At 62.6% G+C, this 55,370-nt stretch carries 50 protein-coding genes and 1 pseudogene; 40 read left to right on the plus strand and 11 right to left on the minus strand.

Going from position 1 to position 55,370, the window contains the following annotated elements:
• Positions 1-214: 214 nt before the first annotated feature.
• The 5 genes from QLG10_RS09210 to QLG10_RS09230 all read left to right on the plus strand — a co-directional run bounded on the left by QLG10_RS09210 (position 215) and on the right by QLG10_RS09230 (position 7,201).
• Positions 215-1,402: an acyl-CoA dehydrogenase family protein gene (locus tag QLG10_RS09210; RefSeq protein WP_110755108.1), complete on the plus strand. Its 1,188-nt coding sequence runs from the start codon at positions 215-217 to the stop codon at positions 1,400-1,402.
• 78 nt (positions 1,403-1,480) lie between these two features.
• Positions 1,481-2,503: a ferredoxin--NADP reductase gene (locus QLG10_RS09215; protein WP_282487015.1), complete on the plus strand. Its 1,023-nt coding sequence runs from the start codon at positions 1,481-1,483 to the stop codon at positions 2,501-2,503.
• Positions 2,504-2,534: 31 nt separating this feature from the next.
• On the plus strand, positions 2,535-4,151 hold the full coding sequence (locus QLG10_RS09220) for a FadD3 family acyl-CoA ligase (protein ID WP_248678439.1): 1,617 nt from the start codon (positions 2,535-2,537) through the stop codon (positions 4,149-4,151).
• 95 nt (positions 4,152-4,246) lie between these two features.
• Positions 4,247-5,893, plus strand: coding sequence for a DUF1302 family protein (locus QLG10_RS09225; RefSeq protein ID WP_248678438.1), 1,647 nt, complete (start codon positions 4,247-4,249; stop codon positions 5,891-5,893).
• Between the two features lie 75 nt (positions 5,894-5,968).
• Entirely contained in the window at positions 5,969-7,201 is a 1,233-nt protein-coding gene (locus QLG10_RS09230) for an NADH:flavin oxidoreductase (RefSeq protein WP_110755111.1), read from the plus strand.
• Between the two features lie 79 nt (positions 7,202-7,280).
• Here QLG10_RS09230 and QLG10_RS09235 read toward each other — a convergent pair whose 3' ends face one another.
• Positions 7,281-8,114: an alpha/beta hydrolase gene (locus QLG10_RS09235; RefSeq protein ID WP_110755112.1), complete on the minus strand. Its 834-nt coding sequence runs from the start codon at positions 8,112-8,114 to the stop codon at positions 7,281-7,283.
• Between the two features lie 253 nt (positions 8,115-8,367).
• Between QLG10_RS09235 and QLG10_RS09240 the strand changes: the two genes are divergently transcribed.
• Genes QLG10_RS09240 through QLG10_RS09250 form a run of 3 tightly spaced genes read left to right on the plus strand, consistent with a single transcriptional unit; the run spans position 8,368 to position 10,525 of the window.
• Positions 8,368-9,102 (plus strand): 3-oxoacyl-ACP reductase family protein, encoded by a 735-nt coding sequence (locus QLG10_RS09240; RefSeq protein ID WP_188265522.1) that lies wholly within the window; start codon positions 8,368-8,370, stop codon positions 9,100-9,102.
• Positions 9,103-9,116: 14 nt separating this feature from the next.
• Positions 9,117-9,890, plus strand: a complete 774-nt coding sequence (locus tag QLG10_RS09245; protein WP_110755114.1) for an SDR family NAD(P)-dependent oxidoreductase — start codon at positions 9,117-9,119, stop codon at positions 9,888-9,890.
• The gene (locus QLG10_RS09250) at positions 9,890-10,525 is read left to right on the plus strand and encodes a nuclear transport factor 2 family protein (protein WP_110755115.1); all 636 of its coding nucleotides are present in this window, start codon (positions 9,890-9,892) and stop codon (positions 10,523-10,525) included. The genes QLG10_RS09245 and QLG10_RS09250 overlap by 1 nt, the downstream gene beginning before the upstream one ends.
• A 68-nt stretch (positions 10,526-10,593) precedes the next feature.
• Here QLG10_RS09250 and QLG10_RS29610 read toward each other — a convergent pair.
• Positions 10,594-10,722 (minus strand): annotated as a pseudogene (locus QLG10_RS29610) (outer membrane lipoprotein carrier protein LolA); the annotation flags it as partial.
• Between the two features lie 515 nt (positions 10,723-11,237).
• On the opposite strand from QLG10_RS29610, the gene QLG10_RS09255 reads away from it, so the two are divergent.
• From QLG10_RS09255 to QLG10_RS09335, 17 genes are all read left to right on the plus strand, one after another.
• Complete coding sequence (locus QLG10_RS09255) at positions 11,238-12,128, plus strand: VOC family protein (RefSeq protein ID WP_110755116.1); 891 nt, start codon at positions 11,238-11,240, stop codon at positions 12,126-12,128.
• 12 nt (positions 12,129-12,140) lie between these two features.
• A complete protein-coding gene (locus QLG10_RS09260; protein WP_110755131.1) occupies positions 12,141-13,016 on the plus strand; it encodes a CoA-transferase in 876 nt (291 codons plus the stop codon).
• A gap of 12 nt (positions 13,017-13,028) precedes the next feature.
• Positions 13,029-13,826 carry an acyl CoA--acetate/3-ketoacid CoA transferase subunit beta gene (locus QLG10_RS09265; protein WP_020796877.1) on the plus strand — a complete coding sequence of 266 codons (798 nt, stop codon included), beginning with the start codon at positions 13,029-13,031 and terminating at the stop codon, positions 13,824-13,826.
• Positions 13,827-13,841: 15 nt separating this feature from the next.
• Positions 13,842-14,750, plus strand: coding sequence for an enoyl-CoA hydratase (locus tag QLG10_RS09270; protein WP_110755117.1), 909 nt, complete (start codon positions 13,842-13,844; stop codon positions 14,748-14,750).
• Positions 14,747-15,859 carry a nitronate monooxygenase gene (locus QLG10_RS09275; RefSeq protein WP_282487030.1) on the plus strand — a complete coding sequence of 371 codons (1,113 nt, stop codon included), beginning with the start codon at positions 14,747-14,749 and terminating at the stop codon, positions 15,857-15,859. Before QLG10_RS09270 ends, QLG10_RS09275 begins: the two co-directional genes overlap by 4 nt.
• Positions 15,856-16,608 carry an enoyl-CoA hydratase family protein gene (locus QLG10_RS09280; protein WP_020796880.1) on the plus strand — a complete coding sequence of 251 codons (753 nt, stop codon included), beginning with the start codon at positions 15,856-15,858 and terminating at the stop codon, positions 16,606-16,608. Before QLG10_RS09275 ends, QLG10_RS09280 begins: the two co-directional genes overlap by 4 nt.
• A 9-nt stretch (positions 16,609-16,617) precedes the next feature.
• Positions 16,618-17,781, plus strand: coding sequence for an acyl-CoA dehydrogenase family protein (locus tag QLG10_RS09285; RefSeq protein WP_110755120.1), 1,164 nt, complete (start codon positions 16,618-16,620; stop codon positions 17,779-17,781).
• Between the two features lie 9 nt (positions 17,782-17,790).
• Complete coding sequence (locus QLG10_RS09290) at positions 17,791-18,849, plus strand: acyl-CoA dehydrogenase family protein (protein ID WP_282487035.1); 1,059 nt, start codon at positions 17,791-17,793, stop codon at positions 18,847-18,849.
• 3 nt (positions 18,850-18,852) lie between these two features.
• Positions 18,853-20,004: an acetyl-CoA C-acetyltransferase gene (locus tag QLG10_RS09295; RefSeq protein ID WP_282487037.1), complete on the plus strand. Its 1,152-nt coding sequence runs from the start codon at positions 18,853-18,855 to the stop codon at positions 20,002-20,004.
• Positions 20,005-20,063: 59 nt separating this feature from the next.
• A complete protein-coding gene (locus QLG10_RS09300; RefSeq protein ID WP_110755122.1) occupies positions 20,064-20,942 on the plus strand; it encodes an SDR family oxidoreductase in 879 nt (292 codons plus the stop codon).
• Between the two features lie 316 nt (positions 20,943-21,258).
• Positions 21,259-22,044: an SDR family oxidoreductase gene (locus tag QLG10_RS09305; RefSeq protein ID WP_110755123.1), complete on the plus strand. Its 786-nt coding sequence runs from the start codon at positions 21,259-21,261 to the stop codon at positions 22,042-22,044.
• A 10-nt stretch (positions 22,045-22,054) separates the two neighbouring features.
• Positions 22,055-22,525, plus strand: coding sequence for a MaoC family dehydratase (locus QLG10_RS09310; protein ID WP_282487040.1), 471 nt, complete (start codon positions 22,055-22,057; stop codon positions 22,523-22,525).
• A 6-nt stretch (positions 22,526-22,531) separates the two neighbouring features.
• Complete coding sequence (locus QLG10_RS09315) at positions 22,532-23,737, plus strand: acetyl-CoA C-acyltransferase (protein WP_282487042.1); 1,206 nt, start codon at positions 22,532-22,534, stop codon at positions 23,735-23,737.
• Positions 23,738-23,813: 76 nt separating this feature from the next.
• Positions 23,814-25,031, plus strand: a complete 1,218-nt coding sequence (locus QLG10_RS09320; protein ID WP_188264956.1) for a helix-turn-helix transcriptional regulator — start codon at positions 23,814-23,816, stop codon at positions 25,029-25,031.
• Positions 25,032-25,109: 78 nt separating this feature from the next.
• Complete coding sequence (locus QLG10_RS09325; RefSeq protein ID WP_188264957.1) at positions 25,110-26,486, plus strand: DUF1329 domain-containing protein; 1,377 nt, start codon at positions 25,110-25,112, stop codon at positions 26,484-26,486.
• A 175-nt stretch (positions 26,487-26,661) separates the two neighbouring features.
• Positions 26,662-27,702, plus strand: a complete 1,041-nt coding sequence (locus tag QLG10_RS09330) for a Rieske 2Fe-2S domain-containing protein (protein WP_188264958.1) — start codon at positions 26,662-26,664, stop codon at positions 27,700-27,702.
• Between the two features lie 106 nt (positions 27,703-27,808).
• Positions 27,809-27,982, plus strand: a complete 174-nt coding sequence (locus QLG10_RS09335; protein WP_020801033.1) for a hypothetical protein — start codon at positions 27,809-27,811, stop codon at positions 27,980-27,982.
• On the opposite strand, the gene QLG10_RS09340 is transcribed toward QLG10_RS09335, so the two are convergent.
• Positions 27,969-28,127, minus strand: coding sequence for a DUF2986 domain-containing protein (locus QLG10_RS09340; RefSeq protein WP_020801032.1), 159 nt, complete (start codon positions 28,125-28,127; stop codon positions 27,969-27,971). The two genes, QLG10_RS09335 and QLG10_RS09340, sit on opposite strands and share 14 nt — an antisense overlap.
• Before the next feature lie 237 nt (positions 28,128-28,364).
• Here QLG10_RS09340 and QLG10_RS09345 point away from each other — a divergent pair, with 237 nt between their 5' ends.
• From QLG10_RS09345 to nahK, 6 genes are all read left to right on the plus strand, one after another.
• Entirely contained in the window at positions 28,365-28,886 is a 522-nt protein-coding gene (locus QLG10_RS09345) for a sigma-70 family RNA polymerase sigma factor (protein ID WP_020801031.1), read from the plus strand.
• Positions 28,883-29,845: a FecR domain-containing protein gene (locus QLG10_RS09350; RefSeq protein WP_282487050.1), complete on the plus strand. Its 963-nt coding sequence runs from the start codon at positions 28,883-28,885 to the stop codon at positions 29,843-29,845. The genes QLG10_RS09345 and QLG10_RS09350 overlap by 4 nt, the downstream gene beginning before the upstream one ends.
• A gap of 100 nt (positions 29,846-29,945) precedes the next feature.
• A complete protein-coding gene (locus QLG10_RS09355) occupies positions 29,946-32,426 on the plus strand; it encodes a TonB-dependent siderophore receptor (RefSeq protein ID WP_282487055.1) in 2,481 nt (826 codons plus the stop codon).
• Between the two features lie 250 nt (positions 32,427-32,676).
• Positions 32,677-33,861 (plus strand): porin, encoded by a 1,185-nt coding sequence (locus QLG10_RS09360; RefSeq protein ID WP_248678434.1) that lies wholly within the window; start codon positions 32,677-32,679, stop codon positions 33,859-33,861.
• A 250-nt stretch (positions 33,862-34,111) separates the two neighbouring features.
• Positions 34,112-35,275, plus strand: coding sequence for a nitric oxide-sensing protein NosP (gene nosP, locus QLG10_RS09365; RefSeq protein ID WP_179054451.1), 1,164 nt, complete (start codon positions 34,112-34,114; stop codon positions 35,273-35,275).
• A complete protein-coding gene (gene nahK, locus QLG10_RS09370) occupies positions 35,244-37,838 on the plus strand; it encodes a hybrid sensor histidine kinase/response regulator NahK/ErcS' (RefSeq protein ID WP_282487095.1) in 2,595 nt (864 codons plus the stop codon). The genes nosP and nahK overlap by 32 nt, the downstream gene beginning before the upstream one ends.
• Before the next feature lie 103 nt (positions 37,839-37,941).
• Here nahK and QLG10_RS09375 read toward each other — a convergent pair whose 3' ends face one another.
• The 6 genes from QLG10_RS09375 to QLG10_RS09400 all read right to left on the minus strand — a co-directional run bounded on the left by QLG10_RS09375 (position 37,942) and on the right by QLG10_RS09400 (position 43,154).
• Entirely contained in the window at positions 37,942-38,607 is a 666-nt protein-coding gene (locus QLG10_RS09375) for a response regulator transcription factor (protein ID WP_008056546.1), read from the minus strand.
• A 56-nt stretch (positions 38,608-38,663) separates the two neighbouring features.
• Complete coding sequence (locus QLG10_RS09380) at positions 38,664-39,221, minus strand: PQQ-dependent catabolism-associated CXXCW motif protein (protein WP_110754411.1); 558 nt, start codon at positions 39,219-39,221, stop codon at positions 38,664-38,666.
• A gap of 250 nt (positions 39,222-39,471) precedes the next feature.
• Positions 39,472-40,263, minus strand: coding sequence for an ABC transporter permease (locus tag QLG10_RS09385; RefSeq protein ID WP_110754409.1), 792 nt, complete (start codon positions 40,261-40,263; stop codon positions 39,472-39,474).
• Positions 40,260-40,991, minus strand: coding sequence for an ABC transporter ATP-binding protein (locus QLG10_RS09390; protein ID WP_282487067.1), 732 nt, complete (start codon positions 40,989-40,991; stop codon positions 40,260-40,262). The genes QLG10_RS09385 and QLG10_RS09390 overlap by 4 nt, the downstream gene beginning before the upstream one ends.
• Complete coding sequence (locus QLG10_RS09395; protein ID WP_282487069.1) at positions 40,988-41,947, minus strand: YVTN family beta-propeller repeat protein; 960 nt, start codon at positions 41,945-41,947, stop codon at positions 40,988-40,990. The genes QLG10_RS09390 and QLG10_RS09395 overlap by 4 nt, the downstream gene beginning before the upstream one ends.
• A 22-nt stretch (positions 41,948-41,969) precedes the next feature.
• Entirely contained in the window at positions 41,970-43,154 is a 1,185-nt protein-coding gene (locus QLG10_RS09400) for an ABC transporter substrate-binding protein (protein WP_248678431.1), read from the minus strand.
• A gap of 157 nt (positions 43,155-43,311) precedes the next feature.
• On the opposite strand from QLG10_RS09400, the gene QLG10_RS09405 reads away from it, so the two are divergent.
• Genes QLG10_RS09405 through QLG10_RS09415 form a run of 3 tightly spaced genes read left to right on the plus strand, consistent with a single transcriptional unit; the run spans position 43,312 to position 45,333 of the window.
• Positions 43,312-43,434, plus strand: coding sequence for a hypothetical protein (locus QLG10_RS09405; RefSeq protein ID WP_020800566.1), 123 nt, complete (start codon positions 43,312-43,314; stop codon positions 43,432-43,434).
• A 1-nt stretch (position 43,435) separates the two neighbouring features.
• Positions 43,436-44,698, plus strand: a complete 1,263-nt coding sequence (locus QLG10_RS09410) for a HAMP domain-containing sensor histidine kinase (RefSeq protein WP_282487073.1) — start codon at positions 43,436-43,438, stop codon at positions 44,696-44,698.
• Complete coding sequence (locus QLG10_RS09415) at positions 44,695-45,333, plus strand: response regulator transcription factor (RefSeq protein WP_188264968.1); 639 nt, start codon at positions 44,695-44,697, stop codon at positions 45,331-45,333. Before QLG10_RS09410 ends, QLG10_RS09415 begins: the two co-directional genes overlap by 4 nt.
• Positions 45,334-45,470: 137 nt before the next feature.
• On the opposite strand, the gene QLG10_RS09420 is transcribed toward QLG10_RS09415, so the two are convergent.
• A complete protein-coding gene (locus tag QLG10_RS09420; RefSeq protein ID WP_110754396.1) occupies positions 45,471-46,109 on the minus strand; it encodes a pentapeptide repeat-containing protein in 639 nt (212 codons plus the stop codon).
• A 149-nt stretch (positions 46,110-46,258) separates the two neighbouring features.
• Positions 46,259-48,151 carry a quinoprotein ethanol dehydrogenase gene (exaA, locus tag QLG10_RS09425; RefSeq protein WP_188264970.1) on the minus strand — a complete coding sequence of 631 codons (1,893 nt, stop codon included), beginning with the start codon at positions 48,149-48,151 and terminating at the stop codon, positions 46,259-46,261.
• Between the two features lie 254 nt (positions 48,152-48,405).
• Between exaA and pedF the strand changes: the two genes are divergently transcribed.
• The 6 genes from pedF (at position 48,406) to QLG10_RS09455 (ending at position 55,184) form a co-directional block, all read left to right on the plus strand.
• Positions 48,406-48,867: a cytochrome c-550 PedF gene (gene pedF, locus QLG10_RS09430; RefSeq protein WP_020800571.1), complete on the plus strand. Its 462-nt coding sequence runs from the start codon at positions 48,406-48,408 to the stop codon at positions 48,865-48,867.
• Between the two features lie 3 nt (positions 48,868-48,870).
• The gene (locus QLG10_RS09435) at positions 48,871-49,746 is read left to right on the plus strand and encodes a transporter substrate-binding domain-containing protein (protein ID WP_282487086.1); all 876 of its coding nucleotides are present in this window, start codon (positions 48,871-48,873) and stop codon (positions 49,744-49,746) included.
• Positions 49,747-49,755: 9 nt separating this feature from the next.
• Positions 49,756-50,517: a quinoprotein dehydrogenase-associated SoxYZ-like carrier gene (locus QLG10_RS09440; RefSeq protein ID WP_188264971.1), complete on the plus strand. Its 762-nt coding sequence runs from the start codon at positions 49,756-49,758 to the stop codon at positions 50,515-50,517.
• A gap of 16 nt (positions 50,518-50,533) precedes the next feature.
• Positions 50,534-51,472: a quinoprotein relay system zinc metallohydrolase 1 gene (locus QLG10_RS09445; protein WP_282487089.1), complete on the plus strand. Its 939-nt coding sequence runs from the start codon at positions 50,534-50,536 to the stop codon at positions 51,470-51,472.
• Between the two features lie 168 nt (positions 51,473-51,640).
• Entirely contained in the window at positions 51,641-53,416 is a 1,776-nt protein-coding gene (locus QLG10_RS09450) for a PQQ-dependent methanol/ethanol family dehydrogenase (protein ID WP_110754384.1), read from the plus strand.
• A 247-nt stretch (positions 53,417-53,663) separates the two neighbouring features.
• On the plus strand, positions 53,664-55,184 hold the full coding sequence (locus QLG10_RS09455; RefSeq protein ID WP_110754382.1) for an aldehyde dehydrogenase family protein: 1,521 nt from the start codon (positions 53,664-53,666) through the stop codon (positions 55,182-55,184).
• The last annotated feature ends 186 nt before the right edge of the window (positions 55,185-55,370 follow it).

The following is a 55,370-nucleotide window of genomic DNA, read 5'->3' on the forward strand; positions in this document are numbered from 1 at the left end:
TTTGGTTACTTTCGCGCTTTTCGAAAGTGACTCGCCGTAAGGGCGAAACCATAAGTAGCCGTTACCGCAGCAACGGATATGTACCCCGTAAATATCCCAGTAGGCTGTCAGCCCACGCACCCCTAGTCCGCTTTGACGATGAATGATTCCCCGCTCAATCCGATGATCCATCACAACTGGCGCAGTGGCGCAGTGAGATCGGGAGAATTGAGTGATGCACAGCATGCGAGAAAAGACCCAGGACGAACGAGATCTGCTTGAGCGGGCACGCAGCCTGGTGCCGGCACTCAAGGCACGCACGGCGCAGGCCGACAAGGACTTGAAGGTGCCGGTGGAGAGCGTCGTCGAGTTGCAGTCCGCCGGCTTGCTGCGGGCCTTGCAGCCAAGGGCGTTCGGCGGTTATGAAGTGGACCCGCGCACCTTCTTCGAGATCCAGACCATCCTCGCCGAAGGGTGCATGTCCACAGCCTGGATCTACGGCGTGATGGGCGTTCACCCCTGGCAACTGGCGCGTTACCCGATCGAGGCGCAGCGCGAAGTCTGGGCCGATGACCACAGCGCGCTGATCTGCTCGACCTATATGCCGGCGGCCAAGGTCACGGTGGTCGAGGGCGGTTACCGCATCAGCGGGCGCTGGGGTTTCTCCAGTGGCAGCGAGCACTGCCAATGGGTGTTCCTGGGCGGCATCCTGCCACCAGATGGCGAGATGGCCGCCGAGCACGGAACCTTCCTGCTGCCGCGTCACGACTATCAGATCGAACACAACTGGGACGTGATGGGCCTGCGCGGCACCGGCAGCCATGACATCGTGGTCGAAGATGTATTCGTCCCGGCCCATCGTGTGCAACGCACCAACAATTGGACCCTCGAAGCGACACCCGGGCGCCTGGTCAACACCAACCCGATCTACGCGATCCCGTTCGCCCAGGTGTTCTCCCGCGCCGTCTCGACCTCGGCCATCGGCGCCCTGCAGGGCGCGATCAACGAGTTCCGCGACAATGCCGCCAAGCACATCGGCAAGCACGGCGCCCGTACCGCTGAGGACCCGGTGGCACAGACCGCCGTGGCCGAAGCGATGGTCACCGTCGATAGCCTGCGCCTGGTGCTGGAGCGCAACTACGAGCACCTGATGACCCTGGCACGTGCCGGCGAATACCCGGACACCGAGACCCGTCTGTTGTATCGCTACCAGTCGGCCTATGTGACCAACATCTGCGCCGAACGCGCCAACGATCTGCTGCGCAGCATGGCCGCTTCGGGTCTGTACAACACCAACCCGGTGGCGCGGCTGTTCCGCGACCTGCACCAGGCGCGCGGACACATCGCCAACAACTACATGGCCTACGGGCGCAGCTACGGCGCGGTTATGCTCGGCCTGCCCAACCCGGACCCTTACGTCTGAGGCGACAGAGCCTGTTTCGCCCCCTTGGGTTTCCACCTGTCCGTGATCCACGGCCAGGTGGTCATGAGTACCTGACCTATGAACAATTATCTTGCCCTGCGCGTGGCGCGCGTGATCGAGGAAACCGCCGATGCGCGATCCCTGGTGTTCGACGTGCCCGAGCATCTAAGCGAACGTTTTCGCTATCAACCCGGCCAATTCCTGACCTTGCGCGTCCCTTTCGAGGACGGTTGGCTGCCCCGATGTTACTCATTGTCCAGCACGCCGTTGCTGGATGAGCCATTGCGAGTAACGGTCAAGCGCGTGCACGAGGGACGCGCGTCGAACTGGTTGTGCGGCGAGTTGCAGGCCGGGCAGAACCTCGAGGTGCTGCCACCGGCCGGGGTGTTCGTGCCACGCAGCCTCGACGGCGACTTGCTGCTGTTCGGGGGCGGCAGCGGCGTGACCCCGGTGCTGTCGATCCTGCGTTCGGCGTTGCTCGCCGGAACCGGCCGGGTCCTGCTGATCTATGCCAACCGCGATGAGTCCTCAGTGATTTTCAAGGACGAACTCAGAAGCCTGGCCAGCGCTCATCCGCAACGCCTGCAAATCGTCCATTGGCTCGATTCGGTGCAGGGCATCCCGAGCGTCGGCCAACTGGCCGAGCTGGCGCGGTCGTTTATCGATGCCCAGGCGTTCATTTGTGGTCCGGGTCCGTTCATGGACGCGGCGGTCAGTGCGCTCAAAAGCCTCGGCATGCCGGATCGCCGGGTGCACGTCGAACGCTTCGTCTCGCTGCCCGGCGAAGGTGAATTGCCGCAGGTCACCAGCAGCGAGGCGGCCGTGGCCGCGCAGTTGGCAGTGCGCCTGGATGGCGAGGATCACCAGCTGGCCTGTGACAGCGGCGAAACCGTGTTGGCTGCCATGGAGCGCGCCGGCCTGAACCCGCCCAGCGCCTGTCGTGTCGGTGGCTGCGCCTCGTGCATGTGCACCCTGGAAAGCGGCGAGGTCGAACTGCTGCACAACGATGCATTGGACGCGGGTGATCTGGCCGAAGGCTGGATCCTAGCCTGCCAGGCGGTGCCCACCAGCGCACAACTGCGTATCCGCTTTCCCGATTGATGCCCTCCATGATGCCAAGCACGAGCCCACGATGAATCAGAGCCTGAACCTTGCCGCGCCCCTGAGCGCTGCCCCTGTCACCCTTGCCCAGTTGGTCTTCAGCAGTGCCGAACGTTTTGCCGGGCGCACGGCCATTGAAGAGCACGGCCAATGCATCGACTACGCCGATCTGCCCGATCGCGTCATGGGCTTCGCCCGGGGCTTGATGGCCCTGGGTATCCAGGCCGGTGACCGGGTTGGCGTCTGGGCGCCAAACAGTGGCGACTGGATCCTCGCGGCGCTGGGCATTCAGTGCGCCGGGGCGGTGCTGGTACCGATCAACACGCGCATGAAGGGCCTTGAGGCCGCGGATGTGCTGGAGCGCAGCGGTTGCCGGGTGTTGTTTGTCCAGCAGCGTTTTCTCGACGTCGACTACCCGGCGCTGCTCGCACCTCATCGGCCGGCCAGCCTCGAACACCTGGTGATCATCGATGGCGACACGCCGGAGCAGCCTTCGGACCTGACCCTTGCACAGTTCCTGCAGGGTGCCGCGACTATCGATGCCGGCAGCGCCAAGCGCCGTGCATTGGCGGTCGGCCCCGAGGCCATGTGTGACCTGTTGTTCACCTCCGGCACCACCGGCAAACCCAAGGGCGTCATGAGCGGCCATGGCCAGAACCTGCGGGCCTTCACCGAATACGTCAAGGTCCTCGGCCTGGTGCCAGAGGACCGCTACCTGATCGTCAATCCGTTCTTTCATGCCTTTGGCTACAAGGCCGGTTGGCTGACCTGCCTGATCGGCGGGGCGACCATCCTGCCCCATGCGGTGTTCGATGCCGAACAAGTGTTCCAGCGCATCGCCCGTGAGCGCATCAGCGTCCTGCCCGGTGCGCCGACCCTGTATCTCTCGCTGCTGGCCCACCCACAACTCAAGCAGACCGACCTGTCGAGCCTGCGAATCGCGGTGACCGGTTCGGCGAGCATCCCGCCGAGCCTGATCGAGCGCATGCGCACTGAGCTGGGGTTCGCCGTGGTGACCACCGCCTACGGCCTGACCGAGTGTGGCGGACTGGCGACCATCTGCGATCCGCAAGATTCGGCGCAGGTGATTGCCGGCACCAGCGGCCGGCCGATCGCCGGCACCGAAGTGAGCATCCGCGACCCGCACAACCAGGCGCTGGACGCAGGACAGACCGGTGAGATCTGCCTGCGTGGTTTTCACATCATGCAGGGCTATTTCCAGAACCCTGAAGCGACCCGCGAAGCCATCGACGCCGAAGGTTGGCTGCACACCGGCGATGTCGGGCGCCTGGATGGGGCGGGCAACCTGATCATCACCGATCGCTTGAAGGACATGTTCATCGTCGGCGGTTTCAACTGCTACCCGGCGGAAATCGAGGCAGCGCTGATCAGGCACCCGGCCATTGCCCAGGTGGCGGTGATCGGTGTCGCCGATGAACGCATGGGCGAAGTCGGGTGTGCCTGTGTGGTGCTGCGTGATGGACGAGAGCTCGACGAGGCGCAATTGATCGCCTGGAGCCGGGAACAGATGGCCAATTACAAGGTGCCGCGCCAGGTGCGCTTCCTCAGTGCCTTGCCATTGAACCCGTCGAGCAAGGTGGCGAAGAACGAACTGCGCGCGCTGGTGGCCAATAGCGCCCAGGCATGAGGCGCACTCATCTCACCAAACGGACGATGTGCGCGGCATCGGCTTTTTTCATGCTGTGGCGACACCAGAAAAAACAACAACAAAAGGAGAGGAGCATGTTCACGGGAAACACTGTCGCGCGCCATTCGGGAGAGTTGAGCGTTGGCCGCTGTCTGTTGGCAACGGCCATCACCATCGCCAGTGCCACGGCCAGCGCCGCACCGAGCATCGAACTGGGGGAAAATACCACCCTGGATTCGTCGCTGACGGTCAACTACACCGCCTCCATGCGTACCGCCAAGCAGGCGAGTCAGTACCTCAACGATCCGAACAACGACGACGGCACGCGCAACTTCAAGCGCGGCTCGTTGATCAATAACCGTCTGAGCCTGTTCGGCGAACTGCAGCTCAAGCACGACAACCTCGGAGCGGTGCTGCGCGGCAGCCAGTTCTACGACGATGTCTATAACCAGAAAAACGCCAACGATTCGCCACAGACGGTCAACAAGACCGGGCACAACGATGGGTTCAGCGACGAAACCCGCAGGCTCAGTGGCAGCATGGCGCGCCTGCTCGATGCGTATGTGTATGGCAACTTCGAGCTCGGCGAGACCCAGTACCTGTCGCTCAAGGCCGGGCGGCATCTGGTGGCCTGGGGCGAGAGCCTGTTCTGGCCCAACATCAGCCAGGGCCAGGCCCCGGTAGATGCGACCAAGTTCAACGTGCCGGGTACCGAGGCCAAGGACTCGTACTTGCCGGTAGGGCAGGTGTCCGGGTCGTGGTCGCTGAACGAAGACCTCGCGCTGGTGGGCTACTACCAGTACGAGTGGGAAAAGACCCAGCTCAATCCCGTGGGCGACTACTTCGGCAGCGATACCTTCGGTCCCGGTGCCGAGTTCTATCGCCTGGGCAGCGGGGTGGTCAACAGCCTGCCCAATGGCCTGGCGGTCGGTTATGCCGGTGAAAAAGACGCCAGCGACAGCGGTCAATGGGGCCTGGGCGTGCGCTACCGGATCACCGAGAACACCGAAGTGGGGCTGTTCCATTACCGCTATAACGAGCGCATCGGATCGATGTTCTTCGACTTCACCGGCACCACCCAATACTCTTCGCTCAAGGGCATCGGGCACGACGGCACCGCGCCGTCCTATCGCCTGGGCTACTTCGAAGACGTCAAGCTGACAGGTGTCAGTTTCAGCTCCAAGGTCGGCGATTCGGTGCAGTACGCCGGTGACTTGAGCTACCGCGATGGCGCCTCGGTCTACCTCAACAACGGCGCGCCGACCACCGGGCAGATCTGGCAGGGCAACCTCAACGCCATGTACATCCTGGGTCCAAGCCTGCTCGCCCAGCAGACCACCTTCATGGGTGAGGTGGTGCATCAACACATCGACGGGGTCGACAGCCTGACGATCACCGGCGGCGGGGCCGGCGTGGACGGCACCTTCGACCAGTTCCAATCGAAGACCCAGACCCGTGGCTCGACCCTGCTCGGTGTCGGCGCCTACATGGATTATCCCTCCATCGCCACCGGCCTGGACCTGAGCACCAAAGTGGTATGGACGCAGAACGTCGACGGCAGCGCCTATCAGGGCCTGGGCCGCGACGAGAAGCGTCTGACCGTGGGTGGCGACTTCAAGTACCTGGGCAACTTTCAGATCGGCATGACCTATGTCGCGTACCTGAGCTCGCCGGACGTTGCCCAGGGCCGACTGCTGGCTGACCGCGACTACCTGTCGCTCAACGCCAAGTACACCTTCTGATGATCATGGCTGCGTCGCCCGTCTGGCGACGCAGCCCTTCGTTTTTAGCCCGATAAAAATAAAGAGAGGCCTGTCATGAATCCTCGTCCGACCCCATCACCGTTCAGTCCGATCACCATTGGCCCACTGACCCTGAAAAACCGCTTTATCAAGTCCGCCACCAACGAGGGCATGAGTGCCCAGAGCGTGCCGTCCAAGCAACTGGTCAAGCTGCACTCCGCCCTGGCCGCTGGCGGCATCGCCCTGACTACCGTGGCCTACTGCGCGGTGAGCAGCGATGGTCGTACCTTGCCCAACCAGTTGACCCTGACCCAATCCAGCTTGCCACACTTCAAGGCCCTGACCGATGGTGTGCACCAGGCCGGTGGCCTGGCCAGCGCGCAGATTACCCATGGCGGTTGCTTTACCTTTATCCGCGAGCGCTCGACCAAGCGTCCGCTGTCGGCCAGCGGCGGTTTCAACAAGATAGGCCTGATGAGTGGCATGTTCCTCAAGCAGGCGATGAACGAATCCGACATGCAACAAGTGGTGCGCGACTTCGCGCAAGGCGCACGCCTGGCACGCCAGGCGGGATTCGATGCCGTGGAAATCCACATGGGCCACGGCTACCTGCTGAGCCAGTTCATTTCGCCGATGTACAACAAGCGCCGCGACCAGTACGGCGGCAGCCTGGAAAACCGCCTGCGCTTTCCGCGCCGGGTGCTGCGGGCGGTGCTGGATGCGGTCGGCCACGACATGGCGGTGATCTGCAAATACAGCGTCACCGAAGGTGTGCGCGCCGGTAACAGCGCCGAAGACGGGGCGAAGATCGCCCGCATGCTGGAAGAAGAGGGCGCGCACTTGCTGGTGCTCAGCGCGGGTATGAATGCCGAGTCGATCACCACTATGTTCGGTTCCTCGTTCCCCAAGGAAAACCGCGTGCAGCAGAAGAACAAGATCATTGCTTTGGCGATGGCCATCCAGCGGCGCAAGGAGCCGACGGTGGAATTCCGTGAGCTGTATTTGCTTGAGCATGCGCGCAAGGTGCGTGCGGCGGTGAAAATGCCGTTGGCTTATCTGGGCGGTGCCAAGAGCCTGGCGAGTATCGAAAAGATCATGGCCGAGGGCTTTGACCTGGTCGCCATGGGCCGGGTGTTGCTGGCCGAAAATGACTACATCAACAAACTCGAAAGTGGCGCCAGCCGCGACTCGATCTGCACCGCCTGCAATCGCTGCGTAGCGATGATGTACACCCCGGGTGGCACGTCTTGCGTACTCGGCCAGCCCGGTGACGCGATATTGAACAGCCAGAAGGCGGCAGATCGCTAACAACCCAGGCAACCAGTACACCACAAACCCTGTGGGATCGCCGCACCGCCGCTCCCACAGGTTTTGTGGTGCTTGTCGATCAGCCGTTCTGCAGGAAATCGATGCAGCTGCGGTTGAACAGTTCGCGGTGTTCCACCTGGACCCAATGCCCGCAGCGGTTGAGCACAATGAAGCGGGCGTTCGGCGCGCCGTCGATGATGCGCTGGGCGCCACTGACCGGGTTGAAGTGATCGTTGGTGCCCCAGAAACCGAGGATCGGACACTGAATGTCACCCAGCTGCGCTTCCATGTTCGGCACCATCATCGTACTGAACAGGTTCTTCGGTTGCGTCACCGCCACCGCCACGCGTTCTTGCAGCAGGCTTTCCGGCAGGATCGAGTCATCGAACAGCTGCAGGCGCATCATGCTGCGCATCTCCTCCATGCCGATGGGGCCGGCGCTGAACAGGCTGACCATGCGCACGATGCCTTCCATCTTGAAGTAGGTTTCCCGCTCCTCGACACCGCCCGGTGCCAGCAGGATCAGGCTGTGGACCAGTTGCGGCAGGCGCAGGGCCAGACCCAGGGCGATTGCGCCACCCAGCGAATTGCCCAGCAGCGTGCAACGTCGCACACCGACCGACTCCAGGAACGCCGCCACGCAATCGACGAAGAACTCCAGGTTGTACTGCACGTCCTCGGGTTTGTCCGAGCGGCCGAACCCTGGCAGGTCGAGCACCAGGTTGCGATAGCCCGCGGCGACGAATTGCGGGTAGTTGCCCTTGAAGTTGCTGAAGCCACTGGCACCTGGCCCGCTGCCGTGCAGCCACAGCACCACGGGGCCTGCGCCCTCATCCAGATAGTGCAGGCGCAGGCCGTTGGGCAGGGTCGCGTAATGGCCGACGGGCAGGGGCAGGTCTACGGGTTGGTTCATGGGGTTCTCCATTGTCTGCGGATTCATGAGGCACAGCCGCGCCAGGCGCTGCAGCGGATCGAAGGGGAAACAGCGCCTGGCGAGGTGCGCGCTTGGCGAATGCTGGGCGTAGACGGGGGTGTTCACATCGTCCGTTCAGACCACGTGGCGCTAGTCCCATCGGACGATGTGTGCCCGGGGCCTTGCCGCTAATCATGCAAGTGACGGCTCCATTGCAGCGGGCCGCAGCGTATTCGCAGACTTGGAGATTGCTATGAAGTTACTCAATAAAGTCGCCTTCGTGACCGGCGCCGCGCAGGGCATGGGCCAGGCCATCGTGCGCGGTTTTGTCGCCGAAGGCGCCAAGGTGGTGGCTGTCGACCTGAACCAGGCAGCCCTGGCCGAGAGCCTGGCCGACCTGGGTGAGAAAGTACTGGCCCTGGCCTGCAACGTCGGTGACGGCGCCTCCGTGGCCGATGCCATGGGCCAGGCCGAGCAGCACTTCGGCGGCCTCGACATCCTGGTCAACAACGCGGGCGTGGGCGCGCTGGACAGCTTCCTCGAAACCCCGGACGAAAGCTGGGCGCGGGTGATCGGCGTGAACCTGGGCGGTACCTTCCTGTGCTGCCGCGAGGGCGCCAAGCTGATGGTCAAGGGTGGACGCAAAGGGGCCATCATCAACCTCTCCAGCACCGCCGCACTGACCGGCGACGGCCCAAGCCACTACTGCGCGTCGAAAGCCGGGGTGATGGGCCTGACCCGTTCGATCGCCCGTGAACTGGCCTCCAGTGGCATACGCGTCAATACCCTGGTGCCGGGGCCGACCAACACACCGATGATGGCCGGCATCCCTGACGACTACATGCAGGCGCTGCTGAAAAACGTGCCTCTGGGCCGTATGTGCGAGACCGACGAGATTGCCCGGGTCGCGGTGTTCCTGGCCAGCGAAGATGCCAGTTTCATGACCGGGCAGAACATCGCCGTCAACGGCGGCATGGCCTTTATCTGATCAGGGAGTCACCCATGAGCAAGCGTCTACAAGGAAAAATCGCCTTCGTCACCGGTGCCGGTTCCGGCATCGGCGAAGCCACCGCATTGCGGTTCGCCGAAGAGGGCGCCACGGTGGTGCTGTGCGGGCGTCGCATCGAGCCCCTGCAGGGCGTGCAGGAAAAGATCCATGCCCAGGGTGGGCAGGCCGAGATCGCCGTCGCCGATGTCAGCGATGAACAGGCCTACGTCGGTGCGCTGCAAGCCACCGCGCAACGTCACGGGCGCCTGGACATCCTGGTCAACAACGCGATGGCCTACACCTGGGGCGGCATCGACACCATGACTACGGCCGACTGGCACGCCAATTTCGCCACCACTGTGGACGGCACCTTCTGGGGCACTCGCACCGCGATGCAATTGATGAAAGCGCAGGGCGGTGGTTCGATCGTAAACATCGCATCGATCTGTGGCCTGTTCGGCACGGCGTGGATGGCCGGTTACTCCGCCGCCAAGGCGGCGGTGATCAACTTCAGCCGCGCGGCGGCCAGTGAAGGTGCACCGAACAACGTCCGCTGCAACGTCATCATTCCCGGCGTGGTCGACACCCCGGCCACGGCCGGCATGCTGGCCGATGCCAAGACCCGCAGCAACACGGAAAAAGTCATCCCGATGAAACGGGTCGGCCTGCCGGTGGAGCTGGCCAACGCCATTGTGTTCCTGGCCAGCGACGAGGCGTCGTATGTCACCGGCGCGAGCCTGGCGGTGGACGGCGGACGCGGTTCGGACCTGTACACGGTGCTCGACTGATGAACCAGGACAACGACAGCTTGCTTGAGCGCATCGACCGTCTGGAGTCGCTGGACGCGATCCGCCAACTGGCCGGCAAGTACGCCCTGGCCCTGGACATGCGCGACATGGACGCCATGGCCAACTGCTTCGCCCCGGACGTGCGGGTGGGCCGCGACAAGAGCGGCCGCGCGCACCTCAAGGCGTGGCTGGACGAAACCATGCGCAAGCAGTTCCACGGCACCTCCCACCACCTGGGGCAACACATCATCGAGTTCAGCGATGCCGATCACGCCACCGGCGTGGTCTATTCGAAGAACGAACATGAGACCGGTCCGGAGTGGGTGATCATGCAGATGCTGTACTGGGACGACTACGAGCGGGTCGACGGGCGCTGGTGCTTCCGTCGCCGCTTGCCGTGCTACTGGTACGCGAGCGACCTGAACAAACCGCCGATCGGCGGCCTGAAAATGCGCTGGCCAGGGCGCGAACCCTACGCCGGTACCTTCCACGAGCTGTTTCCGTCCTGGGATGCCTTCTGGGCGCAACGCCCGGACAAAGACGCCTTGCCACAGATCGCCGAACCGGCGCCGTTGGAGGGGTTTCTTGCCAATCTGCGCCGGGGGGCGGGTGATCCGAAGATTCGGGTGCGTTGAAAACCGTGGTGGGACTGGATTGGGTGCATATCCGTTGCTGCGGTGACGGCCACCTAGGGTTCTGCCCTTACTGTAGGAGCGAGCATGCTCGCGATGAACCTGAGAGCGCCGAGGGGTGTCAGGTGCCCAGCGTCATCGTTGACGACCATCGCGAGCATGCTCGCTCCTACAATGGGTCGCCGCGATGGGCCATCCATGGCCCAGCGCGGCTAAACCGGCGTTCTGCCGGTTTACCCACTGCGCAGAACCTCCACTCGGCCTCTCAAGGGGGCAAGAAAATCAAAAGCCAAAGCAACAGCGAGGCGGCAATGAACATCACTTTCAGGTCCATAGGTTTGAGCTCTCGCCACGGCATGGTCAAATCCTCGGAATCGACCAGTGCCAGTTAAAAACTGTTACCTATGTGCTTGAACTGTTTTGTTACCTATGTGGGTGAGTCATACCGGCAAAGCCTTTTGCTTCCTTTTTGGCGTTTGAAAAAGGGAGTCGCTGTAAGAGCGAAACCATAAGACGCCGTTACCGCAGCAATGGATATGTACACCCTGTACACCATCAAAATTCCAATCGCCTGACACAAGGCCTTCGCGAGCAAGCCCGCTCCCACGAAGAGCCCAAGACCCGCCCGTGCTTAGTCTCAACGGACGATGAAGCCACGCGCACTGCTTTGCACAATGCTCCCCACGAAACCCTTTCAGCCAACGAGGACCCAGGCATGATCGACATTCGCGGTTTGAGCTATTTCGTCTCGCAGATCGAAAACCTCAGTCATTGGCAGCGTTACGCCGAAGACGTGCTGGGCATGCAGGTGAACCCGGCGCCAGGCGGTGGCCTGTACGTGAAAATGGACGAGCGTCCGTTTCGCATGCTGATCGTCGAAGGCGCTGAAGCGCGTTATTTGGCCTCTGGCTGGGAGTTGGCCAACGAGACGGCATTCAAGGCCGCCCTCGAGCACCTGAGTGCAGCCGGTATCGAATGGCAGCCGGGCTCCGCCGCCGAGATCGAGCAGCGCGGCGTACAGGCGCTGGTCAAGCTCACAGACCCGTCGGGCAACTGCCATGAACTGAGTTGGGGCCATCGCTCAGATTGCCTGCCATTTGTCTCGCCCCAGGGTGTGCCGCGTTTCATCACCGGTGACATGGGCTTGGGTCACACGGTGCTGCCGGCACCGAACTTCGACGCCACCCTGGCGTTCGCCAAGGATGTGCTGGGCTTTGAACTGTCGGACATTTTCAACTTCCGTCCAGACCCGTCCGTGGCGCCGATCCGCATTCACTTCCTGCATTGCCAGAACGCTCGCCACCACAGCCTGGCACTGGCCGAGTACCCGGTGCCGTCAGGTTGCGTGCACGTGATGGTCGAGGTCGATTCGATGACCGAAGTCGGCCGTGCCCACGACCGTCTGCGCGCCCATGAGGTAGCCCTGTCGGCCACCCTCGGCCAGCACCTCAATGACCGCATGACCAGTTTCTACATGAAGACACCGTCCGGCTTCGATCTGGAGTACGGCTTTGGCGGGTTGCAAGTCGATTGGGCCGAGCACTCGGCGTTCGAGTTCACCCGCGTGAGCATTTGGGGGCACGACTTTTCGGTCGGCCAACACTAAGGAATTGTCATGATGAACAAACAACTGACAGCGGCCGATGCGGTCGCTCAATTGCGCGATGGCATGACCATCGGTTTCGGCGGCTGGGGCCCGCGGCGCAAGCCGATGGCCATCGTGCGCGAGATCCTGCGTTCAGAGGTGAAAGACCTGACCGTGGTCGCCTACGGCGGTCCGGAAGTGGGCATGCTGTGCGCCGCCGGCAAGGTCAAGAAGCTGATATTCGGCTTCGCCACCCTCGATGCCATTCCGTTGGAACCCTACTACCGCAAGGCCCGCGAAGCCGGCGAGCTGGAGTTGATGGAGCTGGACGAAGGCATGTTCCAGTGGGGCCTGCGTGCCGCCGGCATGCGCTTGCCGTTCCTGCCGACCCGTTGCGGCCTGGCCACCGATGTGACGCGCCTGAACCCGCAGCTCAAGACCATCCAGTCGCCCTATGCCGATGGCGAGATGCTGCTGGCGATGCCGGCGCTCAACCTCGACGTGGCATTCCTGCATGTCAACGTCGCCGATCGCCTGGGCAACTGCCTGGTGACGGGGCCGGACCCGTATTTCGATCACCTGTTCGCCCGCGCCGCCAACCAGTGCTTTGTCTCGTGCGAGCGCCTGGAAGATCGCCTGGCACTGAGCGCCGAGCAGGCCCGCTTCAATACCTTCGAGCGCTATCTGGTGAGCGGTGTGGTGCATGCACCCCTGGGTGCGCACCCGACACTCTGCGCCCCCGACTACGGCTGGGACATGAAGCATCTCAAGGGCTATGTCGCCAGCAGCCAGGCGGAGAACGGCTGGCAGGACTATGTGCAGACCTACATCGCCGGTGGCGAGCAGGCCTATCAGGCACAGAACGGCGGTGCCGACTCCATGGGCGCCTTGCCCCTTCCCGTGTTCTGAGGATTATCGACCATGTCTGCAACCTGTGATTTCACCCTGGCTGAACTGATGATCGTCGCTGCCAGCGAAGCCTGGCGCGGCAATGGCGAGGTGATTGCCTCGGGCCTGGGCGTGATCCCGCGCCTGGGCGCCAGCCTGGCCAAACTGACCCACAGCCCGGAACTGTTGATGACCGACAGCGAGGCGTTCCTGGTCGAAGAGCCGATCCCGCTGGGCCCGCGTGGCGACTACGTACCGCGTTACTCGGGCTACATGTCGTTCGAGCGAGTGTTCGAATGCGTGTGGGGCGGACGCCGCCACGCGATGATCGGGCCAACCCAGATCGACCGCTGGGGCCAGACCAACCTGTCCTGCGTTGGCGATTATCAAAAGCCCAAAACGGCGATCCTCGGCGTACGTGGCTTGCCGGGCAACAGCATCAACCACCTCAACTCGTTCTTCGTGCCCAGCCATAACAGTCGGGTGTTCGTCAGCGGCGAAGTGGACATGGTTTCCGGTGTCGGCTTCAAGGCCGAGCGCTGGCCCGAAGGTACGCGTCGCGACCTGATGGACATCCATTGCGTGGTCAGCGACCTGTGCGTCCTCGACTTCAACGGCCCGGACCGGGCAGTGCAGGTGCGTTCGCTGCATCCCGGCGTAAGTTTCGAACAGGTCCAGGACAACACCGGCTTTCCGTTGCTCAAGTCGGCGCAGTTGCACGAAACCGCGCATCCGACCCCTGAGCAGTTAGCGCTGATCCGCCGACTCGATCCCCACGAATACCGCGCCACGGCGATAAAGGGCAACCCGCCCGGCATCCGTACGGCCTGAGACAAGGAGGCGAGCATGCACAGCAGCGACAGTGAATTCATCGTCCGCCAGGACAACGCCGTCTACGAGACGGACACCCCGGTGCTGTACAGCGTGGCCGAAGGTATTGCCACGCTGACGTTGAACCGACCGACCTTCAACAACGCGCAAAACTCGCAGATGACCTACGCCCTGGACGGCTTTTTCCGCCAGGCGGTGAACGATGACAGCGTCAAGGTCATCGTCCTCAGGGGCAACGGCAAGCACTTCTCGGCGGGCCACGATATCGGCACCCCCGGGCGCGATATCGACAAGCCGTTCGAGCGCGCGCACCTGTGGTGGGACCACACCAACAAGCCCGGTGGCGAGCAACTGTATGCCCGTGAGCAGGAAGTGTACCTGGGCATGTGCCGGCGCTGGCGCGAACTGCCCAAGCCGACCATCGCCATGGTCCATGGCGCGTGCGTGGCGGGCGGGCTGATGCTGGCCTGGGTGTGCGACCTGATCGTTGCCAGCGACGACGCGTTCTTCCAGGACCCGGTGGTGCGCATGGGTATTCCGGGGGTCGAGTATTTCGCCCATCCCTACGAAATGAACCCGCGGATCGCCAAGGAATTCCTCTTCACCGGTGATCGCATGAGCGCCAACCGGGCCTGGCAAGTGGGCATGGTCAACCGCCTGGTCAGCCGTGATGAGCTGGAGCAGGCCACCTATGCCCTGGCCGCCGGCATTGCCCGTCAGCCGCGCATGGGCCTGGCCCTGACCAAGCAGGCGATCAACCATGTCGAAGACCTGCAAGGCAAACGCACGGCGATGGATGCCGTGTTCGCCTGGCATCACTTTGCCCATGCCCATAACGAGCTGTTGTCCGGCGACAAACTGGGCGGCTTCGACGCCAAGGGCATGGCCCGGGCCAACAAGCAGGCTGAGGACAAAAGCCAATGAACCGCTGGCTGGAGACGCCACTGACCGAAGCCCTCGGTTGCCGCTACCCGATTGTGCAGACCGCCATGGGCTGGGTCGCCGACGCCAACCTGGTGATCGCCACGACCCAGGCCGGGGGCTTCGGTTTTCTGGCTGGCGCGACCATCGCGGCAGACGAACTGGAAGGCGAAATCCGCAAGGTGATCGACGCCACTGGCGCCAGCAACTTCGGGCTCAATTTCCATATGTTCCAGGACAACGCCGTGCAGTGCGTCGACCTGGCGATCAAGTACCGCCTGCGTGCCGTGAGCTACGGGCGCGGTCCGGACAAACAGACCATCGCCCGCTTCAAGGCGGCCAAGGTGCTGTGCATTCCCACCGTCGGCGCCCTAAAGCATGCGCTCAAGGCCGTGGAACTGGGCGCCGACATGATCACCATCCAGGGCGGTGAGGGCGGCGGCCATACTGGCGGCGTACCGAGTTCGATCCTGCTGCCCCAGGTGCTGGCGGCGGTCAAGGTACCGGTGATTGCGGCCGGAGGATTCGCCACCGGCCGTGGCCTGGCCTCGGTGCTCGCAGCCGGTGGCGCCGGCATCGCCATGGGCACGCGGTTCCTCATGACCCGTGAATCGCCGACACCGGCCGCGACCCTCGAACGCTACCTGAAGGTCAACGATCCGCAGTTGGTGCGCGTGACCACGGCGGTGGATGGCATGCGCCACCGGATGATCGAAAACCGCTTCATCAATCACCTGGAGCAGGCGGGCCCCTTCGGTCGCCTGCGCATTGCCCTGGGCAGCGCGTGGCAATGGAAGCAGCAGACCGGCATGAGCCTGGGGCACATGGCTGCAGTTTTCCTGCGCGCATTGCGTGAAGACCCCTCGCAACTGTCGCAAGTGGTGATGGCCGCCAACCAGCCGGTGCTGTTGCAGCGCTCGATGGTCGATGGCGCTCCGGACGAGGGCATCCTGCCCAGCGGCCAGGTCGCCGCAGCCATTGGCGAATTGCTCAGTTGCCGCGAAGTCATCGAAGGTATCGCCAGCGAGGCCCAGCACTGCCTGGATGCGCTCCTGGCGCGCAGCCAGACACACGCCTTGAATCAACCCGCCAGTATCGGAGAACCCCTGTGAACCAGGCATTTACCACACAACTCAATCAGGGGATCGCTGAACTGGTGATCGCCAAGCCACCGGTCAACGCACTCGACAGCCAGGAATGGCATGCCCTGGCACGACAGATCGAAGCGCTCGGGGCCAATCCCGAGGTGCGGGTGATCGTGATCCGCGCCGAAGGCCGCGGTTTTTGCGCCGGTGTCGACATCAAGGAACTGGACAAGCATCCAGAGCGAATCGTCGAGGTCAACGCCGGTAACTACGCCACCTTCAAGGCCGTGCACCGCAACCCGGTGCCGGTGATTGTCGCGGTCCATGGTTTTGTCCTGGGCGGTGGTATCGGCATCACCGGGGCGGCGGACATTGTCGTCGCCTCCGAATGCGCGACCTTCGCCTTGCCCGAAGTCGACCGTGGCGCCATGGGCGGCGGTGCGCACTTGCAACGGCTGTTCCCGGTACAAAAAGTTCGATACCTGTTCTTTACCGGGGACAGCATCGGCGCCCCCGAAGCCCTGCAGTACGGCTTTATCGAACGCATCGTCAGCAAGGACCAGTTGCGCGAAACCGCCTTGGGCATCGCGGCGAAAATCGCCGAGAAGAGCCCGGGCATGATCCGCATTGCCAAGGAAGCCTTGAACGGTATCGAAGACGGCAACCTGGAAGATAAATACCGCTGGGAACAGGGCTTCACCATGCAGGCCTACAGCAGCCCGGACTCCGCGGAAACGCGGCGGGCCTTCGTCGAAAAACGCGACGCCAAGTTCTGAGATAACGCCATGGACCTGACTTATACCTCCAAGCAAAACGCCTTCCGCGCCGAAGTACGGGCCTGGTTGGCGGCCAATGTGCCCCGTGAACCCTTGGCCAGCTACGACACCCGCGAAGGCTTCGAGCAGCACCGCGCCTGGGAGGCCAAGCTGTTCGAAAGCCGCTGGTCGATGGTGATGTGGCCGGCCGAACTGGGCGGCCGCGGCAGCGACCTGATCGAGTGGCTGATTTTCGAAGAAGAGTATTACGGCGCCGGCGCGCCGATGCGCGTCAACCAGAACGGCCAGTTGCTGTTGGGGCCGACCCTGATGGAGTTCGGCACCCCGGAGCAGAAGCAGCGCTTCCTGCCGCGCATGGCGGCCAGCCTGGACATGTGGGCGCAAGGCTGGTCGGAGCCCAACGCCGGCTCTGACATGGCGGCGATCACCAGCAAGGCGCTGCTCGATGGCGACCATTACGTGATCAACGGGCAGAAAACCTGGTCGACCCGGGCGATCTACGCCGACTGGCTGTTCGGCTTGTTCCGTAGCGAGCCGGGGTCGGCCCGTCACCACGGCCTGTCCTTCATCATGGTGCCGCTCGATACGCCGGGGGTGAGCATTCGCCCGATCAAGGCGCTCAACGGCAAGGACGCTTTCGCCGAGGTGTTTTTTGACGACGTGCGGGTGCCTGTGGCCAACCGCATCGGCGCCGAGGGGCAGGGCTGGCACGTGGCGATGGCCACCGCCGGTTTCGAGCGTGGCCTGCTGCTGCGTTCACCGGCGCGCTTCCAGGCCACGGCACGCAAGCTGGTCGAGCTGTACAAGGCCAACCGCGCCAGCGCCGACCGCGATCCGGGCCTGCGCGACGCCGTGCTGGAGACCTGGATGGGTGCCGAGGCCTATGCGTTGTCGGCCTACCACACCGTGGGACGCTTGAGCCGTGGCGAGCAGATCGGCGCCGAATCGAGCATCAACAAGATCATCTGGTCGGAACTGGACCTGAAGATGCACGAGACCGCCATGCGCATTCTCGGTACGCGCGGCGAGCTGGTTGCAAAAGGCGCGCAGGCGGGCGATGCGGCGGGCTGGCTGGAGGGCTTCCTGTTTGCCCAGTCCGGGCCGATCTATGCCGGCACCAACGAAATCCAGCGCAACATCATTGCCGAGCGCATGCTCGGCTTGCCGAAATAAGGAACCGCCATGGACTTCACTTTCAACGATGACCAACTGGCGTTCCACGAAGCCATCAGTCGTTTCCTGATGACCGAAGCCGCCCCGGAAATGCTCCGGGAAATCTGGGAGACCGATGCCGGGCGCTCCCGCGACCTGCGCAACAAGATCGCCGGCCAGGGCCTGACCGCCTTGTCGGTGCCCGAGGCCGAAGGCGGCCTTGGCATGGACGATGTGACCTGGGCCCTGATGACCCAGGAGCTTGGTTACTACGCCATTCCCGACTCATTGGCCGACACCGCCTATGTCGCCAGCGGCTTGCTCGCCGCTCTGCCGGCGCAGCATCCGGCCCGCGCCGACCTGTTGCCGCGCATTGCCGATGGCAGCTTGCGCCTGGCGATCAGTCATCCGGTCAATGCCCTGGTCAGTGATGCACAACTGGCCGAAGTGTTGATCCTCACCGATGGCGATGACATCCATGTGGTGCCGCGCTCCGAGGTCGAGGTGGAAAACCACCCGAGCATCGATGCCTCGCGACGCCTTGGGCGGGTGACCTGGGCTCCGTCGCCGACCACCTGTGTGGCCAGTGGCGAGCAGGGGCGGACCTTGCAGGCGCGCCTGCTGGATCGTGGCGCGCTGTCGGTGGCCGGGCAACTGCTGGGGCTGGCGCAGCGCATGCTCGACCTGTCGGTGGACTACGTGGCCCAGCGCAAGCAGTTCGGCAAGCCGATCGGCAGCTTCCAGGCGGTCAAGCATCACCTGGCCGATGTCGCCCGCTACATCGAACAGGCCAAGCCCGTGCTTTACCGCGCGGCCCATGCCTTGGCGCGGGGTGACGTCAACGCGGGCGCCTGGGTCTCGCAAGCGCGCCTGGCGGCCAACGAAGCGAGCTGGCTCGCCGCGCGCAAGGGTATCCAGGTGCATGGTGCGATGGGGTACACCTGGGAGGTGGATTTGCAGATGTTCATGAAACGCGCCTGGGCCCTCGATGCGTCCTGGGGCGACCGCGGCTTTCACAAAACCCGTGTCAGCGACTACCTGTTCGCCGACGCCACCGGCCTGGGGCCGGGGCATACTTTCGAGGAATGAGTCATGGCACAGGCCTACATTGTTGATGCACTGCGCAGCCCCACCGGCAAACGCAAGGGCTCATTGAGCGAGATCCACGCCATTGACCTGGGCGCCCATGTGCTCAAGGCGCTAGTGGCGCGCAACGTGATCCCCGCCGAAGACTACGACGACGTGATATTCGGTTGCGTCGACACCATCGGTTCCCAGGCCGGCGACATCGCCCGCACCAGCTGGCTGGCCGCCGGCCTGCCGCTGACGGTGCCCGGCACCACCGTGGATCGTCAGTGTGGTTCGTCGCAACAGGCGCTGCACTTCGCCGCGCAGGCGGTCATGAGCGGCACCCAGGATGTGGTCGCCGTGGGCGGGGTACAGACCATGACCCAGATCCCGATTTCTTCGGCGATGCTGGCCGGCCAGCCCCTGGGCTTTGCCGATCCGTTCTCGGGCAGCGTTGGCTGGTGTGCGCGGTTTGGCCAGCAGCCCGTCAACCAGTTCTACGCCGCACAACGGATCGCCGATCACTGGCAGATCAGCCGCGAGCAGATGGAAGCCTTTGCCCTGCAGAGCCACGAACGCGCCCTGGCGGCCATCGCCAGTGGCCGATTCGCCCGGGAAATCGTCAGCTGCCAAGGCCTGGCGGTGGATGAAACACCGCGCCACAGCAGCCTGGCGAAGATGGCCGAGTTGCAACCGGTGGACCCGCAGTTCCCGTCGATCACCGCCGCCGTGTCCAGCCAGACCTGTGACGCCTCGGCGGCACTGCTGGTGGTGTCCGAGGCTGCGCTCAAGCGCTACGACCTGACGCCTCGGGCGCGGATTCATCACCTGACGGTGCTCGGTGACGATCCGATCTGGCACCTCACCGCACCGATCGCCGCCACCCGCCGGGCTTTGGCCAAAAGTGGCCTGAGCATGGGCGACATTGATCGGGTCGAGATCAACGAAGCCTTCGCCTCGGTGGTCATGGCCTGGGCCAAGGAGCTCGATTACGACCCGGCGCGCACCAACGTCAACGGCGGCGCGATTGCCCTCGGACATCCGCTGGGCGCCACCGGCGCACGCTTGATGACCACGCTGCTCAACGAACTGGAATGCAGCGGCGGTCGCTACGGCCTGCAAACCATGTGTGAAGGCGGCGGGCAGGCCAACGTGACCATTATCGAACGCCTGTAGTTTTTCATATGGGCCGCCGCTTCGGGCGCGCGGTCATCCAATATTTCGAGGAGTCAAACATGACGATGTGTGCAGACCGCACCGTAATCATCACCGGGGCCGGCGGTGGCCTCGGTCGCGCCTACGCGCTGGCGTTCGCCGCGCAAGGGGCCAATGTGGTGGTCAACGATATTCGCGCCGAGGCCGCAGAAGATGTAGCGGGGGAGATTCGCGCCAACGGTGGCCAGGCCATTGCCAACAGCGACGACATCACCACCCTGGCCACCGCGCAACGCATCGTCGATGCGGCATTGGCGGCGTTCGGTGAAGTGCATGTGCTGATCAACAACGCCGGCGTGTTGCGCGACCGCATGTTCATCAGCCTCAGTGAAGAAGACTGGGACATGGTCATGCGCGTCCACCTCAAGGGTCATTACTGCCTGGCCAACATCCTCGGCCGCCGCTGGCGTGACCTGGCCAAGGCCGGCACGCCGGTGGACGCGCGAATCATCAATACCAGCTCCGGCGCCGGGTTGCAGGGTTCGGTGGGGCAGTCCAACTATTCGGCGGCCAAGGGCGGAATCGCCTCGCTGACCCTGGTGCAGGCGGCGGAACTGGCGCGCTATGGCGTCACCGCCAACGCGCTGGCGCCGGCAGCGCGTACCTCAATGACCGAGAGCGCCATGCCTGACGTGGTGAAGAAACCCGAGGACGGCAGCTTCGATGCCTGGGCCGCGGAAAACGTCGCGCCCCTGGTGGTCTGGCTGGGCAGCGCGGCGTCGGCCCACGTCACCGGCCAGGTCTTCGAAAGCCAGGGCGGTCGCATCTCCCTGGGCGATGGCTGGCGCACGGGCGTTACCTGCGACAAGGGCGCGTTGTGGAAAGTCGAAGAAATCGGCGCGGCGGTGGATGCAATCCTCGCCGAAGCGCCGAAGGCGCAGAAAGTCTGGGGAAGCTGAGGGGCATATTTGGACGTGAGAGTGCCGAGGGGTACGGGGTGATGTGATCGTTCCCACGCTCTGCGTGGGAATGCCGCCAGGGACGCTCCGCGTTCCGCAGACGGCGCATGACATGAGCCCTGCGCAATGGTGACGCGGAGCGTCCCAGGATGCATTCCCACGCAGAGCGTGGGAACGATCGCAATTTCTGTAGGCGCGAGCAGGCTCGCTCCTGCAAAGGGATTGCGTCGCGGCCTTTCTACCCCATTTTGACGATGTGCCCACGCAACCCCTTGCGTACAACTGCAGCGTATTGATTTCTTCGGAGGTAGACGCTGTGAAACAAGCCCCCCCTTATGTTCCCGGTCATCAATTGCTGGTCGGCAAGTCGGTGCTGATCACCGCTGCCGCGGGTGCCGGTATCGGTTATTCGGCGGCCCGGCGCAGTGCAGAGGAAGGTTGTCGGGCGTTGATGATTTCCGATGTGCATCCGCGGCGCCTGGAGGAAGCGGTGGAGCGGCTCAAGGCCGAGACTGGCCTGCAGGCGATTTATGGCCAGCTGTGCAATGTCACCGTCGAAGACGAAGTCCAGGCCCTGGTGGCCGCGGCCGAGGAGGCGCTGGGCGGGGTCGATGTGCTGATCAACAACGCGGGCCTGGGTGGTCAGAAACGCGTGGTGGAGATGAGCGACGAAGAATGGTTGCGGGTGCTGGACGTGACCTTGACCGGCACCTTCCGCATGACCCGGGCGATGTTGCCCCACATGCAACGCCGTGGCGCCGGGGCCATCGTCAACAACGCCTCGGTGCTCGGCTGGCGGGCACAGAAGGAACAGGCCCATTACGCCGCTGCCAAGGCCGGTGTAATGGCCCTGACTCGCTGCAGCGCCCTGGAAGCCGCCGAGTTCGGCGTGCGCATCAACGCGGTTTCACCTTCGATTGCCTTGCACGATTTTCTCAAGAAAGCCTCCAGCGAAGAGTTGCTCGCCAGCCTGGCCGGGCGCGAGGCGTTCGGGCGCGCCGCCGAAGTCTGGGAGGTGGCCAACGTGATGATGTTCCTGGCCAGCGACTATGCCTCCTACATGGTGGGCGAAGTGTTGTCCGTCAGTTCACAACAAGCTTGAGGGTGGGCGCATGAGTCACGTTTTCAGCAGTGCCCAGGCGTTGCTTGCGGCCGAGGGCCTGGACCTGGGCCACACCGAATGGCTGACCATCAGCCAGCAGCGTATCGATCTGTTCGCCGAAGCCACCAGCGATCACCAGTGGATTCACGTGGACCCGGTACGCGCCGCCAGTGGCCCGTTTGGTGCCTGCATTGCCCACGGCTACCTGACCCAATCGCTGGCCAACCTGTTCATGCCGCAGTTGCTGATCATTGAAAACATGGCGATGGGGGTCAACTACGGCAGCGACCGGGTGCGCTTCCCGGCGCCGGTCAAGGTCGACTCGCGGGTGCGCGGCAGCGGCCAGATCATCCGCGCCGAACCACTGGGCGATGCCGTGCAACTGACGGTGCGCATCACCGTTGAAGTCGAAGACCAGGCCCGTCCCGGCTGCGTGATCGACACCATCAGCCGCTACACCTTCAACCCCATTTGCGAGTGAGTACCCATGGACCTGAATGAAGTCGTCATCGTCGCCACCGCCCGTACCGCGCTGGCCAAGTCGTTTCGCGGATCGTTCAACGATACCGAGGCCCCGGTGCTGGGCGGCCATGTGGTGCGCGCGGTGGTCGAACGCGCTGGCATCGAGCCTGCCGATGTAGAGGATGTGATCATGGGCGCGTCGGTGCAGCAGGGCACCCAGGGCTTCAACATCGGTCGGCTCTGCGCCTACACCGGCGGTTTGCCGGACAGCGTGCCGGGCATGGCCGTGGACCGCATGTGCGCCTCGGGCCTGATGAGCATCGGCATGGCCGCCAAGGGCATCATGACCGGCGAGATGAGCATCGCCATCGGCGGCGGCGTGGAGTCCCTGTCGCTGACCCAGACCAAACACAAGAACGCTTATCGCGCCCGATCCGAAGCGGTGCTGCAGGTGATGCCCAGCGCCTATATCCCGATGATCGAGACCGCCGAGATCGTGTCGCGCCGCTATGGCATCAGCCGCGCCGCCCAGGATGAGTATTCGCTGCTGAGCCAGCTGCGCACCGCCGCCGCGCAGCGAGACGGCTTGTTCGACGATGAGATCGTCGGCCTGAGCGTGGATAAATTACTGTTCGCCGATGGCCAGCCCAATGGCCATGAGCGTGTGCAGGTGGTCAAGGACGAGTGCAACCGTCCCAATACGCGCCTGGAAGACCTGGCGGCATTGAAACCGGTGTGGAAGGACGGCAGCTGGATCGAGCAGGGCGAGTTCGTCACGGCGGGCAACGCCTCGCAATTCTCCGACGGTGCCGCCGCCAGCCTGTTGATGAGCCGGGCCGAAGCCAAGCGCCGCGGGTTGACGCCACTGGGCATCTACCGCGGCATTGCCGTGGGTGGTTGTGCGCCGGAGGAAATGGGCATCGGCCCGGTGATCGCCATTCCCAAGCTGCTCAAGCGCTTTGGCCTGAGCGTGAAGGACATCGGCCTGTGGGAGATCAACGAGGCTTTTGCCAGCCAGGTGCTGCATTGCCGCGATGCGCTGCAGATCCCGGCGGAGCGCCTGAACGTCAACGGCGGGGCGATTGCCATTGGTCACCCGTTTGGCATGTCCGGTGCGCGGATGGTCGGCCACGCGCTGCTCGAAGGACGGCGCCGCGGTGTGCGGTATGTGGTGATTGCCATGTGCATCGGTGGTGGCATGGGCGCCGCCGGCCTGTTCGAGCTGCCATGAGGCCAGCGGGACACCGACGTTCGGTCGATTAAATCCATGGGGGTCCGTCAGTCGGGCCCTCTGCTGGGGAATGGTTATGCAAAGTTGTGTGCCCAATGCACAGGTCCTGGCGCAAATGGGCCTGGACTTGGCCGAGTACGAACGGATTATTGGCAACATCTACGATTCGGCGATGGACACCCGCTGCCTGAACGATTCTTTGCGCGAGCTGAGAACCTTGTTCAAGGCCAACTTCGTGACCTTGATTTTGCGGGTCCAGGATGAGCCGCTGTTGTCGCCCATGGTGGTGGCGGGCGATGTCGAACTCGGGGAGGGCGGTATCAACCATTATGCCTACTACGCCAAATCTACCCTGTTCGACGGCCTGCCTACCGATACGGTGTTCACCGTCGATGAGCTGATGAGCGATGCCGAATGGTCCAGTTCGGCGTTCTACCTGTTGTTTTGCCAACCCCACGATTGCTATCACATGCTGGGTGCCGATATCCGCATGCCGGATGGCGGCACGGTGCGGTTGCGGATCAATCGACCCCAGGGGCACCCGGCTTTCAGCACCCTTGAACGGGCCCTGTGCGCCATGTTGTTGCCGCATTTGCGCCGGGCCCTGCACATGCATTCGTTGCTCGATCGCAGCGAGTCCCTGGGCAGCCTGTATTCGCAGACGATCAGCCGCCTGGCGGTGGCAACCTTCGTGCTCGATGAAAACGGCAGTGTGCTGCAACTCAACCCAGTGGCCAGGGAGATTCTCGACAGCCAGGACGGCCTCAAGGTGGTGGGCGGTCGGCTGGAAGCGACCTACCCCAGTGATAATCGGGAGTTGGCGCGCCTGGTTCGCAACGCCTTCCAACGTGCCAGGCAGGGCGTGGGCAAGGGGGTTCAGGTGGCGGAGGCGACGTCGATATCCCGCCCCTCTGGACAGGTCAGCCTGGGCGTGGTGGTGGAGTTGATTCCGTCCCAGGAATTGCTCGAAGGCAATGGCAAGCCCACGGTGGTGGTGTATGTGCGTGATGCGGTAAGCAAGTCGCTGGTGAGCACGGTGCTGACTTCGCAGTTGTACAACCTGACCCCGGCAGAAACCACGCTGGCCCTGGAACTGGCCAACGGCCTGTCGCTGGAGGAAGCCTCGGAAATCCTCAATATCCGTCGCAATACCGCGCGTGCCCACCTGCGCTCGATCTTCTCCAAGACCGGCGTGCGGCGCCAGACCGAGCTGGTGCGGATCATGCTCAACAGCGTTGTGGCCCTGGGGGCACCGCAGCCGGCGGTGAACCCGGCCAGTGCCAAAACGCGTTAGTCCGTGCGGACGATGCTGCCGGGTTCCTCGCCTGTCGATACTGGGCAACCGTTGCGAACGTGAATAAGGAGAATAAAAATGAACGGCAGTAATCAGTCCCCAAGCTGGGCCTTGGCGTTGTTGTTGGGATGCTGTGCCATCGGCACGGTGCATGCCGCGCCAGAGGACATCGAGCGCCTGGGCAAGGACTTGACGTGCCTGGGCGCGGAAAAGGCCGGTAATGCCGACGGCAGCATTCCGCCGTTCAGCGGCAAGTGGCTGGGCGTTCCACCCCACGTCGATTTCAAGGGCACCGGCAACCACCCGGTAGACCCTTACCCGGATGACAAACCGCTGTTCGTGATTACCGCGCAGAACATCGCCCAATACAATGATTACTTGTCCGATGGGCAGAAAGCCCTGTTCAAACTGTACCCGGGCACCTACAAAATACCGGTTTACCCCACGCGCCGGGATTTTCGCTTCAACGACGCGGTCTGCCAGGCCACCAAAGAGAACGCCAAGGTGGCGCGGCTGGTCGATGACGGCGAAGGGGTGGTCGGCAAGACCGGCGGCACCGCTTTCCCGGTGCCGCGTAGCGGCCTGGAATTGTTGAAGAATGCCTCGACCTTTACCTTGCGGGCCTGGACCGAGGAGTACGTCTCCGACAACGCCTACGTGCTCAAGGACGGCAATATCAACTGGGGCCGCGTGCATTCACGCAACCTGGCGCCCGGGCTCGAACCGGACAAGATTGGCGATACCACAGGCAACTCGTCGTTTTATCTCAATGAAACCCTGTTGCCACAACGGGACAAGGGTGAGATCAACACCGGTACCGAATTCTGGAACGACAAGACTGAACCGCGCCAGGCCTGGCGCTACGATCCGGGTACGCGGCGCGTGCGTCAGTCGCCGGGGTATGGCTTCGACATGTCGTTCCCGGGCAGCGGTGGTTCCATTACCGTCGACGAGGTGCGCCTGTTCAACGGTTCGGGGCAACGTTATGACTGGAAGATCGTCGGCAAGCGCGAGATGTTCATTCCCTACAACACCTACCGCCTGCATGCCGCCAACCTCAAGTACGCCGACTTGCTGACCCCTGGCCACATCAACCCGGATGCCATGCGTTTTGAGCGCCATCGGGTCTGGGAGCTGGAAGGCACGCTCAAGCCGGGCTTCCGCCATCTGTATGGTAAACGCAAGCTGTACATCGACGAAGACACCTGGTTCCCGATGCTCGCCGACAACTACGACAACCGTGGCGAGCTGTGGCGCACCTCGATGGTCAACTATTTCTACGCCTACGAAAGCCAGAGGCCGCAAGCGGGCGTGGGCCTGTACTACGACCTCAATGCCGGCAGCTACCTGGCGTTCAACCTGATCAACGAACAGCGCAACGGCTACCTGTTGAATAAAACCGGTTTCAGCCCCCGGGACTTCGGCCCGGAGGCCGCTCGCCGCTTCGGCCAGTAATCGTCAAGCGCGGTGCCCTTGGAAACAGGGGCGCCGATTGAGATTGGGTCGCGTTTGATCTAGTCCAACTGAACGATGACCTCCTGGCGCGGCTACTCAATGATGTTCGCCATGGGATCACCCTGTATTTCTTGGGGACTTTGCCTGTCCCGAAGTCTGCAATCGAGGAACAACAATGACCAAACTCGCTGAAATCAACATCGAGAACGCCCAGCGTAGCCACCGTTACGCGCGCGGCTGGCACTGCCTGGGCAATGCCGCCGACTACCGTGATGGCAAGCCCCATACCCTGGAAATCTTCGGCACCCGCCTGGTGGCCTTCGCCGACAGCCAGGGCCGCATCAGCATTCTGGATGCCTATTGCCCGCACATGGGCGCCGACCTGTCCCAGGGTACCGTCGAGAACGACAAACTGGTGTGCCCGTTCCATCACTGGAAGTACGACACCGGCGGCAAATGCGTGGAGATCCCCTACTGCAAGCGCATCCCGCCCAAGGCCAAGACCCGCAGCTGGTTGACCTGCGAGGAAAACAACCTGCTGTTCGTCTGGAACAATCCCGAAGGTCGTGCGCCGAAAGAGGGCGTGGTCATTCCGCACCTGCCGGAGATGGACGATCCGGACTGGGTGCATGACTGGAACATCGACACCATGCACATCGAAACCAACCCGCGGGAGCTGGTCGATAACCTGGTCGATGCCCAGCACTTCGGGCCAGTGCACGGTACGCCGACCAAGTACTTCGCCAACGTCTTCGAAGGGCACATCGGCCATCAGATTTTCCATGGCGACTCAGAGCGCCTGGGCGGCGACCTGATCGCGCCATCGGCTTACTACGGCCCGGCTACCCACTTCACCCATATCAGCTCGATGTTCGGCGATGTGCGCATCCACGCCATCCTGCTCAACAGCCACGTGCCGGTGACACCCAACAGCTTCGACCTGCGCTTTGGTTGCATGGTCAAGCGGGTGCCGGGCTGGACCGAAGAGCAGAACCAGGAAGTGGCCAGGGCCTATGTCCAGGGCAACCGCGACTCGTTCTACCAGGACGTGGTGATCTGGAAGCACAAGATCCGCATCGACAAACCGGTACTGGCAGAAACCGACGGCCCGGTCTATCAGTTGCGCGAGTGGTACGAGCAGTTCTTCACCGACGAGGACGACGTGCCCGCGTTCATGGCCGAGCGTCGCGAGTTCATCACGGTGGACGAGCGCTGACAGAGCAACAGGGCGCCTTCCCGAGAACCCCATCCGTCGCGGAAAGGCGCCGTTCCCAAGGCACTGCTAACGCAGTTTCGATTCAAAGGTCATGAGAGCACAGACAATGAAAATAAAAAGTCTTCTCGCCTACTACATTCCTTTTTTGGTCCTGTTTTTCCTGGTGTTTACCGTACTGTTTTCCGTGCCGCCGGAACCGGCCAGTGTCAAGGCCTGCAAGCGCTACGCGAGCTGTGTGGCCATGAGTTCGAGCGCCCCCAACTGGATCAATTTTCGCTAGGGGAACTGATCGAGGCGTCAGCTTCGGCAGCCAGTTTCAATCGGTCGGCCTTGCTGATGTATTTAGGCTTTTTCGGCGCCAGTTTGGCGCTGGCCTTTTTGGCCTTCTCCTTGAACAACTGCTTCAGCTTTTTCTGACGGTTCATGTTTTTCCACCTGGCTTGTAAGTTCTTGAATGATATCAGCGTCGCCCTTGCCTTGCCCTCGTTCTTCGCCTGTAGGAGCAAGGCTTGCCCGCGAACCAGGCGCTGTGGTGTATCAGTAATACCGCGTTATCGTGCTTTGCCGCCCGCTGGCTCCTACAGGCCACAGTGGCTATTGCAAATCACCCTGCGCACACATGACAATGCGAGTCATTATCACTCGCGAATTATTCCATCGTCATGTCCGCCAACGATTTATCCCTGCGCAACGCTGTCAATGATCTGTATTGCGACCATCACGGTTGGCTCAAGGGCTGGCTGCGCAAGCGTCTGGGCAATGCTTTCGATGCGGCGGACCTGGCGCAGGACACGTTCGTTCGGGTCATCAAGGCGCGAAACGCGCTGGAGATTCGCGAGCCACGGCCCTACCTGTCGATGATCGCCAAGGGCTTGCTGATCGATCTGTTTCGCCGCCGTTCGCTGGAACAGTCCTACCTGGAAGCCTTGGCCGCCATGCCCGAATGGCAGCAACCTTCATTGGAGGAACAGGCGATCCTGTTGCAAGCCCTGATGGAAATCGACCGCCTGCTTCAAGGATTGGGGACCAAGGTCAAGCAGGCGTTCATCCTGTCGCAGTTCGACGGGCTGACCTACCCGCAGATCGCCGAGCGCTTGAACATCAGCACGCGCACAGTCAACAACTACATGGCCAAGGCCATGGAGCATTGCTGTTTGATGCAGATTCGGCTGCAACTGGCGTGAGCCTTTCGCCTGCTGAGTTGAAGGCGATTGGCGCCGCTGCCCAGTGGTATGCCCGACTTCGGTCGGATATCGCCACCGATGCGGATCTGGCAGCCTGGAACGACTGGCTGGCTTGCGACCCTGACCATCGCCAAGCCTGGCAGCGCATGCTCGACGTGGGCGAGCAGATGGCCAGTGTGCCGGGCTCATTGGCTGCGCCAGCCTTGCGTGGCGCTGATCGATCCCGGCGCCAGGTATTGCGCAGTGTGCTGGTGCTCGTATCAGCCGGTTCGCTGGGCGGGCTGGGCTGGCACAGCGAGACCTCGCGCAAGCTGTTTGCCGATTTTCGCACCGCAGTGGGTGAGCGCCGTGAGTTTCGTTTGGCCGATGGCAGCGCGTTGCTACTTAACACCGATACGTCGGTCAACCTTCGCTTCGACGGTCGTCACCGTGTACTCGACCTGTTGCGGGGCGAGATACGAGTGACGACCGCGGTCGATCCCTTGCAGCGGCCGTTCAAGGTGCTCACTCGTCATGCAGAGGTGTTGGCGCTCGGCACGCGTTTTATCGTCCGCTGCGATGAGCAGGGCGCTGGCGTGGCGGTAATCGAGAAGGCCGTCGAGGTCCGTTCGGCTGGCGCTGGCTCGACGGTGCGCGTGGAAGCCGGCCAGTCCCTGGACTTCGATGGCCGCTCATTGGGCGTTGTACGGCGCAACGATGCTTCGGTCGGTGCCTGGCAACAGGGAAGCATCATCGCCATCAATCGTCCCCTGGCCGAGTTGCTGGACGACCTTTCGCGCTACCGCCCAGGTGTACTGCGCTGCGATCCGCGAATTGCCCAACTGAAAGTCTCCGGCGCTTTTCCCATTGATGACACTGACCTGGCGCTGGCTGCGCTGGAGAGTGGTTTCGCGCTACAGGTCACTCGGTACAGCCGGTATTGGGTCGATGTGTCGTCGCCTGCCACCACGCTTTCATAGTGAGTTGAAAAAAGTTTGTCAGCGTTTTGCACTATTGATGCACATCGTTCGGCTCATCCCTCAATGAGTTTTTACAGATCGGCTTTGGGGGAGGGGAAGCATGTTACGGGTGTACAAGCCGGGTCGTTTGGCGGCCGCAGTAAAGTTCGGGCTATTGGCGGCAACGACGGCGGGTGTCTGGTCAAGCGTAGCGTTGGCGGTGCAGTTGCCGGCGCAACAGCAAAACTCGGTCAAGTCCTTTGACATCGCTGGCGGCAGCCTGACTGAAGTCCTCAGTCATTTCGCCAGCGCGGCAGGTGCTGCGCTTTCGTTCGATGCGCGACAAACCGATGGCTTGAAATCTCCAGGGCTCCAGGGAGCGTTTGGTGTCAGCGAAGGGTTTGCGCGGATTCTGGCGGGTAGCGGACTGCAGGCCGAACCGCGGGCTAACGGTACGTATGTGCTGCGGCCGGTTCCGCAAGTCGGTTCGGCGCTGGAACTGGGCGCGACCAACATCAATGGCCAGGTGCTGGGCGCGACCACCGAAAACAGCGGCTCGTACACCACCGGAGCGGTCACCATCGGCAAGGGTGAGCACTCGCTCAGGGAAACGCCGCAATCGGTCACGGTGATGACGCGCAAGATGCTCGATGACCAGAACCTGAACACCATCGACCAGGTCATGGAAAAGACCCCGGGCATCACCGTCTACGACTCGACCATGGGCGGCAAGTACTTCTACTCGCGCGGGTTCCGCATGTCGGGCCAGTATCAGTACGACGGTGTGCCCCTGGACATGGGCAACCTCTATGTCCAGGCCGACAGTTTCAGCGGCGACATGGCGTATTACGACCGGGTGGAAATTCTGCGCGGCGCCGCGGGCATGATGAAAGGCGCGGGTGGCACCGCCGGTGGGGTGAACTTCGTGCGCAAACGCGGCCAGGCTGCCGCGCACACGGACATCACGCTGTCCGGTGGCAGCTGGGACAACTATCGCGGACAGGTCGATACCGGTGGCCCGCTGAACGAATCCGGCACTTTGCGCGGCCGGGCGGTGGTCGCGGAGCAGAGCCGGCACTATTTCGTCGACGACGCCAGTCGCAAGGACCAGGTGTATTACGGCGCGCTGGACCTTGACCTGAGCCCCGACACCACGCTCGGCCTGGGGGTTGCCTATGAAGACGTGGATGCCAGCCCTTGCTGGGGAGGCCTGCCGCGTTACAAGGACCGCAGCGACTTGAAGCTCAGCCGCTCGACCTGTCTCGATCCCTCGTGGAACACCTGGCGCAGCCAGCGCACCACGGTCTTCAGTGACCTGAGTCACCAGCTCAACGACGACTGGGCCTTGAAGGTCGCCAGTGTCTATACAAAAAACACCCAGGACATCAAGTACGCATTCGCTTCCGGCGCCGTGACGCCCGGCACCGATACCACCGGCATGCTGGGCAGCATGTACGACTACGATCAGGTCGATTACGGCCTGGATGCCTACGTCGACGGCAAGTTCGACGCGTTCGGTCAACGCCATGAACTGGTGGTGGGTTTCAATGCCAGCCGTTCGAAAAAGAACGACTTCTACTCGGTGGCGTTCCTGCCGCAGCGCCAGAATGTGTTCAACCCCGACAAGTATATTCCGGAGCCGGATGACAGCTACTTCATCGACAATTCATCTCGCGGCGGTCCGGTCGACTCAGTCACCAGGCAGAAGGGCATTTACTCGACACTGCGCTTGAAACTGGCTGATCCACTGACCGTTGTCGTTGGCGGCCGGGTGAGCTGGTACAACTCCGATACCGACTACGACTTCATCAACACAGGCACTTCGGAGCACGCCAGCACCACAGAGACCGGGCAAGTGACGCCGTTTGTAGGTGTGCTGCTGGACCTGAACGAGAACCTGACCGCCTACGCCAGCTATTCGGAAATCTTTACCCCGCAAGGCAATTACCGCTCAGAAGACGGTGCTGCGCTCAAGCCGCTCGTGGGCCAGAGCTATGAGCTGGGGATCAAGGGCGCCTGGTACGACGGTCGACTGAACAGCGCCTTCAACCTGTTCCGCACGATCCAGAAGGACCAGGCGCAGACTGATTTCAACTCGTCCTGCCCGTCCTCCGATGGTTACTGCTACGTCAATGCCGGCAAGGTTCGCGCCCAGGGTTTCGAGGCCGAGATCAGCGGTGAAGTCATCGAGCGCCTGCAAGTGCTGGCGGGTTACACCTATACCCAGACCAAGACGCTCGACGATATCGACACCAGCCTGAACGGCGCAGCGTTCAACAGTTATGTGCCGCGGCATATGTTGCGGATGTGGGGCGATTACGCCCTGAGTGGGTCGCTTGAGCGATTCACCCTGGGTGCAGGGGTCAACGCGCAAAGCGATAACTTCCGTGTTTCACCTTCAAGTGGTGAGAAAATCAGCCAGTCAGGCTATGCGATCTGGAACGGCCGTATCAGCTACCGCATCGACGACACCTGGTCCGTCGCGCTCAACGGCAACAACCTGTTCGACAAGCGCTACTACGCCACCATCGGCACTGAGACCTTCGGCAACTACTACGGTGATCCACGCAACTTCATGTTATCGGTCAAGGCGAGTTTCTAACGACGGCAGATGCCGCAATCGTGCAGTCGTTGCAGGAAAAGCCCGGGTCGCAAGAATCGGGCTTTTCGATGGGCGTACAGGCCTACACCCTAAGTTGTGAGCCCTGCCGACCGGCGGTCTTACGCCACAGTTGCCGCGCGCTTGCGGCCATTCCAAAGCACCTCGAAACCACCCCCAAGGCAGCGTATGGCGCCGCCCGTCAGCTTTCGATAATCGCCTCCGACACCTCGTCCCAGTCGCGGAGCGCGCCATGCACAACAATAAGAATTTCACCCATCGTTTTTTACCGGCCTTGATCGCCAGCCTGTCTGCCCTCGGCATGAGTGCCACGGCCGAAGCCGAAATCATGCTGTACGACAAGGACCAGACCACGTTCTCCACCGACGGCTACATCAACGCCTTCTATGTGAACAGCGATGTCGACCGCGAAGGGGATCAGTACGACCGCCGTCAATCGCGGGTGAAAATGGGCTTCCTGCCCAACTACCTGGGCTTCAACATGGGCAAGCAGGTCGATGACCTCAAGCTGGGTGCCCGTGCCTCGTTCTGGGTCACCATCAACGACAGTGAAACCAATGGCACCGACACCGCCATCGATGTGCGGCAGTTCTACGGCACCGTGGCCAACCCCGAGTGGGGGGAAGTGCTGATCGGCAAGGACTTCGGCCTTTTCGCCCGCTCCAACATCCTGCTCGACGAGTTGCTCGCCGGCTACGGTCAGGTCAGCGATACCCTGGGACTGGTGGATGGTGGCGGGGTGTCGTTCGGCAACATCGGCACCGGTTACCCCTATCCGTTCCCGACCTCGCAGATCACCTACCGCACGCCGGTGATGGACGGTTTGCGCGTGGCGGTGGGGATCATGGACCCGGTGGACACCAATGACAGCAGCCCGACCGGCAAGGCCTACCAGGAGAATCCGCGCACCGAGAGCGAGATCACCTATCAGTTCGACCTCGCCGGGGCGAAGATCTACAGCTGGGTCAACGGCAGCTACCAGACTTCGGACAATACCGATTCCAGCGTCGACACCGTCACGTCCAAAGGCGTCGGTTATGGCGTGCAGGCAAAAATGGGTGGCTTGTCCCTGACCGGGTCGGGCTTCCAGGCCAAGGGCATCAACCCGTTTTTCACCAACAACGCCGGCGAACCGACTCTGCGCAACGTCGACAGTGACGGGTACCTGTTGCAGGGCTCCTACAAACTGGGCAAGAACCGCCTGGCCTTGTCCTACGGCAAGACCAATGACGATGGCAACGGCGTGGTTGGCAGTGGCGCGGACTACGAGACCCGCGGCATCGCGCTGTTCCACGACGTGAACGACAACCTCAAGCTGGTGGCCGAGTACAACCAGTTCGAAATCAACGGCCATGACAGCAGTGCGCAGAATGAAGACACCGATACCGTTGCCCTGGGGGCGGTGTTGACCTGGTAAAGCCGTACTTGACTCATCTCCCCTGTGGGAGCGGGCTTGCTCGCGAAAGCGCTCCTCCAGTCGATATTCAAGGCGCCTGACACACCGCTTTCGCGAGCAAGCCCGCTCCCACAAGGGGGTGGTGTTTGGGAGTGCTCTGACACAGCTCTCCTCCCATTGAAGCGCCTACCTGCTACCCAAGTAGCATTCGTGGCACTCGGCAGGCTTCGTACACTCGTGCCTCACACACACGCACCTGCGAGGGGCGACGATGCAGCAGGTCCAGAACGAAGGGATCGTCAGTGCGATGTCCCAGGCCACCGATCCGCAGCAGGTGGCGCAGGAGCTGGCGCGGCAGTTGCTGCATCCGCACCTGGGCTTCGTGCTGTTTTTCTGTTCCGCCGAGTACGATTTGCAGGGGTTGGGCCAGGCCTTGCAGCAAGGCTTCGGCGGCATACGCCTGGCGGGTTGCACCAGCGCCGGGGAAATCACTGCGCAAGGATATGGGCGCAATTGCGTGACGGCGGTGGGTTTTGATCATCGGTACTTTTCCATCGCCCTGGAACTGATCGACGAGATGGAGCACTTCAGCCTGATCGACGCGCAGCAGATGGTCGAGCGCCTGGTCAACGGCTGTCGCAGCAACACCCTGGCGCCTATCAAGGGCCACAGCTTTGCCCTGACCTTGCTCGATGGCCTGTCCAGCCGCGAAGAAATGGTCCTGGCCGCCTTGAGCGCGGCCCTGGGCGACATCCCGCACTTTGGCGGCTCGGCCGGAGACGACAACTACCTGACCCACACCCATGTCTACTCAGGCGGCGGCTTTCACAGCGGCGCAGCGGTGGTGGTGCTGGTCAATACCTGGCTGGACTTTGAAGTGTTCACCACCCACCACATTCTGCCGCGAGCGGAGAAACTGGTGGTCACCGGCGCGGACAGCGCCTCGCGGCGGGTTTTCGAACTCAACGCCGAGCCGGCTGCCGCCGAGTACGCCCGGCACATCGGCGTGCCGGTGGGCCAACTCGACCACCGGGTCTTCGCCGCGCACCCCTTGGCGGTGCGGATCAACGAGCAGTATTACGTGCGCGCCATCCAGCAGGTTCATCCGGACCTGAGCCTGAGTTTCTATTGCGCGGTGGAGAACGGCATCGTGCTCACCGCCATGACCCCGGGCCCGTTGCTGCCGAATCTGCAGAGCCTGTTCGACGGTTTGCAACAACGGCTCGGCGATCTGTTGCTGACCATTGGTTGTGACTGTTTCCTCAGGCGCCTGGAGCTGGAGGACAACGGCAGCCTGGAGCAGATCGGCAGTTTTTTGCGCGAACAGCGGGTGATGGGGTTCAACTCCTACGGAGAACAGTTCAATGGCATGCACATCAACCAGACCTTCACCGGCGTTGCCATTGCCCGCGGTCGGTCCCGTGGACAGCGCTGAACTGCGGGCGCAAATCGCCGTCCTGCAGCACGATAATCAGAAACTGCAACGCATCAATGCGGCGCTGATCGAGCGCATCGAGTCCGGCATCACCCGCGGCAACGATCCGTATGCCGCCTTCCAACATTCGGTGGTGTTGGCCGAGCAGGTGCGTGAACGCACCGATGCCTTGAACCAGGCCATGGCCGAACTCAAGGCGGGTAACCATTTGCTCAGTGAAGCACGCCTGCGCGCTGAAACCGCCCATCAACACCTGATCGATGCCATCGAGAGCATTTCCGATGCCTTCGTGCTGTTCGATGCCGAGCAGCGCATTGTCTTGTTCAACAGCCGCTTCAAGGCGTTCTGGAGCAACAGCCGGGTGCGGATCAACGCCGGCATGCGTTTGACCGAGGTCAAGCGCCTGATGCAGAGCAACGGGTTGTTTACCGAAGAGCCTCGCGGGCATGCCGACGAAAACCTGCTGTACCGCCTGCAGGACGGTCGCTGGCTGCAAGTCAGCGAACGGCCGACCCAGGAAGGTGGGCGGGTGATCCTGTTTACCGACATCACCGACGTCAAGCTCAGCGAGACCGTGCGCCGGGAACAGGCGGTGGCGCAGAAGTCGCACTTGCTGCAACGGGCGGTCGACAACCTCTCCCAAGGGGTGGCGATGGTCAATGCCGAGGGCATTCTGGAACTGTGGAACCGGCGCTTCCTCGAGCTCAGCGGCTTGGCACCGGTGGCCGCCCATCGGCCCTTTGCCGAAGTCATCGCCGACAGCGAACTGACCCTGCTGACCCCGGCCAGTCGCGGTCCGAATGGGCGCCCTGTGCAGGAGTGCGAACAACGCCTGTGCGATGGCCGGGTCCTGGAAATCCGCACCCATCCATTGCCCACCGGCGGTTTCGTCAACACCTTCACCGACATCACCGAACGCTACCAGCACGCCGAAGCCCTGAGCGAAAGCGAGCGCTGGATTCGCTTGATCACCGACCATGTGCCGGCATTGATCGCCTACCTCAATGCCGATCTGGTCTACGAGTTCACCAATAAGGTCTACGAAGAATGGTACTGCTGGCCGCGCGGCGTGATGCTCGGCCAGAGCCTGCGCGAAGTGCACAGCGAGCAGCATTACCAGCGCCTGGAGTCCTACGTGGCCCGAGCGCTGGCCGGGGAGAGCGTGACCTTCGAATTCGCCGAGACCAACGTCAACAACCAGGAGCGCTACATGTTGCGCTCCTATGTGCCCAATCGCCTGGCCAGCGGCGAGGTGGTGGGGATCTTCGTGTTGATCCGCGACATCACCGAGCGCCGCCGTACCGCCGAGGCGCTGCACCAGGCTTATCAGAATCTCGAACTGCGGGTGCGTGAGCGCACCGCCGAACTGACCCACCTCAACGACCAGTTGCTGCGCGAAATCGACGAACGCCGCCGGGTCGAATCGCGCTTGCGTGAGGCCAAGCTGGAAGCGGAACAGGCCAACCTGTCGAAAACCAAGTTTCTCGCCGCCGTCAGTCACGACCTGCTGCAACCGCTGAATGCCGCGCGGTTGTTCACCAGTGCCTTGCTGGAGCGACGCGAGCCGATTGCCAACGAGAACCTGGTGCGCAATGTCAGCAACTCACTGGAAGATGTGGAGAGCCTGTTGGGCACCCTGGTGGATATTTCCAAGCTCGATGCCGGTGTGATCAAGGCCGATGTTGCGCCGTTCGCCTTGAGCGAACTGCTGGAAAACCTCGCCGCCGAATACACCCAGGTGGCGCGCAGCGAAGGCCTGCAACTGCATTTCATCGCCTGTTCGGCCCTGGTACGCAGCGACATCCAGTTGCTGGCGCGCATCCTGCGCAATCTGTTGAGCAACGCTATTCGTTATACCTACAGCGGTCGCGTGGTGCTGGGTTGTCGGCGTCATGAGCAAAGCCTGTCGATTCAGGTCTGGGACAGCGGGATGGGCATCGCTGAAAATCGCCTGGAAGAAATCTTCCAGGAGTTCAAGCGCGGTGATGTGCAACGCCCGGATCAGGACCGTGGCCTGGGCCTTGGCTTGGCGATTGTCGAGAAAATCGCCGGCATTCTCGGCCACCGCATTCACGTGCGTTCGTGGCCTGGCCGGGGCTCGATGTTTTCAGTGGAAGTGCCGATCAGCGCCACCGCACCCAAGCCATTGCCGAACCTGCTGATGAGCGAGCCGATGCTCGAACGACTGCGTGGCGCGCGGGTCTGGGTGCTGGACAACGACGCGACCATTTGCGCCGGGATGCGCACGTTGCTGGAAGGATGGGGGTGTCGCGTGGTGACCGCGTTGTCGGAAGAGGACCTGGCGCGGCAGGTGGACAACTACCATGCCGGCGCCGACCTGTTGATTGCCGACTATCACCTGGACAACGACCAGAACGGCGTCGATGCCGTTGCGCGGATCAATGCTCGCCGCGCTTGCGCGATCCCGGCCATGATGATCACCGCCAACTACAGCAATGAACTCAAACAGCAGATCCGCGAACTGGGCCATACCCTGATGCACAAGCCGGTGCGGCCGATGAAGCTGAAGGCGGCGATGAGTCACTTGCTCGCAAGGCCCTGAGGTCTCTAGTGTTTGCGAGGGCCTCTTCGCTGGCAAGCCAGCTCCTACAGGATGATGGTGATCCTGTAGGAGCTGGCTTGCCAGCGAAGGGGGCAACACCGTCTCAACGGCGCAGATATGACCCGAAATCGATATCCCCGGCACTCAGGATCGCCTGCACGCGGTTGTGCACGTTGAGCTTGCGCAGGATCGCCGAGACGTGGGCCTTGACCGTGGTTTCGGCGATTTCCAGGGTGTAGGCGATCTGTTTGTTCGATTCGCCCTTGGTCATGCGCTCCAGGACCTGCAGTTGCTTGCGGGTCAGGGCCTGGAGCAGTTCCGGCGGGAAGCTCGGGGCATCGTTCATCCGCCGGTGCGTACTGCTTTTTGCGGTGCGGATGATGTCCGGCGGCAGGTAGACATTGCCGTTGAGAATCTGCTGGATCGCCTCGGTCATCTGCGCACGGGGCGAGGATTTGGTGATGAAACCCACCGCGCCGTAAGTGATGGCTTGCAGGACGATCTGCTTGTCCTGCTCGGCGGAGACGATGACCACGGGAATGGTCGGCGCTTCGTTGCGCAGGTTGATCAGGCCATTGAGCCCGTGCATGCCGGGCATGTTCAGGTCGAGCAGGATCAGGTCCAGGTCATCGTGTTCCTGGGTCAGCGCGAGGGCACTGTCGAGGTCGGCGGTCTCCATCACCTCGCTACCGGCAAAGCCATCGCTGATGACGTTGTGTATGGCTTCGCGAAACAGCGGGTGATCGTCGGCAATCAGAATTTTGTACATGGCCTTTCACCTCATTATTTTGATTATGGTGTGGCAACAACACGCACGCGTAAAGCTCAGGGAAAGGGTTCGGGCTGGGCTGGCGTGACCGGCAGCCTGGCAGCCTGCCAGGCGTCGAGGCCATCGCGATACCAATACAGTGATTTATAGCCCAGGCTGGCCGCGCGTTTGACCGCATTCCAGCTCAACCAGCAATCGGAGCGGCAGTAGAAGACCAGCGGTTGCGTCGGGTTGCCGGCCGTCAGTTTTTTCAGGTTGTCGGCGAAATACGCCTGCCACTGCGGCGTCAGTTCACCGTCGCCCGTGTTGGCCAGCCAATGGCTGCCGGGCAGGTTTTCGTGGGGCTGGTCTTCGATGAAGCGGCCTTGAAGCCATTGGCGGCGGTAGACGTCGATCAGCACCGGGCGCGGGTCCTGTTCAAGCAGATTTTGCAGGATGGGTGTATCGATGATGGTCGCGTCCTGCATCACGTCCGGCGTAGGGCTGCGGTACAGGTCGATGCGATAGCCGTCATGGGAAAACAGCGGGGTTTGGGCGTGTACACCGCCCAGCCACAGGCTCAGCGACAACGCAGCGAGTGTGGGACGCAACAGGTGACGTCGGGCACGCGGCATGGGGTAGGTCCTTATAGTTATGAACCCATTACATGCCAGTCGCGCTGCGTTGGGAATGCGACGATAGACAGGTAAAACCAGTACTAAAGTAGTAAGTTTTCTGTGGCGAGGGGATTTATCCCCGTTCGGCTGCGAAGCAGTCGCAGAGCCAGGTAACTCGGTATGCCTGAAGGAATGCCGGGGCCGCTGCGCAGCCCAACGGGGATAAATCCCCTCGCCACAAGCGCGCTCCCCCAGGGGATTGATGGAGTCAGCTGGATTTGCGCAGGGCCGCGTGTTGTGGGTTGAAGGTGAGCACGGCGAGCAGGGCGAACAGTAGGGTCAGCCCTACGCATACCGCCAGCGCCAGCGGATTGAATCGTTCGTACAAGGCAAAGCGCACCAGCTCCACCGCATGGCTGAACGGGTTCACCGCGCATAGCCAGTACAACCACTCGCTGGCCTCGCGCATTTTCCACAGCGGATACAGCGCCGAAGACAGGAAAAATAGCGGGAAGATCACGAAGTTCATCACCCCGGCGAAGTTCTCCAACTGGCGGATCGCGTTCGACAGCAACAGGCCCAGTGCGCTGAGCATCAAGGCCACCAGCAACAGCGCCGGCAGGGCAATCAGCAAGCCCATGGCTGGCGGTCGTACGCCGTAGAGCCAGGCGATCGCCAGGAAGGCATAGACCTGCAGCAGCGAGATCAGCGAGGTGGCCAGCAGCTTGCTGCACAGCAGGAAGGTTCGGGGCAGGGGGCTGGTCAGCAGTACGCGCATGCTGCCCATCTCGCGGTCATAGACCATCGACAGTGACCCTTGCATGCCGTTGAACAGCAGGATCATGCAGGCCAGTCCCGGAATGATGTAGACCTCGTAGGGAATGTAGGTGTCGTAGGGTTCGATGATGGCGATGCCCAGTGCGGCGCGAAACCCCGCGGCGAACACCAGTAGCCACAACAACGGCCGCACCAGGGCGCTGAGAAACCGCGTGCGTTGCAGCACGAAGCGCAGCCACTCGCGCAGCACGATACCGCGCAAACATTGCCAGTAGGCGTTCATTGGGCAGCTCCTGGAGTGGTCAGGCGAGTGAAGGCCGAGCCCAGGTCGCCACCGTGTTCCAGGCTCAGTGCGTCGGCCTGTCCGCTGGCTACCAGGCGGCCCTGGTGAAGGATCAACAAGTCATCGCCGGGCTGCACTTCGTCGAGCAGGTGAGTGGTCCAGAGCACGCTGATGTGCTGCTCGTGGCACAGCGTGCGAATGTGCAGGTTGAGCGCCAGGCGACTGGCCGGGTCGAGGCCGGCGCTGGCTTCGTCGAGCAGCAGCAGGCGCGGTTCATGCAACAGGGCGCGGGCGATTTCCACCCGCCGGCGATGACCGCCATTGAGGTCGCGCACCCGTTCGCCACGGCGCTCGTCCAGGGCCTGGCGAGCCAGTTCCGCATCGACCCGCAAGCCGGTCTGGCGGCGGGACAAGCCATGCAGCGCGGCGTGATAACGCAGGTTCTGCTCGACGCTCAGGTCCAGGTCGAGGGTGCTTTGCTGAAACACCACGCCCAGCTGTTTCAGCGCCGGCCGCGGGGCGCTGCGCAAAGAACAGCCGCCGACCTGTATATCGCCGTGCTGCAAGTCATAGAGCCGGGTGAGCAAAGCGATCAGGGTTGATTTACCGGCGCCGTTAGGCCCCAGCAGCGCGGCGAAACGCCCGGGTGCGAGGCTGAAATTCACTTGGCGCAAGGCCTCCCGAGGCCCGTAGGCAAAGCTCAGGTCGCTGACTTCCAGGGCGTTCATGGGGTCACCACCACGCCCCAGGGATAACGTCCGACCTTCACCGATTTGCTGACCTTGAGGTTGTCGACATCGATCACCGAGACATCGCCGCTGACGCCATTGGTGGCGAGCAACTGCTTTTGATCGGGGGTGAAAGCCAGTTGCCAGACACGTCGGCCCACCAGCAGGTAATCGAGGATCTCGAAAGTCTTGGCGTCGACGACCGCCACGTGGTTGGCCGGCCCCAGGGCAACGAAGGCGTACTTGCCGTCGGCGCTGAGCTTGATGCCCACCGGCTGCACTTTGTCCGGGTGCACGCCCTTGATCTGGAAGTTCAGGGTCTTGAGGATATTGCGGTTGGCGACGTCGAGAATCGTCACCGTGCCACCGATCTCCGCCGAGGCCCAGAGCTGCGAACCGTCGTTGTTGAATTCGACGAAGCGCGGCCTTTGATCCACCAGCGTGCTGTCGGCCAGGGTCTGGGTGCTGGTGTCGATCCAGTGCAGCATGTTGGTGGTTTCGCTGGTGTTGACCGCCCACTTGCCGTCAGGGCTGACGGCCATGCCTTCAGGCTCGACACCGACGTTGATCTGCCCGAGGACCTTGGACGTCTCGGTGTCGATCACCGTGACCAGCGCATCGTCTTCGTTGGAGACGTACAGCCAGCGATTGTTAGGGTGCAGGGCGAATTGCTCGGGGTCTTTGCCCGAGGGCAGTTCCTTGATGATCTTGCGGGTGGCCACGTCCATCACCTGGACCCGGTCCGAGTCGCTGGCGCAGATGTACAGCAACTTGTTGTCATGGGACAGCAATAGGCCACGGGGGCGCTGGCCGACAGCGAGGGTGTCGGTGACTTGCAGGGTCTGCATGTCGATCAGGCTCAGGCTGTTGTCCTTTTCATTGGAGACCCAGGCGGTACTGGCGGCGGCATGGCCCGCGGCGATCAGCAGGGCGCAGGAAATCAGAGTGCGGCGCATGGCAGTTTCCTTGTTGTTGTCGTCAGGGAAAGCGGCAGCTGACCTCGGGTTTGTCGTAACCCAGGCTGTCCATCTCGTTGAAGGGGTGCAGGAAGCCGTCCTGGGGTGAGGTGCTGACCAGGGCCCGCGGCTGCACGATCGGAATCGGTTGGCGCAGTTGGCCGTTCCACGGGCGGTAACTGAGCTTGCGTCCCTTGAAACCGTCCAGTGGCAATTGATCGCTGATTTCCAGGTCGCGGATCGCCATCGGCTCGGTTTGCCGCGATTTGCTGACGGCGCTGGCGATGCTGCGCACGGCGATCCAGGCCGCGAAGTCACGGTCATTCATCCAGCGCCCGGTCAAGGCTTCGAAGCGCTTCTGTAGTTGTGCGGCGCCGTAGGTTTCCACGGTCTTGTGCCAACCCACCGGGGTCAGGCCCTGGGTACCGGCAACCGGCCGCGGGTACCAGGTCTGGTACGGCACGTACTCACCGAAATCGCCGCGCTCATCGGCCACCAGCACCACGTCGTATTCGGCGGTCTGCGTGAACAACGGCATGTCGGCCTGGGCGCTGCGCCGTTGATCGTTATCGAAGCTCCAGTTTTTTTCCGCCACCAGTTGCAGGCCAAAGCGCTTGGCCGCACGGCGCAGGGCCGCAGCATAGGCTTGATCGTCGCCGGTCGGGCCAACGATCAGCAGCGCCCGCTGCCATTTGCGCACTACCAGAAATTGCGCCAACGCGTCGGCGAGCATTGCCCGGCTCGGCAGGCTGTGCAGCACGTTGGGCAAACAATCGGTGCTGCGCAGGCTGTCGTCGGGGCTGCCGGCGTTGAACAGCAGGCTATCGGGCAGCGCTGCACTGAGTTGGCGCAGGCTGCTGGCAGGTGCGTTCACCACGAACAGGCGCAGGCCTTGGTCGTGCTGGTTTTTTGCGGCGCTGAGCAAGGCTTCGGGACTGTCGACACTGGCGCTGACCAGGCTGTAGGCGTGATTGAGAAAACGCCCGGTGCTGTTGCTGTCGGTGATCGCCAGTTCGGCGCCGCGCAACCCGGCGTCGCTGGGTTCGGGGATGACGTTCGACAGCAGCGGGCCTGGGTCCGGGCGATAGCCCAGGTAGCCGATCCGTACCTGCAACGGCGCGTCCGCCGCCTGGCTTTGGGTGACCAGCCCGGCGGCGCAGGCAATCGCCAGCAGGTAGATCAGGGCGTAAGGGGCAAGCTGGCGCATAGGGCACTCCATTACAGGTAGCGCCAGCATAGGAAGCCCATGCCGCCGGGGAAATATGCAGAAAGTACCAAGCAGCCAGTACCAAGGTAGTAGCTCGCGCCGGGCGGCGCGGTTTTAGCATGATCAACAACGGCCACTGCTCTGGAGGGGATTGACCATGCGTATCGTCAAGGCACTGCTCCTGCCGTTTTTGCTGATTCTGACCCTGATCGGCGTCGACCGGCTCCACGGCTCGCGTCCCGTGGCGTTGCAGGTCATGCCCGCGACACCGGGGCGCTAGCATGTCAGCCCTGTGGCGGATCAATCTGTGGGTCTGCGGTTTTTTTGCGCTGGTGACCCTGGCGTGCGTGACCTTGCTGGTGCATCAAGCGCTGCAGGACGTGGAGCGTGAGCTGCAATCGGCCGAAGCGGTGGTCGAGTACCTGAGCGAAACCGCCGAACGTGACCCGATCAGCCTGCAACCGCGGCTGACCCAAGGCCTGCGCCACGTCCGCGTACGCTGGCTGGGGCCGGAGGAACAGCCCCCGCTAGCCGTGCAAGGCGGGCTCGATGCCTGGCTGGGCCGCCTGCTGTTCGCCGAAGTGCGTCATGGCGCCAGAATCCTCGATCTGGCGGATGGCCGACGGGTACAGATTGCGCTTGATCCACGGGATGAAATCGACGAAGTCTGGGACTCCGTGCAACAACTGCTCAGCCTGTGTGCGATGGCCCTGGTGGTCAGTCTGCTGACCATTCGCTGGGCCGTGCGTCGCGGTATGGGTCTGCTCGATGAGCTGCTGCGGGCGTTGCAGCAAGTGTGTGCCGGACAGCTCACGGTGCGCCTGCGTCCAGAAGGGGGGGCGGAGGCGCGGCAACTGGCGACGCATTTCAACCGCATGACCGGCGCGCTGGAACAGGCTGGTAGCGATAATGCCCAGCTGACCCAGGCCTTGCTGGCGGTGCAGGAACAGGAACGTACCCAGCTGGCCCAGACCCTGCACGACGATCTCGGCCAGTACCTGGCCGGGATCCGTGCGCAGGCGTGCCTGTTGCGCCTGGCGGCTGATCAACCGCAGACAGTCGAACGCACGATGCGCGAACTGGAGCACAACTGCGAACACCTGCAACAAGGCTTTCGTGCCCTGGTGCACAACCTCTATCCGGTGGTCCTGCAACACTTGCCGTTGGCCGAAGCCATCACGTTGCTGGTGGAGCAATGGCAAGGCCGGCAGGGTATTGATTGTCGGCTGCGGCTCAGTGCGCAGTTACCGGCGCTGTCGGGGCCGGACAAAACCCATCTGTACCGCTTGCTGCAGGAAGCCCTGACCAACATCGCCCGGCATGCCGACGCCAGTCAGGTGCAGGTGCGCCTGCAACATCACGGCGCACGCTTGCGCCTGCTGGTGCGCGATAACGGTCGCGGTGCCGAGCAACCACAGCGCCCCGGTGTCGGGCTGTATTCGATGCGCGAACGCGCCCGCAGCCTGGGCGCTGATCTGCGCATCATCAGCCAGCCCGGCGCCGGCTGGGCGCTAACCTTGAGCGTGCCTTTGGAGGTTTCATGAGTATTCTGCTGGTCGATGACCATGCGGTAGTCCGCCAGGGCTACGCCAGCTTGTTGCGAGCGCTGTTGCCGGCGATGGAAGTACGCGAGGCGGCAACCGGCGAGGAGGCGTTGTCGCGGGTTCAGGACAGCGTGCCGCACCTGGTGATCATGGATTTCGGCCTGCCCGGCATCAGTGGCCTGGAAACCACTCGGCGTCTGCGGCAACGCCTGCCACAATTGCGGGTGCTGTTTTTCAGCATGCACGATGAACTGCCGCTGGTGCGTCAGGCACTGGAGGCCGGGGCATCGGGATATTTGACCAAGAGCTCGGCGCCAGAGGTGTTGATCGAGGCGGTGCGGCGCGTGCTCGCAGGCCATGCCTACATCGAACAACCGCTGGCCACTCAACTGGCCTGCCATGCGCAACAGGACGCCAGCGACCCGCGCTTGCAGAGCATGACCCAGCGCGAGCTGGAGATTTTCGTGATGCTCGCCAAAGGCACCCCCACGCGGCAGATCGCCGAGCAGTTGAGCATCAGCAGCAAGACCGTTTCCAATCACCTGACGTTGCTCAAGAGCAAGTTGCAGGTGAGCTCCCATGCCGAGCTGGTGCATCTGGGGATTGATATGGGGGTGGTGCGCAAGGCCGGCTGACGCGCTATCACAGACAACACAAATCCCTCTGTGGGAGCGGGCTTGCTCGCGAAAGCGTTATGTCAGCCGACACCTGCATTGACTGGCACACCGCTTTCGCGAGCAAGCCCGCTCCCACATTTGATGTATTGTTGCACTCACTTTTCCCATGTCGTCGGGCACCCCGTGCAGCCCTCCATGTTCGCATCCTGGAAATTCGCATAATGCTGGCGCGAGCCGCCGAGGTTGGCGTTTTCCAGGTTGCTTTCGCCCAACTTGGCCTCTTGCAGGTTGGCGTCGCTGAGGTTGGCGCCCTTGAGATCGGCCTTGCTCAGCCAGGTCATCTCCAGATCGGCGGCGCCCAGGTTGGCGTTGTGCAACCTGGCCCCGGACAGCCGGGCGAATTGCAGGTCGGCGGCGCTGAGGTCGGCGTTCTCGAATTGCGCGCCCTGGGCGAACAGCCCCCAGCCCTGGATTGCCACCAGCCTGGCGCCGGTGAAATCAGCCAGGCGCACATTGCTTTGTTGCAGGCTGGCGCGGGTCAGGTTGGCGCCCTGTAGCCGGGCCTGTTCCAGGTTGGCCAGGTCGAGGCGGGCGTGGCGCAGGTCGGCCTCGCGCAGGTCGGCGCCGCTCAGGTTCATGTTGCGCAGGTCCTGGTTGCTCAGGTTGGCGCCTTTGAGATTGGCGCCGGGGCATTGGCTGTGTTCGGCGATGGTGCAGCCGTTGATGATCAGTGGGGTGTCGTCGGCGTACGCTGTGGGAAGGCTCAACAGGAGCACTAGAGGCAGATAGTTCATGGCAAGGTCTCTGGCTTCCCTGTAGGAGCGAGCATGCTCGCGATGGTCTCAAGAACACCGCGGGGCACCAGACACCCCATGTCATCGTTGAGGTCCATCGTCGGAACGCCGCCCGGAGCATGCTCGCTCCTACAGGGATAGATGGGGGGTTACTTTTGCGCGGTCTGGTTATCCCAGCTCGGAATCTTGAACACCCAGAACGATCCGCCTTGAGCCACCGGCTTGGTCAGCTCCGCCATGTCGCCGCCCCACAACGGCACCGCGCCGCCGTAGCCCACGGTCACGCCGATGTACTGCTCGCCGTCCTGCTCCCAGGTGATTGGTGGGGAAACGATGCCGCTACCGGTCTGGAACTTCCACAGTTCCTTGCCGGTTTTCGCATCGAAAGCCTTGAAGAACCCGTCGCCGGTACCGGTGAACACCAGGTTGCCCTTGGTCGCCAGCACGCCGGCCCATAGCGGCAGGTGTTCCTTGTGCTCCCAGACCACTTTGCCGGTGGTCGGGTTCATCGCCCGCAAGGTCCCGACGTGATCGTCGTACATGCGCTTGATGCGAAAACCCATGCCCAGGTAGGCCGAGCCTTTCTTGTAGTTGACCTCTTCGGTCCAGTATTCCTCTTTCCACTGGTTGCCCGGGATATAGAACAGCCCGGTGTCCTGGCTGTAGGCCATGGGGTTCCAGTTCTTGCCACCGAGGAACGGCGGCGAGACTTCCACCGGCTTGCCCTTGGTTTCCCCCGGCAACGGCTTGGCCGGACGCTGGCCTGCGTTTTCCACCGGGCGACCGGTCTTGAGATCGATGTGGCTGGCCCAGGTGATGTTGTCGACGAAGGGGAAGGCGTTCTGCAATTTGCCGTTGTTACGGTCGACCACATAGAAGAAGCCGTTGCGGTCGGCGTGGCCGGTGGCCTTGACCGTTTTGCCGTCCTTGTCCTTGTAGTCGAACAGCACCAACTCGTTGTTGCCGGAGAAGTCCCAGGCATCGTTCGGCGTGTGCTGGTAGAACCATTTCACTTCGCCGGTGCTCGGGTCGACGCCGACCTGGCCAGAGGTGTAGAGGCTGTCGTAATCGTGTGGGTTGCCGTCCTTTGAGGTGCGCGCCCAGGTGTTCCATGGGCCTGGATTACCGGCGCCGACGATGATGGTGTTGGTTTCGGCATCGAAACTGGCGCTCTGCCAAGGCGCGCCGCCGCCATGGCTCCAGGCTTCGACCTTGCCGGTTTCGGTGGTCGGATCGTTCGGCCACGAAGGCGCCTTGACGTCGCCGGTCGGGGTGCTGTCCTTGCCGTTCAAGCGGCCCATATGGCCTTCGACGAAAGGCCGCATCCAGACTTCCTCGCCGGTGTCCGGATCCCGGGCGAAGAGCTGGCCGACCACGCCGAACTCGTCACCGGAACTGCCATGGATCAGCAGCACCTTGCCGCTGGTCTTGTCCTTGATCAGCACCGGCGCGCCGGTCATGGTGTAGCCCGCGGCGTGGTCGCCGAACTTCTTGTTCCACACGACTTTGCCGGTGTTCTTGTCCAGGGCGATCAGCCGAGCATCTAGGGTGCCGAAGTAGATTTTGTCGCCATAGATCGCCGCGCCGCGGTTGACCACGTCGCAGCACGGGCGAATGTTGTCCGGCAGGCGATGGTTGTAGGTCCACAGGCGCTTGCCGGTCTTGGCATCGAGGGCGAATACCCGCGAATACGAGCCGGTGACGTAGACCACGCCGTCGCTGACGATCGCCTGGGATTCCTGGCCGCGCTGTTTCTCGTCACCGAAGGAGTAAGACCAGGCCGGGGTCAGCTTGAACACGTTCTTGTCGTTGACCTGGGCCAGTGGGCTCCAGCGCTGGGCGTTGGTGCCCATCCCGTACTGCAGCACGTCCCTGGTGGTCAGGTGATCGTTGGCAATGTCTTCCCAACTCACGTTACGGGTGGCGCTGGCCGGTGCGGTCTCGGCGTATCCGGCAGGGCTCAGGGACAGGCTGGCGACCAGCAAAAAAGCGTGTACGGCGACGGTCAAGGGGGAAAGGGCGGGTAGCGATCTTATTGTCATGGTTGCAGTTCCCAGTGGAGGTTTTGACCTGCACAGGGTGGGGCGCCGGGGCGGACGGCGGATACGGAAAATGTCCCGCCGTTGCCGGGAAAACTTCCCAGGTGCCACCTGATTTAGGTGTCCCTCCAAGGCCTTACTACCAAGGGATTAGGCGCCGGCCACCAAAGCAGCATGGGGTGCGCGCCACGGGGTTTCTAAGATGGCTGCCATAGCCTCTGCCAAGAGGTCTTGCGTGCAATCCTGAGGGCATAACAATGACAACAAAACGCAACGCCTTGCTCGTGACCGGGCTGCTGGTCGGTCTTATCAGTGCGGGTTCCGTCTGGGCCCACGGCAATGTGGTGCCGCAGGCCGTCGCCACCCAGGGCCTGACACCGATCAAGGATGCCGGCGTACCGCTCGATGCCGATGGCTGGGCAGCGGTGAACCCTTACCGTACTTCCCCGGAACATGATAAGGCGGTGGAAATCGGCGCGTCGGCCTACAACCAGAACTGCGCGGCCTGTCATGGCCTGGAAGCCAAGTCCGGTGGCATCGCCCCCGATTTGCGCATGCTCGATGTCGCGGATGCCGGTGATGAGTGGTTCGTCGAACGAGTACGCCACGGCGCGGTGCGTGATGGTCGGGTCTACATGCCGAAAATGGCGGATTACCTGAGCCAGGAAGCCCTGTGGGCGGTGCGTACTTATCTGGACAGCGTCCACGTCGAGGAGTGACCCATGCGCCTGCTCGCGGTGTTGATCAGCGCTGTGTGGCTGTGCTGCCAGTCGGTGCAGGCGCAGGTTCGCAACTATGACGAAATGATCGCCGCCGGTGAACTGAAAGTGGCGGTCTACAAGGACTTCGCCCCCTACAGTTTTGAAGACGCGGGCCACCCCCGGGGCGTAGACGTGGAACTGGCCCAGGCGCTGGCCAAGGCCCTGGGTGTGCGTTTGACGCTGATCTGGGCGCCCGCCGGGGAGAAGCTCGACGATGACCTGCGCGATTACATCTGGCGTGCCAGCCCACTGCACAACCAGCAACTGGCCGACCTGATGATGCGGGTGCCTTATGACCGCGATTATGCGCAGAAACGCAACGAATTCGGCGAGATGGAAAACGGCCATGTGGTGATGTTCGGCCCTTACCAGAACGAGCAATGGCAAGTCGCTTACGACCGCCGCCGGCTGGACAAGGTCGCCAGCGTCGCGGTGTTTGAACAGCATCCGATCGGTGTCGAGGTCGACAGCGTACCGTCGTTCTACCTGACCTCGGTGTTCAACGGCATGCTCGCCGGCAAGACCCGCCACTATCCGGGCGTGCCCCAGGCGTTTGCGGCGATGAAGGCCGGTGAGGTCGACGCCGTCATGGCCATGCGTGGCGAAATCGACTGGCAGGTGCACGAAGCCGCCGACCCGCAATTGGCCCTGGCAGAAAACGCTTACCCGAACATGGGCAAGCAACTCTGGGAGATCGGCATGGCCGTCCACGAAAGCAACCGGCAACTGGCCTATGCCGTGGAGGAGGCGCTGGAAAGCCTGATCCGCGAGGGTTCGGTGAAAACCATCTACGGCCAGTACGGCCTGCGCTACGACGTACCCGAAATGTACCAATAGGAGCAGGCGATGAATTGGCAAAGGAGTTGTCTGTTGGCCTGCTGTTTGAGCCTGGCGGCCCATGCGGGCGCTGTCGATCCCGGCAAAGACCCGGTGCCGTCGGTGATGTGGGCCTTCTATCACAAGCAAATGCTCGGTGAGGCGCCGTTCGTGTTCGATGAGCGGGTCAAAGTGCTGGCGCCACCGTTCGCCGAAGACGCACGTCAAGTGCCGCTGGAAATCGATGCCCGAGCCTTCAAGGGCGAAGTGGTCAGGATCCTCGCCTGGGCTGAACTCAACCCCTTGCCGAAAATCGTCGATTTCCAGCCGCTCAGTGGCGTGCTGCCATGGCTGTCGATCCGCATCCGCGTCGAACAGGCGACGCCCTTGCGCGCGGCGGTACTGACCCGTGACGGCGTGTGGCATGTGGGGTCGACCCTGATCGACGCCGCGGGTGGCGGCTGTACCGCGCCAAGCGTGGTGCGCACTGAGGCGGGTTGGGAAGAGCATGTCGGTGAGGTGCTCGGCGGTCGTTATCCTCGTGGTGAATTCAGTCGCGTGCGCGTGCAGGTAGCGCATCCGATGGACAACGGGATGGTCAGTGGCATCCCGGAATTTTTCCTCGAACATGCCGAGCTGCGCGATCAGCACGATCAACTGCTGGCCCGTCTCGAACTGTTCCCCGCCGTCAGCGAAAACCCCAGCCTGGCCTTTGATATCGAAGGGGCAGGGCAGACGCGCCTGTTGCTACGCGATAACAGCGGCAACCAATTCGATGCGTCGATCCCCTGAATTCAAGGAGCCTGTCATGCGCTGGATGCTGCTGTTGTTGCTCGGCCTGGGCCTGCCAGCCATGGCCGATTTCGAATATTCGCTCAAGCCCAGGCAAATCGCCGAAGACACCTGGTTGCTGGAAGGCAGCACCGATAATTTCGCCAGGGAAAATGGCGGCAACATCGTCAACACGGCATTCATCGTTACCGAGCGCGGCGTGGTGGTGATCGATACCGGGCCGTCCAGACGTTATGGCGAGGCCATGCGTCGGGCCATTGCGGCGACCACCGACAAGCCGGTGATCCAGGTCCTGTTGACCCATCATCATCCTGATCATGTGCTGGGCAACCAGGCGTTTATCGACGTGCCGATCGGCGCCCTGGCCGGCACCACTGAGTTACTGCAAAAGCAGGGCGATGCCATGGCCGAGAACATGTACCGGCTGGTTGGCGACTGGATGCGTGGCACCGAAGTGGTGTTGCCGACGCAGACGCTGACGCCCGGTGAGAAAAGTTTTGGGAATCACGATCTGCGCCTGCTGAGCCTGGGTGGGCATACGGGTGCGGATCTGGCTATTCTCGACCAGCGAACCGGCGTGCTGTTTGCCGGCGACCTGGTGTTTTATCAACGGGCACTGACCACGCCCAACAGTCCGGGGCTATCGGTGTGGCTGGCCGATATCGCGACCCTGCAGGGTCTGCCCTGGAAGCAGATCGTGCCCGGTCACGGCCCGGTTGCCAGCGATCCTCAACCCTTCGCACAGATGCGCGACTACCTGGGCTGGCTCGATCAATTGATGCGCGACGGTGCGGCCAATGGCAGCGACATGAGCGAGATGATCCGCAGCCCCATTCCTGAGCGATTCGCCGGGATCAGCCTGAGCCGCTATGAGCTGATTCGCAGCGTCAGCCATTTGTACCCGCGGTATGAGCGTGCGCAGATGACGCGAGTCGATTCCGCCGCCAACAACTGACCCACCCCAATCCCCTGTGGGATCGATGCTGGTCAGCATCCAAACCTGTACCAAGGAACTAGAAATCTCCACATTGCGGGCAATTGTTGTCCGGGCGGCGGCGCCCAAGAATCTGCACCAGACCGGGAAAATTTCCCGGAAATAACAAAAACTGCAGAGGAAGCCGTCATGACTCAACCCGCACGTCGCCAGCCCTTCGTCTTGAGCCTGTTGCTCAGTGCCATGCTGTTGTCCGGTCAGGCATTGGCCGGGGTTTCCGACCAGGACATTCTCCAGGACCCGAAAAACCCCGAGCAGGTCGTGACCAACGGCCTGGGTGTGCAGGGGCAGCGCTACAGCCCGCTGGACATTCTCAACGTCGACAACGTCAAGGAACTGCGACCGGCGTGGGCCTTCTCCTTCGGTGGGGAAAAGCAGCGCGGTCAGCAAGCGCAACCGATGGTCAAGGACGGTGTGATGTACATGACCGGTTCCTATTCACGGGTGTTCGCCGTGGATGCACGCACCGGCAAGAAACTCTGGCAATACGACGCACGCCTGCCGGATGACATTCGCCCCTGCTGCGACGTGATCAACCGCGGCGTCGCGCTGTACGGCGACCTGGTGATCTTCGGCACCCTCGACGCCAAGCTCGTGGCGCTGAACAAGGACACCGGCAAGGTGGTCTGGAGCAAGAAAGTCGCCGACCACAAGGAAGGCTACTCGATCAGCGCCGCACCACTGGTGATCAACGGCAAGCTGATTACCGGCGTGGCCGGTGGCGAATTCGGCGTGGTGGGCAAGATCGAAGCCTACGATCCGAAGAACGGTGATCTGCTGTGGACCCGGCCGACGGTCGAAGGCCACATGGGGTACGTCTACAAGGACGGCAAAGCCGTGGAAAACGGCATCTCCGGCGGCGAGGCGGGCAAGACCTGGCCGGGTGACCTGTGGAAGACCGGTGGCGCGGCGCCTTGGCTGGGCGGTTACTACGACCCGGAAACCAACCTGCTGTTGTTCGGCACCGGCAACCCGGCACCGTGGAACTCGCACCTGCGCCCTGGCGACAACCTCTACTCGTCGTCGCGCCTGGCGCTCAACCCGGACGACGGCACCATCAAGTGGCACTTCCAGAGCACGCCCCACGACGGTTGGGACTATGACGGCGTCAACGAACTGGTGTCGTTCAACTACACCGAGGGCGGCAAGGAGATCAAGGCGGCGGCCACCGCCGACCGCAACGGTTTCTTCTACGTACTCGATCGCACCAACGGCAAGTTCATCCGTGGCTTTCCGTTCGTGGACAAGATCACCTGGGCCACCGGCCTGGATAAAACCGGCCGGCCGATCTACAACGAAGCCAGCCGTCCTGGCGCGCCGGGCACCGAAGCCAAAGGCAGCTCGGTGTTCGTAGCGCCGGCATTCCTCGGCGCGAAAAACTGGATGCCGATGGCCTACAACCGCGACACCGGGTTGTTCTACGTGCCGTCCAACGAATGGGGCATGGACATCTGGAACGAAGGCATCGCCTACAAGAAAGGTGCGGCGTTCCTCGGTGCCGGCTTCACCATCAAGCCATTGAACGAAGACTACATCGGCGTGCTGCGGGCGATCGACCCGAAAACCGGCAAGGAAGTGTGGCGGCACAAGAACTTCGCGCCGCTGTGGGGCGGCGTACTGACCACCAAGGGCAACCTGGTATTCACCGGCACGCCGGAAGGTTTCCTGCAGGCGTTCAACGCCAAGACCGGCGAGAAGGTCTGGGAATTCCAGACCGGCTCCGGCGTGCTCGGCTCGCCCGTGACCTGGGAAATGGACGGCGAGCAGTACGTTTCGGTGCTCTCCGGTTGGGGCGGCGCCGTGCCGCTGTGGGGCGGCGAAGTGGCCAAGCGGGTGAAGGACTTCAACCAGGGCGGCATGCTCTGGACCTTCAAGCTGCCCAAGGATCTGGTAGCCAAGCACTAACTCCCCAACCCATCACAACCCCCCCCCTGTGGGAGCGGGCTTGCTCGCGAATGCGGTCTGTCATTAGGCATTTTTGTAGCTGACACACCGCCTTCGCGAGCAAGCCCGCTCCCACATTTGGATTTGTGCAGAACCTACGACCAAATAACGAGAGTCCCTCCTGCCAACGATGCATTCGTCTGGCACTCGGGGCTCTCTAGTATCGGTTCATCGCCTGCACAGGCATTGACCCAGACAGAGGCCCACCATGATCTACGCCCAACCCGGAACACCTGGCGCCGTCGTTACTTTCAAGCCACGCTACGGCAACTTCATCGGCGGCGAATTCGTCGCGCCGGTCAATGGCGAGTACTTCACCAACACCTCGCCGGTCAACGGTGAAGTGATCGCCGAATTCCCGCGCTCCAGCGCCGCCGATATCGACAAGGCCCTGGACGCCGCCCATGCCGCCGCCGATGCCTGGGGCAAGACTTCGGCCCAAGACCGCTCCCTGGTGCTGTTGAAAATCGCCGACCGCATCGAGCAAAACCTGGAAATCCTCGCCGTCACCGAAACCTGGGACAACGGCAAGGCGGTGCGCGAGACCCTCAACGCCGACGTACCCCTGGCGGCCGACCATTTCCGTTACTTCGCCGGCTGCATCCGCGCCCAGGAAGGCGGCGCCGCCGAGATCAACGAGCTGACCACTGCCTATCACTTCCACGAGCCATTGGGCGTGGTCGGGCAGATCATTCCGTGGAACTTCCCGCTGCTGATGGCCGCCTGGAAACTCGCGCCAGCGCTGGCCGCGGGCAACTGCATCGTGCTCAAGCCCGCAGAGCAAACGCCGCTTTCGATCATGGTCTTCGCCGAGTTGATTGCCGACCTGCTGCCGGCGGGTGTACTGAACATCGTCCAGGGCTTCGGTCGCGAAGCCGGCGAGGCCCTGGCCACCAGCAAGCGTATCGCCAAGATCGCCTTCACCGGCTCGACCCCCGTCGGCGCCCACATCATGCATTGCGCCGCCGAGAACATCATTCCGAGCACCGTCGAACTGGGCGGCAAGTCGCCGAATATCTTCTTCGAAGACATCATGAACGCTGAACCCGCGTTCATCGAAAAAGCCGCCGAAGGCCTGGTACTGGCGTTCTTCAACCAGGGCGAAGTCTGCACCTGTCCGTCCCGGGCACTGGTGCAGGAATCGATCTACGAACCTTTCATGGCCGAAGTCATGAAGAAGATCGTCAAGATCAAGCGCGGCAACCCGCTGGACACCGAGACCATGGTCGGCGCCCAGGCATCCGAGCAGCAATACGACAAGATCCTCTCGTACCTGACCATCGCCCAGGAGGAGGGCGCCGAGCTGCTCACCGGCGGCGCGGCCGAGCGCCTGGAAGGCGACCTGTCCAGCGGCTATTACATCCAGCCGACGCTACTCAAGGGCCACAACAAGATGCGTGTGTTCCAGGAAGAAATCTTCGGGCCGGTGGTGGGCGTCACCACTTTCAAGGACGAAGCCGAAGCGCTGGCCATCGCCAACGACAGCGAGTTCGGCCTCGGCGCCGGTCTCTGGACCCGTGACATCAACCGCGCGTACCGCATGGGCCGGGCGATCAAGGCCGGGCGCGTATGGACCAACTGCTACCACCTGTACCCGGCGCATGCCGCGTTTGGTGGCTACAAGAAATCCGGCGTCGGCCGGGAGAACCACAAGATGATGCTCGACCATTACCAGCAGACCAAAAACCTGCTGGTGAGCTACGACATCAATCCGCTCGGGTTCTTCTGATCCCTCAAGAACACCACAAGCCAAATGTGGGAGCGGGCTTGCTCGCGAAAGCGGAATGTCATTCAGCGCAGATGTTGATTGGCAGACCGCCTTCGCGAGCAAGCCCGCTCCCACATTGGTTTTGTGTGTCTGGGGGGGGGGGGGGGGGGGGGGGGGGGGGGGGGGGGGGGGGGGGGGGGGGGGGGG

Source organism: Pseudomonas sp. V98_8, from assembly GCF_029967975.1.
Classification (GTDB): domain Bacteria; phylum Pseudomonadota; class Gammaproteobacteria; order Pseudomonadales; family Pseudomonadaceae; genus Aquipseudomonas; species Aquipseudomonas umsongensis.

Coding starts and splice junctions, on each gene's coding strand:
- QLG10_RS09210 (WP_110755108.1), top strand. CDS start 215: ATGCACAGCATGCGAGAAAAGACCCAGGACGAACGAGATCTGCTTGAG.
- QLG10_RS09215 (WP_282487015.1), top strand. CDS start 1,481: ATGAACAATTATCTTGCCCTGCGCGTGGCGCGCGTGATCGAGGAAACC.
- QLG10_RS09220 (WP_248678439.1), top strand. CDS start 2,535: ATGAATCAGAGCCTGAACCTTGCCGCGCCCCTGAGCGCTGCCCCTGTC.
- QLG10_RS09225 (WP_248678438.1), top strand. CDS start 4,247: ATGTTCACGGGAAACACTGTCGCGCGCCATTCGGGAGAGTTGAGCGTT.
- QLG10_RS09230 (WP_110755111.1), top strand. CDS start 5,969: ATGAATCCTCGTCCGACCCCATCACCGTTCAGTCCGATCACCATTGGC.
- QLG10_RS09235 (WP_110755112.1), bottom strand. CDS start 8,114: ATGAACCAACCCGTAGACCTGCCCCTGCCCGTCGGCCATTACGCGACC.
- QLG10_RS09240 (WP_188265522.1), top strand. CDS start 8,368: ATGAAGTTACTCAATAAAGTCGCCTTCGTGACCGGCGCCGCGCAGGGC.
- QLG10_RS09245 (WP_110755114.1), top strand. CDS start 9,117: ATGAGCAAGCGTCTACAAGGAAAAATCGCCTTCGTCACCGGTGCCGGT.
- QLG10_RS09250 (WP_110755115.1), top strand. CDS start 9,890: ATGAACCAGGACAACGACAGCTTGCTTGAGCGCATCGACCGTCTGGAG.
- QLG10_RS09255 (WP_110755116.1), top strand. CDS start 11,238: ATGATCGACATTCGCGGTTTGAGCTATTTCGTCTCGCAGATCGAAAAC.
- QLG10_RS09260 (WP_110755131.1), top strand. CDS start 12,141: ATGAACAAACAACTGACAGCGGCCGATGCGGTCGCTCAATTGCGCGAT.
- QLG10_RS09265 (WP_020796877.1), top strand. CDS start 13,029: ATGTCTGCAACCTGTGATTTCACCCTGGCTGAACTGATGATCGTCGCT.
- QLG10_RS09270 (WP_110755117.1), top strand. CDS start 13,842: ATGCACAGCAGCGACAGTGAATTCATCGTCCGCCAGGACAACGCCGTC.
- QLG10_RS09275 (WP_282487030.1), top strand. CDS start 14,747: ATGAACCGCTGGCTGGAGACGCCACTGACCGAAGCCCTCGGTTGCCGC.
- QLG10_RS09285 (WP_110755120.1), top strand. CDS start 16,618: ATGGACCTGACTTATACCTCCAAGCAAAACGCCTTCCGCGCCGAAGTA.
- QLG10_RS09290 (WP_282487035.1), top strand. CDS start 17,791: ATGGACTTCACTTTCAACGATGACCAACTGGCGTTCCACGAAGCCATC.
- QLG10_RS09295 (WP_282487037.1), top strand. CDS start 18,853: ATGGCACAGGCCTACATTGTTGATGCACTGCGCAGCCCCACCGGCAAA.
- QLG10_RS09300 (WP_110755122.1), top strand. CDS start 20,064: ATGACGATGTGTGCAGACCGCACCGTAATCATCACCGGGGCCGGCGGT.
- QLG10_RS09310 (WP_282487040.1), top strand. CDS start 22,055: ATGAGTCACGTTTTCAGCAGTGCCCAGGCGTTGCTTGCGGCCGAGGGC.
- QLG10_RS09315 (WP_282487042.1), top strand. CDS start 22,532: ATGGACCTGAATGAAGTCGTCATCGTCGCCACCGCCCGTACCGCGCTG.
- QLG10_RS09320 (WP_188264956.1), top strand. CDS start 23,814: ATGCAAAGTTGTGTGCCCAATGCACAGGTCCTGGCGCAAATGGGCCTG.
- QLG10_RS09325 (WP_188264957.1), top strand. CDS start 25,110: ATGAACGGCAGTAATCAGTCCCCAAGCTGGGCCTTGGCGTTGTTGTTG.
- QLG10_RS09330 (WP_188264958.1), top strand. CDS start 26,662: ATGACCAAACTCGCTGAAATCAACATCGAGAACGCCCAGCGTAGCCAC.
- QLG10_RS09335 (WP_020801033.1), top strand. CDS start 27,809: ATGAAAATAAAAAGTCTTCTCGCCTACTACATTCCTTTTTTGGTCCTG.
- QLG10_RS09340 (WP_020801032.1), bottom strand. CDS start 28,127: ATGAACCGTCAGAAAAAGCTGAAGCAGTTGTTCAAGGAGAAGGCCAAA.
- QLG10_RS09345 (WP_020801031.1), top strand. CDS start 28,365: ATGTCCGCCAACGATTTATCCCTGCGCAACGCTGTCAATGATCTGTAT.
- QLG10_RS09355 (WP_282487055.1), top strand. CDS start 29,946: ATGTTACGGGTGTACAAGCCGGGTCGTTTGGCGGCCGCAGTAAAGTTC.
- QLG10_RS09360 (WP_248678434.1), top strand. CDS start 32,677: ATGCACAACAATAAGAATTTCACCCATCGTTTTTTACCGGCCTTGATC.
- nosP (WP_179054451.1), top strand. CDS start 34,112: ATGCAGCAGGTCCAGAACGAAGGGATCGTCAGTGCGATGTCCCAGGCC.
- QLG10_RS09375 (WP_008056546.1), bottom strand. CDS start 38,607: ATGTACAAAATTCTGATTGCCGACGATCACCCGCTGTTTCGCGAAGCC.
- QLG10_RS09380 (WP_110754411.1), bottom strand. CDS start 39,221: ATGCCGCGTGCCCGACGTCACCTGTTGCGTCCCACACTCGCTGCGTTG.
- QLG10_RS09385 (WP_110754409.1), bottom strand. CDS start 40,263: ATGAACGCCTACTGGCAATGTTTGCGCGGTATCGTGCTGCGCGAGTGG.
- QLG10_RS09390 (WP_282487067.1), bottom strand. CDS start 40,991: ATGAACGCCCTGGAAGTCAGCGACCTGAGCTTTGCCTACGGGCCTCGG.
- QLG10_RS09395 (WP_282487069.1), bottom strand. CDS start 41,947: ATGCGCCGCACTCTGATTTCCTGCGCCCTGCTGATCGCCGCGGGCCAT.
- QLG10_RS09400 (WP_248678431.1), bottom strand. CDS start 43,154: ATGCGCCAGCTTGCCCCTTACGCCCTGATCTACCTGCTGGCGATTGCC.
- QLG10_RS09405 (WP_020800566.1), top strand. CDS start 43,312: ATGCGTATCGTCAAGGCACTGCTCCTGCCGTTTTTGCTGATTCTGACC.
- QLG10_RS09410 (WP_282487073.1), top strand. CDS start 43,436: ATGTCAGCCCTGTGGCGGATCAATCTGTGGGTCTGCGGTTTTTTTGCG.
- QLG10_RS09415 (WP_188264968.1), top strand. CDS start 44,695: ATGAGTATTCTGCTGGTCGATGACCATGCGGTAGTCCGCCAGGGCTAC.
- QLG10_RS09420 (WP_110754396.1), bottom strand. CDS start 46,109: ATGAACTATCTGCCTCTAGTGCTCCTGTTGAGCCTTCCCACAGCGTAC.
- exaA (WP_188264970.1), bottom strand. CDS start 48,151: ATGACAATAAGATCGCTACCCGCCCTTTCCCCCTTGACCGTCGCCGTA.
- pedF (WP_020800571.1), top strand. CDS start 48,406: ATGACAACAAAACGCAACGCCTTGCTCGTGACCGGGCTGCTGGTCGGT.
- QLG10_RS09435 (WP_282487086.1), top strand. CDS start 48,871: ATGCGCCTGCTCGCGGTGTTGATCAGCGCTGTGTGGCTGTGCTGCCAG.
- QLG10_RS09440 (WP_188264971.1), top strand. CDS start 49,756: ATGAATTGGCAAAGGAGTTGTCTGTTGGCCTGCTGTTTGAGCCTGGCG.
- QLG10_RS09445 (WP_282487089.1), top strand. CDS start 50,534: ATGCGCTGGATGCTGCTGTTGTTGCTCGGCCTGGGCCTGCCAGCCATG.
- QLG10_RS09450 (WP_110754384.1), top strand. CDS start 51,641: ATGACTCAACCCGCACGTCGCCAGCCCTTCGTCTTGAGCCTGTTGCTC.
- QLG10_RS09455 (WP_110754382.1), top strand. CDS start 53,664: ATGATCTACGCCCAACCCGGAACACCTGGCGCCGTCGTTACTTTCAAG.